Below are 57,671 nucleotides of genomic sequence, written 5' to 3'. Positions count from 1 at the left end.
GTTCAGTTCTTCTACCATATTTAAATTACCCAATGGCGCAGACCGTTCTCCCGATGCTTCGTGGATTCGTCGGGAACGCTGGGAAAGCCTGACTCCCGAACAAAGACGTAAATTTCCCCCCATTGCACCAGATTTTGTCATTGAGTTAAGGTCGGCAACAGACGACTTGGAAAAGCTACGTCAGAAAATGCGGGAATATATAGATGCAGGTGTGCAGTTAGGATGGTTAATTAACCCCCAACAGCAGCAAGTAGAAATATATCGTCAAAGCCAAGATGTAGAAGTGCAGAATCTACCCACAGAATTATCGGGTGAAAATATATTGCCTGGATTTAAGTTGAGTCTACCTAGTTATGGCAATTTGTAATGGGCTGTATCTAGTTGACATTTCAAAAATCCAGTATGAATACCAGACTAACTTTCTAGTTTTTTTGTAACCACTCATCCAAACGAGACATTTCTACTGCACGGTTGAGTAACAATCCATTCACTCGGTTTGAGCCAGAATGGAGAGCTAAGACATAATACTTGCCACCAATATTACCAATAATTGCACCCAAAAATAGTGAAACAGGTTATACAAACCATTGACCTTTTTTGAATTTTGAATTTGGAGCGTTACGCCTGCGCTATTAACGCGCAACATCTTGTAGAGAAGCGACTTGAGCCAGCACGCTCTAAAGCATTTGCAAAATTTCTTGAGCTGCGCGATCGCATACTCCTAATTCTCCCAAACATTGGCGCATTTCTTGATAGTCTGCCAAGGTTTGCTTACGGCGCTCGTAATTGAGCAATAATTCCATCGATGCTTGCGTAATATTCTCTGGGGTTGCTTGTTCTTGTAACAACTCTGGCACAATTGGTTTCATTACCACTAAATTAGGTGGCGAGGCAAAAGGGATAGAACCTTTAAGGATTTTCCGCGCAATCCAAACGGTGACAGGATGTAAGCGATAAACTACAACTTGCGGTATGTTCAACAGGGCAAGTTCTAAATTAACTGTGCCAGATTTGGTAATGGCGATATCAGCCGCCGCAAATACTTCTTTTTGTTGACCAGATACAATTGTTGCTTGTAAACCGTAACTTTTGATGGCTGCTTCGATTGGTTGTCTGTAAACTTCCAACGACAGGGGAATCCAAAAATGCGCCTCTGGTAATTTAGCTTGAATATTTTGGGCAGCTTGGAAAATTGGTGGTAGTAAATATTTTAACTCTTGCTTACGGGAAGCGGGCAAAAGAGCGATCGCTTTTTGTTCTGGTGTAATTCCTAACTTTGCGCGAGCTTCTTCTCTGCTAAGAACCTCCTGCATTCGGTCAATTAAAGGATGTCCTACCCAGGTAACATCAGCACCGTTGTGACTAAAATAACGTGCTTCTTCTGGAAAAATTGCCAATAATTTATCTGTAAAACCAACTATTCGGGATGTATTCCGCAAACTCATCGACCAAACCCACTCTTGGGGCGCGATGTAATAGGCTACAGGCACATGGGGTAAATGCTTCTGCATATAAGTCCCAACGCCAAGATTTGGCCCCATGTAATCAATCAGCACTACTAAATCTGGGGGGTTTTGTTTTAAATAGGCGATCGCTCGTCGTTGTACTATCAAAGTAGGCACAACATAGGGCAGAGATTCAAAAATCCCCATTGAACCAATACCACTGGTATTGCCCAAAATAGTTGCCCCAGCAGCCGCCATTTTGTCGCCACCCAGAGCCACAATCTCTAACTCCACCCCCAGAGCCACAGCCTGACGTTGCAGCGCCGCAATCAACAGCGCCCCTTGCAAATCGCCAGAAACTTCGCCAGTGCTAATAAATATCCGCATTTTAATATTAGGGATTAGGGATTGGGGATTAGGGATTGGGGATTAGGGATTGGGGATTAGGGATTGGGGATTGGGGACTGGGGAAGGGGAAAATCGTTGAGTAACTTCTCTCCTCTGCTCCCCTGCTCCCCTGCCCCCTGCCCCCTGCCACCCGGCTCCTCTGCTTCCTACCTCCTGCCTATGATTCATCACTCCCACCCGATTTTCCTCTGCCGGGAATTAAGCCCCGTCTTCCTGGCATTTGTGATAGCAATAGGAAGCGGCGCAGGTGTTGTAAGTGTTCTGTATCACCTAAGGTTTCCAACTCTTCTAATGCTTCTTTAAAGAGCAAGTTAGAACGGTAAAGGATACGAAAAGCTTTTTTGAGCAGTTGCAGGTCGCTGGCTTCCATACCAGAGCGCTTGAGTCCCACCAAATTGAGGGTTCTAATCCTGCCTGGATTACCTTCTACCAACATATATGGCGGTACATCACGGTCAATTCGTGCCATTCCACCTACCATTGCCTGTCTACCAATACGTACGAATTGATGAACACCTAAAACACCGCTTAACCTAGCGCGTGATTCGATGTGGACATGACCAGCCAAAGCGACAGAGTTGGCTATGACTACGGAGTCTTCAACTACACAATTATGAGCTACGTGAGTGTAAGCCATTAACAAATTATTATTGCCAATAATTGTGGCTTCTCCTGCTCCAGTTGCCCGGTTAATGGTGACATACTCCCGAATCAAGTTATTGTCGCCAATTTTGACCCAGGTTGGTTCTCCCACAAACTTGAGATCCTGCGGTTCCATGCCGATAGCTGCACCTGTAAAAATCTGATTTCGCGCCCCAATCTCACAAGGCCCTTCTATCACAGCATGAGCGCCAATAATTGTTTCCGGGCCGACTTTGACGTGCGCTCCAATCACAGCATAAGCACCGACTTGCACCGTTGGGTGCAGTTCCGAATTTGGATGAATTACAGCAGTTGGATGAATAAGCGTCTTCAAGGGTGAATCTCCAGAACTGTCTTGAGGAGCCAGTGCTTTGCTTTGGTTGTCAAAGTTTCAGCCTCTGGCGTTGCTGAGTATGTAAATGGTCAGTGAGCGAAAGTGTCGGGCGAAGCAAGTTGAGTGTGTGAGCGGCGAAAATCAAGAAATTATAAGATGCTCTTGTGGCTATTTTTTTTTACTGGTATCCTGTTTCAGGGTTGAGTAAAAGTACTTCACGGTTGTACCGATACCACGAAAGCTATTTGCTAGTTGATCAGCGAAAACATTAATTCGCCTTCGGCTGCTAGTTGACCGTCAACTTCTGCACGGGCTTGCATTTTACCGAAACGACGTTGTTTAATCCATAACAGTTCCACTGTCATTACCAGTTGGTCTCCTGGTACTACTTGACGGCGGAAACGGACTTTATCAATACCCGCGAATACAAATAAACCACCTTCTAAGCCTGGCAGTTGCGTCATCACAATACCACCTACTTGAGCCATTGCTTCGACAATTAGTACTCCTGGCATTAGTGGTCTATCTGGGAAATGACCGGTGAAATGTGGCTCGTTAATAGTGACATTTTTAATACCTACTGCCTGTTTTCCTGGTGTGTAGTCAATAATTTTGTCTACAAGCAAGAACGGGTAGCGGTGGGGTAATAATTTCTGAATTTCTTCAGATGTAAAAGTCGTTTTAATTTCGGGTGGTGTCGTCGCCTCATTAGTGGCGGGTTGTTCTGTAGATGTGGGTGCTTTCACTTCAGAGAGGGTTGACATTGGCAAGGTGGTTAATTTGTAATCTTGTCATGAATGTAGGTACGTGTAACAAGGAATTTTAGCTCCAAGCCGAAATTTAGTTACTCAAAGCTAAAATTCGCTGTGCCAGTTGAATGTGTAAATTATGGCTGGCTTTATACGCTAGAAAATGAGCGCGGGGAAAATATCCCAGTAAACTCAAATCTCCTACTAGATCCAAGATTTTATGACGTACTGGCTCATTTGCAAATCTTAATGGTGGATTTACCCAGCCATCGGGGCCACAAATAAGGGCATTATCCAAACTACCACCTTTGATTAACCCAGACTTTTGTAAATATTCGATTTGATGTAATAAACCAAAAGTACGAGCAGGGGCAATTTCTTGAGCGAAGCTAGTATCTGGCTCGGTAGTGAGTGACCAACTGTACCATTGATTACCAATGGCTGGTAAGTCAAAGTCAATGCCGTAACTAAAGCGGGTTTCGGATGCCGGGATAGCAGCTACAAAAGCGTCGTCTTGATGAATCCAAATTGGTTCTTGGATATCAAAGGAAGCTAGATTGTTTGTCACTGCTTGGGCTACTAAGCCAACTTCAGCAATGCTCGTTACCCATTCCTGGGCTGAACCATCTAAAAGCGGGATTTCTGGGCCATCAATTTCAATACGGGCGTTATCTACACCCATCCCCGCCAGGGCTGCTAATAAATGCTCGACTGTACGCACACCTGTTTCACCTCCACCCAACTGAGTGGAGAGAACAGTTTGACTCACTACCGCCACTTGGGCTGGAATAGTTGGGGAGTCTGGCAAATCCACCCGCACGAAGTAACGACCACTACCCGCATCAGCAGGTAGTATGCGTACATGGGTACTGACACCACTATGCAGCCCTACTCCAGTGTGAGCGATCGCCTCTGCCAGAGTGTGCTGTTTCATACGAATACAGCCAGTATATAGAGATTTTTGTTATTCATAATTCATCTTTGGTAAACACCCTGAAAATCCGTAGCCGTTAACAGTTAAGCAACCTAAAACCTTTCTCCAATACCGAAATTGATGCGGCTATCACCGTCATCGTTGATACCATAGTCAATACGAATTGGCCCCAATGGTGATTGCACACGTACACCAAGACCATAACCGTAGCCGCTACCGCTTTTATTCAGCACTTCAGCAGTTCTGGTACTGGTTCCTAAGTCGCTACCAACGTCAAAAAATAGAGCGCCACTAACTACAGAGAAAACAGGAAAACGATACTCAACAGATGCTTGCACAAAACTGCGTCCGCTACCTAAAGCACCTTCTTCATAACCACGTACTGAGTTACTACCACCAAGGGTAAAGGCTTCATAGGGGGGCAAATCACCAAGGACTGTGCCACCTTGGATGTTAAAGGCTATGGTTTCCGGCCCTTTGCTAAAACCTGTAAATTTCACGGGGAGATATTGACTGTAGCTACCCCGGAACCTAGTGAGGAAAATATTACCTGAGCCGACAGGTACTGATTGATCTACACCAAAACGTAAGAAAGAACCGCTAGTAGGCTGCAAGGGATTATTGCGGAGGTCGCGCTGTGCGCCTAGTTGCACTAGTAATAAGTCATCTTCTCCCGTCCCAGAAAAGCTGAGGGGAACGATTTCACTGGTGCGGTTGCCATTATCATCAAACACAGCCCCGTCTTTTCTCAAGTTACCATCAGCATCGCGGGTACTAACTCGCTGATACTGCAAACCTGCTGAGGCTGTCCATTCTGCTCTTTCAAAAGGATTAGCCGATAGAGGGCGGGTGAAGGTAACACCACCACCTAGACGGGTGACACGAGGACGGTCTTGCCCGTTTGTATCATTAGGATTACCAGGGTCGAATGTTCTGATATCTTCGTCCTTCCCGTCGAAAATCAAGGAGATAGAACGACGGCGGAAAATATTGGCGGTGTAAGAGGTGCGGTAAGGATCACCACCAATCCAAGGGTCGGTGAACCGCAGGTCAAACAACAATTCTCGTTCGCCTAGTTGTACTTCTGCGCCTAGTTTTTGATTTCTGCCGTTGAGGTTTTGCTGTTGATAGCTGACTGTACCAAACAAACCACTAGAAGAACTGATACCAGCACCAGCCGCAATTGAACCACTGCTGCGTTCTACCACATTTACCACCACATTCACCTTGGTGGGGTCTGTACCGGGGTCAAGGGAAACATTGACATCTTCAAACAATCCTGTCCCGAATACGCGTTGTAGGTCTTTCTGGACGGTGTTGCGGTTGAATACCTGTCCTGGTTTCAATTCCACTTCTCGCGTGATGATATAGTCCTGTGTCCGTCCCCGAATTGGTTGTCCTTGTTCGTTGACATCCTGTCCTTCTTTGTTGCGAAAGCGGACGCTAATATTCTCAACGACCCCTTCGGCTACTTGCAGGGTGACAACTCCATTTTCGGAAACCTGGGGCGCGCCTACAACATTGGCGAGAACGTAACCTTGGTCTTGATAACGTTTGGTTAATTCCTTAATCCCTTCTTGTAAATCCCGCAAGTTGAGAATTTTGCCATACTGAGCGCGGAAAATTTCATCAGCAGTAGCCTGGGGTAGGACTGAGGGAACGTTAGTCCCAGGGTTGGCTTGAATTTCTACTTTGCTTAAGACGGGGTTGGGCTGGACGATGAAGCTGACTCGCACCCCTAATGGTGTATCTTCTGGTGATGCTTGGACGTTGGAGAAAAAGCCTGTGCCAAAGATAGCGTTAATATCTTCTTGTAACTGGGAACGGGTGGTTGTCCGTCCTGGCTGAGTACGAATTACGTTATAAACTTGGGTTTCTAATTCGGGAGTTAGTTGTCCTGATTGCGGTCTTACGAGGACTTCTGAAACTAATACACGGGGTTCTGTGGTTTCAGGTGTGGCGTTAGGAGTGTTGAAATTTTCTGTCCCTGGTGTAGTCCCAGGGGCTGGTGCAGGTGCTGGTTGCTCGGTGGTTGGGGGGGCTACTTCTGGCTGGGGTGCAGGTTGTTCTGGGGCTTGTACAAGTTGCTTGGCTGTTGTCGCTCTAGTTTCCAGGGGGTTAGGAGCTGGTGAGGGTAAATTTGCTGTTTTCTGTGGTGATGGTGATGCGCTAACACCTGATGTGAGCGATCGCCCATAACTACCATAATTTATTGTCTGATACTGACTCCTAAAAACCGCAGTCGATGTTGGTTTGCCAATTTCTACAGACGCTATCTTAGTCGTAGGGTTGCTTTCTTGAATGGGCGGTTTTGTAGCCACTAATGTCTCTAAAGTGGGTACAATTACATCTTTTTTCGTCGTTGCTGCGGATTTAGTTGACTTATCTGTTGAGAATTCCACAGATGGGGATTGCATATCTGCCAGCGCCTTGACAGTTGTGAAATCCTCCGGGGATTCTGAACGCACATCTTGTTCTGGCTGCTGATTTGTCGCTGGGGCGATCGCCTCTAATGTTTGTTCTGAATTTGTAGGAGTTTGGGCATTTGCAGTTAATGAACTACTCAAGGGTGCTGTGATTGCTACAGCCGCCACTAATACGGGAGATAAACGCATCGTCTTTAATTCCTTTCTTCCTCTTCACATCCACACACCATTACCAGGCAATTGCTTGTTTATGCCAAAGGTAAAAAAACAAATATACTTGTTTGTTTTGCAATAATCAAAAATTATTCCTGATACATCTAATTTTTAATTTCTACTGCTGTTAGTACTCTTTGTAAAACCTCCTGATAAGCATCTTCTACATTTCCCAGGTCGCGCCGGAAACGGTCTTTATCCATAACGCGGCGATTGGGGTCGGCTTCTGTTGTGTTCCACAAACGGCAGGTATCAGGGCTAATTTCATCAGCCAGGAGTATTTGCTGTTGTGAGTCCAAACCGAATTCTAGTTTGAAGTCTACTAGGGTGATACCGCAATTCTGCCAGAAGTTTTTGAGGAAATCGTTTATTTGCAATGCTAGATGAGTAATTTCCTCTACTTGTTCCGCCGTGGCTAGTTCCATTAACAGCAGGCGATCGCGTGTTAATAGTGGATCTCCTAACTGATCGTTTTTATAATAAAACTCTACTAGGGGCTGTTTTAAGACTGTACCTAGCTCTATACCTGTTTGCTGAGATAAGCTACCAGCAGCAATATTACGTATTACTACTTCTAGCGGTATGATTTTTACGGCTTTCACCCGCATTTGATTGGGTGCAGGGCTATCAATAAAGTGCGTCTTGATCCCAGATGCTTCCAACTGCTGAAAAAGCTGGCTGGAAATACTACAATTTATTCTGCCTTTGCCAATGATACTGCCGCGCTTTTGCGCGTTAAAGGCAGTGGCATCATCTTTAAAATCAGCCAGCAAGACTTCTGGCTCGTCGGTAGTATAGAGAATTTTAGCTTTGCCTTCGTATAGCTTGGAATGAACAGACATGGTGGGAGGTAAAGTTTGAGCGATGAGCAGCTTTTGTCCTTTCGGGCTTCACCATTTTATCTTTAGTTATTCACGATTAGCTATTCGTCTGTAGTCAGTGAGGCAATTTTGGGTGGGGAATATTGCAGAAAATCAATGCTGCACCTGACCACATGGCAAAATAGCTGATGGTAACTTAAGACCACCAGCCTGCGAAATCTGGCAAAATTAAGAGAAATCTTAATGTTAGAGGTGTGCGATATCCTATTTTGCTCTATCTATATCCCGATATGGCGATTCTTACCTAAGTTAGGGATTGCCACATTACTATGACAAACTGAATTCTTACCTCAAGCAGAAGCAATACTTCTTGGTTTGCGATATTTTTTGAGAGTAAGCTAATGCGCGTCTAAATGGCATAACTACTAATTAGGGCTGTTAACTGTTGACAGTCAACGGTCAACATTCCTCATGATGAATCATGCAATTTAAACGCAGATAGCTTAATGTGTACTTTTTTACATCAATGTTAAGATTAGACCAACACAAAGAATAATTTTTGTAACTATTCAATTTTTTGTGTTAACTGCAAGTATATATTGATACGTTTATTTGAGAGATAAACAAGATAAATGACATCAAGTTTTCTATTATCTGAACCTAATATATATGAGGTAAATCATTAATCAAAAAATAAGTAAAATACTGATTACCAAAGCATTAGTATTTTCATCTCCAGACCAACAAGGCAGATTTTTCTATACATCCATTGGAAAAGATTGGCTCAAGAATAAAATTCGTTGAATCTTGACATTCAAATATCTGAGATTTTAGACTCGGTGCAAAAATAGCTAACTGGCTTGAATATCGCAAAAATGTAGCCAGCAATACATAAAAATCTCAAAAGCATTTTAAATAGTCAAATATTATTTATTGGAGAAGATGAAATAAATTAAGTAATTAGTGGTCTTCGTACTGTATTTCTACTGAATTACAGTTGAGATGGATACTAGAGATTCATCTTTAGATGTTAAACATAAAGGAGTTAAATAAAATGGAGAAAAGCATAATGAGCAAAGACAATTTTCTCTATCCTCGTGGCCGTTATTACGGCCAAGTAAAGCCAGAAAATTTAGTTTTCAACGCTAATTTACAGGAATTTGCCCAGAAAGTAAGTTATATTTGCAACTTAGAGACAGGGGGAAAGTTGTCACCAGATGAAGCTTACGACCAAATAAAAGCTTTGTGGAAACACTTAAAGCGCACCAAAAAACAACTACAAATCGGCGAACATCCATTTCAAAATGGAGACGATAACTCTGAAAGTGCGGGAAAATGAGAGAGGGGAATCAATTCAAAATTCAAAATCCCCTACGGCTACTCCTGCTGAGAACTCGCAGAGTAGGCTACGCCAACAAAATTAACTCCCTGTTTATCACTCAACACTTAGCAATCCTACTTTGTGAAAATTGTCCATACGCCGTCCCATTGAGGAGGTGGTGGAGTTTGTTGATAATTGTAGGCGCGTTCTAGGTGAATATTGACAGCTTGGTCTGTGGGTCGAATATGTTTAGCTGAGTTAAAACAAGCGATCGCCTGGGTAAAATCGCGGACTAAGTAGGCAGTCCGACCATTATGATAGTGAAAGAGGAACTCTTGGGTGTTGTCATCTAAGGGAGTACTGCGATCGCTAATCAACTCATAGATATTGACAGCTTGGTGTTTCCCTTTGACTCGGATTTTATCTAACTGACGTACCCAAATGCGATCGCTGCATAATTGGTAAGTAAACTCACTGAGGATAATATCACAGCCATATTCTTTGGTGACAGTTTCCAAGCGGGAACTTAAATTCACACCATCACCAATGACTGTGTAATCCATACGCTTGTGAGAACCGATGTTACCAGAAACTACTTCTCCAGAACTAATACCAATACCGATTTTGATTTGTGGTTGTGCCTGAATGATGCGTCGTTGGTTAAATTCCTTCAGGCGTTGGCGCATATCTAATGCTGACTGTACTGCTTGCCAAGCATGATTTTCTGTGAGTGGTAGTGGCGCACCAAAAACAGCCATTAAAGCATCACCGATAAATTTATCCAGTGTGCCTTCATAGTTGAAAACTGCTTCAACCATTGTTTCAAAATATTGGTTCAGGAGTGATACCACTTCAGCCGCACCTAGATTTTCCGTAAGTGTGGTGTAGCCTCGGATATCTGAAAATAAAACAGTCACCTCCTTGCGTTCACCAACCATTAAGGCATCTTCCCCTAAAGCCATTACCTGTTCAGCTACATGGGGTGTAAGGTAGCGATACATAGTAGTTTTGAGGCGCTTCTCTTGACTAATATCTTCCAAAACTACCAAACCACCACGGACACCGCCTTCTGGGTTCGTCAAAGGATTAACGGTAAGATTAATACTGCGTTCTAAGATTTGTACTTCTTCCGGGGTGATAAATTGCGACTGGGGGGTTTGGGGTAAATTCCAGGGGAGAAAAATATCTGGGTTGATGCGATCGCGTACTGTCAAAATAGAGTAGTCTTGAGTTTCATGCAAAACCCGACTTTCAGACATTTGTAATTGATAAATTCCCACTATCAAACTTTGTTCTGGCACATAATGTTTAGCACCACTTTTTAAACTATCTTCTAAGCGCATCTGCAAATTTTCAATTGGTACAATTTCCCAAACTACGCGACCAATTAAATTTTGTTCCCACAGCAGCTTATTACTTTTATGATTAGCATCACCTAAAGGACAACCGAGTAATTCCAAGGCTGCATCATTAATTGTGACAATTCTCCCGGCCATATCTGTAGAAATTACAGCATCTGACAAGCTTTGTAAAATGTCTTTTTGATATTGTTTTTCTAGTAATACATTTTCAAATAAACGAGCATTTTCTAAAGCAACTCCGGCTTGAATATTAAAAGCCCGCATAAACTCTTCATCAGAAGCCGTAAAACTTCCTTGTTGCTTATTAATTAACTGTGTTACTCCGATCAATTCATTGGCTGAATTAAAGACTGGCAAACACAAAATATTTCTGGTCAAATAGCCTGTTTTTCTGTCTGTTGTTGGATCAAACCGGGGGTCTTTATAAGCATCAGAGATATTCAGCGCATCGCCTGTAGATGCCACATAGCCGACAATACCGCGATTCGCCGGAATCCGAATTTCTATTAACTGTGTGGTATCTGCTGCTGCTGCTACTTTAGTCCAGAGTTCGCCCATTTCTTTGCGATACAGAAATAATGTGCTGCGGTCTGCCTGCATCAAAATTCGGGCTTGTTCCATCACTATTTGCAAAGTAGCCTCTAAATCTAAACTTTGCCCTAGTGTTTGAGTAGCGCGTAAAAGTGCTGTGACTCCCCGTTGATTGCGAGCTGCAACATAAAAAGATTGACAGGTTTCTAAAATAATCCCAATAGAAGCAGCAAAATCACGAAAAGACTCTTCATCATTTCGATTGAAGGGTATATTTCCTGTCTTATTAGCTAATTGTACTACTGCGACAATTTGATCTTTGCTACTAACGACAGGCATACATAAAATATTATTAATCTTATAGCCCATTTGTCTCTCTAATTCTGGGCTAAACAAAGGATGAGTAGCAGTTTCTGAGATATTTAAATATTGACCTGTACTAGCAACATGACCAGGAATTCCTACAGTAATGGGAGTACGAATTTCTAAAAATTTCTGCCCATTATCTTGGGGTACTTTTGACCATAATTGACATTTATCATAGTCAACTAAGAAAATGGCTGTATGTTCTGCTTGGAGAATTTGACCGATTTTCAGTGTAATTGCTTCCAACACTTTCTCCAACATATTTTCTAGAGCTTCATTATTAATGAGTTCAATTGCTCTGAGAAATTGTTGAAATTCGGCAGTGATAAAGTCTAGCAAGCAAACAAATTCGTTAACAGAAAGGTCTTTGACCCGACGCAATAAAGCGTGGGTACGATTAACTTGAGTCAGTTCTGTTAACGAAGCCAAAACGCTACCAGGATTGGGAAGAGTCATTAGTTATTGGTCAGTTGTCCGTTGTCCGTTGCTAATAGTTTTCTTTTCCCCTGCCTGAAAAGAGGTTGTAGGGGAAATATATCTTTCATCTATGACTGTGAAATTTTTTCATCAGGACTGCCTTCTTCAACCTACTTTTGCTAACTTTTCTTTAATTAACACTTTTTGGTAATAATCTTGTAGCTGACGTGTAGCAGATGCCCATCCCCACCCTTCGGCTTCTCGACGAGCATTTTGACGGATGGTATCACGTTCTTGGGCGTTTTCTAAGAGGCGGACGGTTGCATTAATGGCATCTTGAATATCGGCTTTTGGGTTAAAAAGATAACCATTGACCCCATCTGTGACGATATCAGGGATACCACCGGAACGGGCGGCGACTACTGGACAGCCGGCTGCCATTGCTTCTAGTAAGACTAAACCCAGAGTTTCTGTGCGAGAGGGAAAAATAAAGGCATCGGCGCTGGCAAAAGCAGAACCTAATTCACGTCCTGTGAGATAGCCGACAAAATGAGTATTTGTACCAAAGAAATGTTTTTCTAATGCTTGGCGGTGGGGGCCGTCTCCCACCAGGGCTAATCTCGCTTGGGGAATTGCTTCTAGGATGGGTTTGATGCGCTCAATTTCTTTTTCAGCAGAAAGACGACCTACATATAATAATAGGGGGTTTTCTGGGTGGTTTTGTGACAGATGCGATCGCATCTCTAAACTGGCTAATTCAGGATGAAATAATTCTGTGTCTACTCCTCTTTGCCATAAATCCACTCGTTCGATACCGTGTCCTGATAGTTCTGCCACCATCGCGGTGGAAGTACAAAGATTTAAGACAGCTTGATTGTGCGCTCCTTTTAGCAGTTCCCACAGCAACCCTTCTAGCATTCCTAAACCATAATGTTGGAGATATTGGGGTAGATGAGTATGATAAGAAGCTACTAAGGGGATTTTTTGGACTTTACTGTAAAAAATTCCTGACAAACCTAAGACTGCCGGATTCACAACATGAATAATATCTGGTTGAAACTCTTCTAGGGCGTAACCAATAGCTGGGCGAGGAAGTGCCATTTTTAACTCTGGATACAGAGGCAAGGGAAAGCCGCTAACGCCGTAAACTTTCGCTCCTTTGTGTTCAGTAATGCCCCCATCAGGGGCAATCACTAAAACTTCGTTTCCCAGACGTTGTAAATGATCAACGGTGTGGCGCAGGCGTGTCACAATACCGTCAACCTTAGGCAAAAAGGTTTCGGTGAATAAGGCAATTCTCATACAAAACTATGCAGTAAGGGGAGATAGTCCCAACTTCTGTTGAATTTCGATATCTACAACAGAGTAAACTGTCTCCCGTAATCTAATCAATTGTGTACAGCCAGATTTAATTTTTTTCTGGCCGGGTGTCCAGCAAGATGACGGGTATGGAACTATTTTCTAAGACAGCTTGGGATACTGAGCCAATCAGTACTTTCTCCCAAGGTTGATGTCCCCGTTTTCCCATCACAATTGCCGTTGCATTATATGTCTCGGCAATGCGAAGAATTTCTTCGGGAACAGCACCAGTAACAGTGAGAAATTGATATCTAATATCTGATAATAGCTGTTTTGCTTGTGCTTGCACTTGTTCAACATCTTGCCGATGCGAGGTATTAACTACGTGTAAAACGATCGCCTCACCGTTACTGCGTCGTGCTAAATCTGCAACTTTGGTTAAAACCTCTGTGGCTAAACTGGATGTATCTACTGCTGCTAGCAATAAAGTACGTGTAGCTATTGTCACTTTTGTAGGGTCAACTTCTCCTCTCGTTAACAATTTAGGTGCAAAGACAGTTGTTGCCCAAGCGCCCAAGGGTGCAGTAATGAGAATTGAAAGCACAGCGATCGCTAAAATTATCTCACCTCCCGCAATACCTTGGGCTAGGGGAATTGCCCCAATGGCAGCTTGCACTGTGGCTTTAGCTGAGTTTCCTGGTAGCAGAAACAGTCTTTCGTGCCAGTTCCAATTACTACCCAAAGTTGAAAGATACCAACCAATCATTCGACCAATAAATAAACCAATGGCCAGAATTAAAATTCCTGGTAGCAAGATGTTTTCTAAAACTTGTAGTTGAATTGTTGCCCCTAACAAGACAAACAAAAAAATCTCCGCTACTACCCATAAACCATCGAATCCGCCGCGCAATCTTCTCGCTAAGGGAGCATCTAATTCAATTAAGAAAAATCCCATTGCTATTGTTGCTAAATAGCCGGAGAAGTAAGGTAGAGCATTAGCAATAATTACTAAAAATAAAGCTAAACTTGCGGAAATTACGGTGTCTTGAACGACATTTTGTGTCCAGTTTTGTTTTGTTAACAGCAAAACTATTAAACGCGCAGCTAAATACCCCAATAACAACCCCAAGACGATTTGCATGAGTATTTGTATGGGGAGTAAATACAGTGTATTTAATGTAAATACTCCTATAAGGGTGATTTGCTCAACACCACCATCACCTAAGAAATTCAACAATAGACTAAAGACAAGTAATAGCAAGACATCAGATAAGGCACTACCTGTCAAAATGGCATCGGGAATCCCTTTTGTAACTCCCAAGCCTAAACTTTTCAGCCTCAACATTCCTGGCACAATTACCGCCGGCGACTCAGCACCAATGACACAACCTAAAAGTAAGCCAGTAGGAAAATCAAATTTAAAGATAATTATAGAAGCAATAGCAATGGCGATCGCTTCGGTTGTTGCAGGTAGAAATCCCAAGCGCAATGCCACACTTCCCTGTTCGGCCAGTTTTTCCCTGTCCAATCCCAGCCCAGCTTTCATCAGGATAATTGTCACCGCCACCGTTCTTAATTCATCAGCAGCGCCAAGCACATCTTGACTGATGACATTACCAACTTGGGGGCCTACAAAAATCCCGACTAGAATCATGCCAATTAACGGCGGTGCTGTTAAGCGACGGGCAATTTGACCTGCAAAAAAGCCCATGATTAAAATCCACAATATGCTGAATAACATACCTTGACTGCCAGTGTTGCGATTTGTAGATCAAGACTTACTACAAGGAAGCCAGGTGATGTATACAACAAACTCCTACCCTCCCGCAGCAAGCAAGAAAAGTAGGAGTCATCAGCCTTCTAGATTAATTTTTTGACTAGAATAGCGGTTTTGGCGAACTCCATCGCCATTAGTAATTATTACCATACCACATAAGGATATGAACTAGCGATCGCTCTCAATATCGAACGAAATTAACCCATTATTCTTATTCTTCATTTTAAATTTTGAATTAAAATAACACAAGATTATTGCCACTTGAGACGGAAAACCGTACTCATGTTGGAGCGCAATTTCTACCTGATAAATCCCTGTTTAGATAGATAAAATCAAAGTGCAACTCAAGTAATCTAGTTGTCTATAAAAGATTAAAAAAATCAATACAGCATTAGCAGGAGAGCGCAAATATGGGAAATCAATTTAAAACGCTTGCTTTGCTTGCTGCCCTCAGTGGCTTACTAATTGCTATCAGTTATTGGGTAATTGGCGGTAGTAGCGGCTTGATGATTGGTATTGGCTTGGCGGCAGTGACAAACCTGCTTTCATGGTATCAATCAGATAAGATTGCCTTGGCAGTTTACCGCGCTCAAGCTGTGAGCGAAAGTCAAGCGCCAAAACTTTATCGCACGGTGCAGAGATTATCACAACGCGCTAATATTCCCATGCCAGGAGTGTATATTGTTCCAGGTCAAACTGCTAATGCTTTTGCGACAGGAAGAGATCCAGAACACGCGGCGGTGGCTGTCACCGAAGGTATTTTAAATATATTGCCAGAGGATGAATTAGAAGCTGTCATCGCCCACGAACTTACACATATTATTAACCGAGACACATTAACACAAGCTGTAGCTGCTACTGTTGCCGGTGCTATCTCTTTCTTGGCACAAATGGTGAGTTATAGCTTATGGTTCGGTGGGATAGGTGGACGAGATAACGAAAGAGGCGGAAATCCTTTAGGTGTTTTGTTAACTGTTGTACTTGCACCTATAGCAGCCACTATCATTCAGCTAGCCATATCCCGCACTAGAGAATTTTCTGCTGATGCTGGTTCTGCCAGATTAACAGGTAATCCCCGCGCCCTAGCCCGCGCATTACAAAGACTGGAAGCCACAGCGCGACAAATGCCCTTAAATGCTAACCCAGCTTTTGAGCCGCTATTAATTATCAACCCCATTTCTGGGCAGTTTTTAGGTAACTTATTTTCCAGCCATCCATCCACCGAAGCAAGAGTTCAAGCACTGCTGAAGTTAGAAAAACAACTGCCAACAATAGCTTAGGTAGTAGATAACTATTGACTGTTAACTCATGACTCAAAGGATATTTCAACTATGAATGCTGACAACATCGAAATTATCGAATCTGTCGAAATTGTTGAATCTGCCGTGGTGGTAGAAATTAGTCCTCAAACTGATGAAATAGTGGAAGCGGAGATGGCCGGCGAAACTGATGAAGTAAAGCGCGAAACTAAAGCGCTGATTGAAGCACTCAGAAGACGCGCGCAAGCTGAAGCCGAATCAGCAGGAACTTTCACCCGCGAAACTTACTTAAACGCTGTTCGGAGGATACGAGAAAATCTTGACAAGGAAAGAATTATGGATCGCAGCGATCGCTTAGAATACTTTTGGGCAGTTTTGAAGGACGAAACCGAGAAAAACTGGCACTTAATGATGAAAGATTTTGTAGATTTTAGTGTACGTCTACAAAATGCCGCCAAAGCCGCCTGGGAAGCCTTCAATGCCCCTCGCCATCAAGGTTAGGTATATTAAATTATCACAAAACCCTACCTTAATAGGACTTACGCACCCAGATTTTCTTTTGAAACTGGGTGTAAGGGTGTAAGGGTTTCAAACATTTATACCCCTACACCCCTATACCCTTCTCCAAACCCTTGATCTTTCGTTTTCATGCGTAAGTCCTACTTAATTTTGCTATCAGCCAAAACGAGGTAGGGTTTCGCACTTAAATACTTTTCTCAACTCTAGTCCCTAAACTCTCTCGCCGACAAAAATTTAAATTGTTTTATTAAATAACTGCACCGGCTTACTTTGCAATTGAGAAGCAATTGGCTGTACTCGTTCCACCACACTAATCATGTATTTGTAATTTGGGACTTGTGCATTGGGTATATAGCCAATCTCTTGCGCTGAAGTTGAAGGAAACTCACTCATAACTTTGCGAATGAATTCTTGGCGTTTGCTTTCTATAGTTGATTCCATCAACACAACACCAGGTGGAACATAATGGGGATCTGTGTAGAGGATACGAAATTTAGTTCCTGGGAATTTTGAGCTATAAAGATTAAATTCTGCCATAGAAACAGCACCAGCTGCTGCTTTTCCTTCAGCTACCCATTCCATAATAGTTTTTGGTGTAGGTGCAGACAAAATTTCAGCCAGCGTTAGACCATAAAGATTATAAAGCGGTAAATAATATCCTGTAGCTGAACCTAATTGTCCTAGAGCTACTGTTTTACGCTGTAAATCTTGCAAATCACGGATGTTGCTGTCCTCGCGGGTAATGAAAACGCAACGCAAATTATTCACACCAATTAAAGGGAATAAAGGAATATATTGATAGCGGGAAATCGCTATAGCTGCTATGCCTGGCGGAGCAAACACTAATGACCAAGCACGAGATTCTAGGCGCTCAATCGCTTTATTTTCATTAAAAGTAGGTTCTAAAGTAATCTTAGCTTTTGTTCTTTCTCCTAAATAACGCTTAAATCCAGCATACTGATTGATTATTTTTGCTCCACCATCATAGTTAATTACACCAATAGTTAATAAACCATTAGATTGCTGTTGAGATGTACAGGCATTAACTATTAGGAAAATTGATTGTCCAAAAAAAAACGCCGTGAAAACTTACTAGACATTACTAACTTTAATTAATAAACTATCTTGCTTTTATAAGCTATCTTCGCTAAAGTATTTTACTACAATCCTTGATAAAGCTTTATCTAAAAAATTTACACTAATGTTAAAAAAAATAAAGATCGGTACAAAATTCAACTTACTATTAACTATCGTTTTTATCATTAGCATTGTAGTAAGTGGGGCTGCTTTATCCAGCATACTCCAGAATCGAGCGCAAACAGAAGTAATTTCCAAAGCTTTGGTGCTTTTAAACACAATGACTTCTGTAAGACAATATACACAAGATAGAGTCAGAAATTTGCTGTTGCCTCAACTAGAGACTCAAGCAGCCTTTATTCCAGAAACAGTTCCCGCTTTCTCTGCAACAGAAGTATTTGAAAACTTACGCAAAAATGAACAGTATCAAAATTTCTTTTATAAAGAAGCTACACTGAACCCAACTAATTTACGAGACAAAGCCGATAGCTATGAAGCGGCGATCGTGGAACGCTTTCGCAAGAATCCTTCACTGCCAGAAATTGCTAGCTTCCGTACTTTGCCTGAAGGCACGGTATTTTATATTGCCAGACCATTGGCCGTGAAAGAACAAAGTTGTCTGCAATGCCACTCTACACCAGAAAAAGCACCCAAGAGCCAATTGGTAACTTATGGTTCAGAAAATGGTTTTGGGTGGCAACTGAATGAGATTGTCGCAGCTCAGATTATCTCTGTTCCTTCAGAAGAAGTCTTTAATAATGCCCAAAGTACTTGGTTAGGAATTATGGCGTTTTTGGTTGTTATCTTTGCCATAGTTGTGATTATAATTAACTTCCTCATTAAGAAAACCGTAATTCAGCGCATTAGAAAAATTGAAAACATCGCGCAAAGAGTCAGCACTGGAGACATGAGTGCAGAATTTGAAGATAAAACTAATGATGAAATTGGTGGTTTAGCAGCAGCTTTTAATCGTATGAAATATAGCTTAACAATAGCTATGGATATGCTAAACAAACAAAATGAATGAATACTATATATTAAGGAACTTTCAGATAAAAAAAATATCCAAAATGTAGGGTGCTTCAGTTCCTCATGAACCTAAGCATAATCTAATACAGTTTAGTTAAGAAAATAGTTTGTAGTGAGGAATATTCCTTATTTCACAAACCCCAGGTTTTAGACTTAACTGAACCGTATTGAACTATAATCAGAAATTATTCAGACTGACACACCTTAACAAGCCATCGATTTCAGCTAATTTATTTTTTGCTGTTTCCTAACAAGAAATATAGCTGTCGCTAGTAGTGTTAGGACATCAATAGATGATATAACCCAGACACAACAAGACTTTTCACCCAGTCCTCAGTCCCCAGCTATACTTAATTTATATCCAGTTTTAAGAAAGTAATCGCTGCTGAAATTGCCAAGCTTTTTGAGCATCAGGAATTTCATCCGATACAATTTTAATAAATTCCGTACGAGAGGTTGTTGCACTAGTAGATTTTTTTGCTTTTTGAATGAGGAAAACAGCAATTGGCCCAATTAAGTCTAGTAACTCCCGTTCACACTCACGTACCAAAGCATCACTAATACCAGAGTTTGTAGTTGGTTGGATTTTTTCTGGTAAACTATTAGAGATGTTTTCGTACTTAATGGTGGGTTGCTCAAGGAGCGGTTCTACTTTTTTCTTAAACTCAGTTTGTTGATTGGCTGTTAAATGTAAAGCCAAACTATCGATCAATTCTTGATAACTAGAAGCTGATGCTGTCCTTCGTAATAACGTTGCTGCTATGGGGCCAACGAAAGTTGTGAGTACATTTTCTAGATAGTTATACTGTTCTAAGGAAAGAATAGAACTATTACTGCTATGTAATCCTAATCTTTGCTGTTGGGATAGAGTAAGCGGAGGCTGTTGTGTCAATGTTGATGGTGCAACAGTTATTTGAGTTTCTGCTTGAAGATGAAAATTCTGTTGTAACGCCTCTAAAACTTCTGTAGCCGATTGGTAGCGAAGTTTAAAGTTATTTATCACCATTTTAGATAACACAGATGCTAACACAGGGCTAACTTCTGCACTATTTTGCCAGAGAACTTCTCCTGATACGGGATCTTCTGCTAGTTCTCTGGGATGTACTCCTGTTAATGCTTGAATACAAACTATACCTAGAGAATAAATATCACTGTTGAGACGGGGTTTACCTCGGAACTGTTCTAAAGACATATATCCTGGTGTGCCGATAGCAACAGTCATTTCTGTTTGTCCACTAATTGCGCTGATCTGTGTTTGGACTTCTTTAACTGCTCCAAAATCTATCAGCACTAACTTACCATCATGTAGCCTTCTGAGAATATTTTCCGGTTTGATATCTCGATGAATCACTTTGTGAAGATGAATGAATTGCAAGATATCTAAGGCTTGCTGTAGAAGTATTATGACTTTTTTTTCTGTCCAAGGTTGATTAGGTGGCATTTCTGCTTTTAGTGAATGCCCGTCAATAAATTCTTGTACCAAAAAAAAATTCTTGATGCTCTTCAAAGTATGCTAAAAGACGAGGAATTTGATCATGATGCCCCAGTCTTTCTAGTGTTTCTGCTTCGCTGGTGAATAGCCGTCTGGCCGTTTCCATAAACTCTGGGTTATGGGTTACAGGTTGAAAGTGCTTGACGACACATTTAGGTTGACCAGGGCGTTGAGTGTCAAGTGCGATATAAGTTTTACCAAATCCACCTCCGCCTAACATTTGACGGATTTGATAACGACCGACTAGTAAAGTGCCTAACATTGCATGACTTTTTTAAGTCTTACGTTCATCTTGACATTATTATTAATATTAGCGAATAAAATCTAATGAAGAAATTATGTAACTATTTTAACTCATAAATATTTGTTACGTAAGGGCTGGTAAAAAGGAATGGATAAGTTTTTACTTCACTTAACTATATGAGGCTTACTTAATCAATGTTAGTCAAACTGTAAACATTCCAGCTACTTTAATGCGAACACCTGAACTACTCTATGAATAGAGAAAATCCTTGCCCGGTAAGGAATGCGAAGGAAGCATTTGATGTAACCTGATCAATTAAAGAAACATAATTAAACTATACTACTCACTTTTGTCGACAGGGAATTTGAATGATAAATTCTGCACCTTGCCCAGGCGTAGAAATGCACTCTATGCTACCTCGATGTTTATCTACTACAATTTGATAACTGATTGATAATCCTAAACCAGTACCTTGTCCTATAGGTTTAGTAGTGAAAAAAGGGTCAAATATTCTTTGTCTAACGCTATCACTCATCCCTAACCCATTATCCTTAATGGAAATAGCGACTAAATCAGGATTGACTACTTCGGTACGAATAGCGATCGCACTAGCATCAGTCTTAATCTCCTCTAAATTATGTTCCCGATTTAACTTTTCCAAAGAATCAATGGCATTATTGAGGATATTCATGAATACCTGATTCAACTGCCCAGTATAACACTCAACTTTTGGTAATTCAGCATAATTCTTAATAATCTCTATTGCAGGCTTACCTGGTTTGGCTTGGAGACGACTTTGTAAAATGAGTAAAGTACTTTCAATCCCCTCATGAATATCCACAGGTTTCATATCAGCCTCATCTAACCGCGAGAAATTACGTAGTGTCAGCACAATTTCCCGAATACGCTGTGTACCAATTTTCATAGAAGATAAAGTTTTCGGCATATCTTCTTTAATAAAATCAACGTCAATATTTTCTAAAAACTCTTCAATTTCTGGCGTTGCTTCAGGATAAATACTTCGATAAATGTCAATTAAAGTGAGTAAGTCATTGGCATAATTATCAATGTGACTTAGGTTACCATGAATAAAACTTACAGGGTTATTAATTTCGTGAGCAATGCCAGCAACCATTTGCCCCAAACTAGACATTTTTTCTGTTTGAATAAGCTGAGTTTGTGTCAGTTTTAATTCGTGTAATGTTTGCCTTAAGCGCAAATTATTTTCATTTAATTCTCTAGTTCTTTCTTCTATCTTTTCTTCTAAATTAGCGTAAAGTCGAGCGTTTTCCAGAGAAATAGCTGCTTGTGTAGATAGTAACTTTAATATCTGTATTCTGTCCGCAGTAAATGCTCCTACTATTAAATTATTTTCCAAATAAAGTATACCAATTAATTTACCTTGATTCAGAATAGAAGTACAGATGATAGACTTTATATCCTGTTTAATAATATAGGGATCTAGGATAAAGCTTCCTTCATTACTGGCATCAGACAAAACTACATCTTTCCTTGTTCTTCTGACAAAATTAATCACAGATATTGGTAATTGTTGGCTGTCCTCAAATGGTATTGATTGACCAACAGTTACATCATCTTTATCTACACTTGCCTTAGCCTCAATCAATAAATTGCCGGCTTTTTCCAACAGGAGAATACCAGTTTGAGCGCCAGCATTCTCAATCACAATTGTCATTAATTTTTCTAGTAAATTATCTAGTAAAATGACTTCTGACAGAGTTTGTGATGCTTTAATAACTGAAATTAAATCTAATCCACTTGACTTCTCACTAGCAGTAGAAGTAGTGATATTAGTATTTGTAAAGTCTGCCGGATATTGACTAGATATCTTAGCAGTTAATTCTGGGTATTTAGATTCCAAATTTCTCACTTTAGCACTTGCTCCCCAATGACGATAACCATAGTGTGCCTTTGTTATATAGAGGCAAGCAAATTCATTTCTCCCTAAACTAAAGTAAAATTCTGCTGCACATTCATAAGCTAGTGCTTCTTCATGAATATATCCAAACTTATGCGCGCCTTGAATGGCACACTCATAATACTCCATTGCTATTAATACTTGTCCTAATACTCGTGCTTTCTCTGCCTCTACTAATTCATATTTATGTTGATTATTTATAGGTGCATGATCTGCCCATTCTTTTAATTGCTGCTGATTTTCTGATACTTTTTCTAAGGCAGATGTTATATCTGCATCAGAGGTTAGATTTAAACAAAGAGCTAGCAGTGCCAGCGAGTAATAAAATTTATATTCAATTAAATAAAAAGTGCCACCAACAGCAACTTCATACTGCTGTGCTAATTCAGCATTTTTTACAGCCTGACTATAATCTTTAAAAAAATAACTCAAAATACTTTTAGCAAGATAAGCATAAAATATAGCTGTAATGTTACCTGCCATTCTCTGCATTATTGAATTATTGAAGTCATCACCATCTAAGTAAACTTCATTTTTCAGACCTTGTTTAAGTTCAGTTAGTAACTGTTTCAATATCAGCAAACAAACGGTAAAGTGTTCTTGCTGTATCCTTTGTGCTAAGTTAATATATTTATCTAATCTTTGTTCAACAGTTTCTAGATTTTCTCCGCTCCAGAAAGGATGCCAACAAACTAGTAAACCATTGTAGCCAACATATTCAATATCCCCTGTATCTAAACCACTTTGAACACCCTCTTGTAACGGTTCTATAGTTGTTTGAATATGCTCTTTCCAATGCCTAACAAAAATATTAAACAAGGCATAAACTTTAGACTTTATTTCCTTGGCATTGAATTGATTTAAAATTTGTAAGGATAATTTACCAAATCTATATCCTGATTCGATATTATTAAGAGGCCCACACAAAATTAGCCCATAAAAACCATAAGCGTAAGCTGCAAAAGATGAATTTCCATACTGCAAGCATAGATCAATCATTGTAAAAGCAATCAATGGTAAAAGTGCAGGATCTGCTAAATAAGCAGGAGGCATAGCTGTCATTAGTATCCTCATTGCAGCCAGCTTACTAGGGTCCATCATTTCTGGGAGATTGATTAATTCTTCAATTTTTAACTCTGCTGGTGGAGTTTGGGACAAAGAAACTCCTAGCATTCCTAGTACCTGCAAATCTAAATCTAATGCTTCTCTCATTCGATTTTGACCGACGTAAAATTGAATTTTTTTCTCATATACCTTAACAGCATCAAGAATATTTTTACTGTTAGCGATAACAGTGGCAAATAATGGTTCTGCTTCCTCAAAATTTGTATTTAAATATGCAGATTCTACAGTTTCTACATGAAGGTCAAGTGTTAATTCATAATGCTTCTGCCAACAGTCAATATCAAGTAGATTTAAACCTTGCTTAAGGAAGCTTACAGCAGATTCGTAAGCAGTAGAATCTTTCGCTTTACGTCCAGCCATCAGATTTAATGCAGCCAATTTATACCTTTCTTCTGGAGCAGTAATGAGTCCAGCACCCATATTTAACTGGTTAGCAATATCAAAGATTTTTTCTTCTAGTAAACTTTTATCTATATTTTTTAATAGCAGCCTGCCAATATTTAAGTGAATTTCCTTCTTATGCTCATCGGGAATTAACGCATAGGCTGCTTGTTGTACACGATCATGAAGAAACTTATAATCAATGACAAAAATGTCAACATCATCTAACAGTTGTGGTAGTTTGTAATTATCACTCAAAGGGATAATTAAACCAGCTTGCAGGGCTTCCCAAATATCTAATGCTGTAGCATTGTGGGATTTTTCATTAATACAAGATAGTGTATTTAAATTAAATCGATTACCAATACAAGCGGCTATTTTTATAATATTTTGTGTATTATCTTTGAGTTTTTGAATTTTACCTATCATCAGATCAACAACATTATCAGTAATATCTAGCATCTGGATATACTGAATATACCATTGCCATTGACCAGTAATAAAGTTAAATACAAGTAAATTTTCTTGATGAATAAACTTTAGCAATTGGTTGATAAAAAATGGATTACCACCAGTTTTATGGAAAATCAATTTAGCCAATTCTTTGGAATCTTCTAACCCAGATTTTAGAGTGTCACCCACTAATTGACAAACATCAGTTATTTTAAGATTTTGGCAGTAAATAATATTGATGGGAGTACGATTTTTTTCAATCTCCTGCAAAATCAGCATTAAATGATGACTGCTATCAACTTCATTATCTCGATAAGCTCCTATGAGAAATAAGTATTGAATATCACTATTGATCGCTAATAGTTGAATTAATTTTAATGAGGCTAAATCTGCCCACTGTAAATCATCTAAAAATACAACTAATGGATGCTCTTTTTGTGCAAAAACATTAATAAATTTTTGCATCACCAAGTTAAAGCGATTCTGTGCTTCGGCTGACCCTAGTTGTGGTACTTCTGGTTGTTTACCAATAATTAGTTCTAGTTCGGGAATAACATCAATGATAATTTGAGCATTAGGGACTAAAGCCGCTAAAATTCTTTCTCGCCAATTAGCTAATTGTTGTCCACTTTCTGTCAGCAATTGCTGCATTAACTCTTGAAAGGCTTGAATTAGTGAAGCATAAGGAATATTACGCTGAAATTGTTCAAATTTACCTGCAATAAAATAGCCTCTGTTTTTAATAACAGGTTTATGAATTTCATTCACTAAGGCTGATTTACCGATACCTGAGTAACCTGCAACTAATATTAATTCTTTATGACCTTGATTGACGTTTTCAAAAGCAGCCATCAAAATATCTATTTCTGCTTCTCGTCCATATAATTTCTCAGGAATTTGTAATTGGCTAGACTGATCATGCTGACCAATAGGAAATGTAGTGATAGAATCAACTGCGACTAACTGGTTAAGACATTTTTCTAAATCAGCTTTAATTCCCAAAGCACTTTGATATCTTTCCTCAGCAGTTTTGCTAAGTAATTTCATGATGATTTCAGAAACTACTTCAGGTATTTCCGGGATTAATTGGTTTATTGATATAGGTTGTTTGGCAATATGACAATGAACTAACTCCATTGGGTCAGTCACGATAAATGGTAACTGACCTGTGAGCATTTCATAAAAAGTTACACCTAATGAATAAAAGTCTGTACGATAATCAATTGACCTGTTCATTCGACCTGTTTGCTCTGGAGACATATAGGCTATAGTTCCTTCTAGCAAATTAGGATTATTGAGCTTGGCTTTTTCCTGAAATAGTAATGATGAAATAGAAAAATCGATTATTTTAACTTGATGGGTTTCTAAATTAACAATAATATTCTGTGGTTTAATATCTTTATGAATAATATATTTTCGGTGTAATTCACCTAGTGCTTGGGTAATTTGAATACCTATTTTACAGAAATCGAGTAACCCAATTTTCTTTTCTTGAATAACTTTGTGGAGGGAAGTACCATCAAATTCTTCTAAAACCAGGGCAAAACAATTGTTGTATTTTTCAAAACCATGAGCTTTAACTACTCCTGGGATATCTAAATTCTTAATTAGTTCATACTCATGTTTTAAGGCCGCTATATCTTTTAATTCAGGGTATTCTGTTTTTAAAATTTTAATAACCACCAGTTTACTATCTGGAATGCTGATAGCATGATAAACATTAGTTTTTACTCCTTCGCCAATTAATTCTATAATTTGGTAATTAGGCAATGTAATCATTAGTTATTTTAATAATTAAAATCGTGAGTGTAGTATTGAGATAATTATTTATCAACGAAATAATAAATTCATTTTTAAAGTCAGTTAATTAACTTTCCTTAAAAAGGTATGTTCATGTTAAATGGCATAGGTTCTGACAAACTCAATAATGCTAAATTTCATCAAGTTTGTCAAAATATATCTTACTAATTTAAATTAAATACACTCCTAGAGCCAAGAATCCCATTCACCAATAATTTCTTTGGTGTAATTTATGTGGAAGCATTGTTGCAAAATAGCACGCGTAGCTTGCATTGCAGATATTACCGTCGCTTCTACACAACCGGAATTGTAACCGTTGTCAATCCAATCACCCGTGAGGTAGAGGTTATCAAAACCAGATTCATCAGTTTTGAGTCGATACTTGGTACTTCCAGGTACAGATAATACATAGCGTTCTGACGGGTCAATGTTAATTCGCCAGTATTGAGCTTTAAAGCGTTCTACGCCCTGACGGTTTTGAAAATCTATTAGTAAATCCCAGTTCAAACCTTGGGGATTTTTGGGGTGAGTAGCATTAGGCCAAAGGTGTCCGATGTGATTGTTAAGAAAGTTAATTGCTTGTTGCTCTACTATTTTTTGGGCTTTAGCTGGAAAATCATATTCTGTCTGGGGAGGAATCCCAGGATCTGCGATTACTCCTGTAAAATAAGCTACATTGTAAGGGTAATGCTCAGAAGGCCAATTTTCTCTTGGTAGTACCTCACTCATATCTGCATAGACATCAAGGGGTTCAACATAAGCTCCCAAAACCGGACTAGGTTTTTGCCATCCCAATTGGGACAAGGTAGGCTTGAGCCATATTTGTCCACCTTGAGTGGTGACTGTCTTCACGTTATTGAGCATCTTGAGCCATTTTTGATGAACTGGATTTTTTTTAGCTTGGAGCAATTCACCACAAATAAAAGGTAAGGCGGCTATAGAAATTCCCAGCAACACAATATCGAAATCATCACCTTTGGTAAGAGTAATTTTGTCTACATTTTCCCAAGGTGTCCAATGTGATTCAAGGTTAATTTTTTGTTGTTGGAGTTTTTGCGCTTCTTCATCGACAATTTGATCATAAAGAGGTTCGCTAGGCCAGCAACGAATATCTTTAACTGTGATGAGTGGTTGATATTCTTGCTCTGGGTTTTTTAAATTAACTTGACGAGCTAAAGTCATGCTAGCAATCGATTGCTCATCTTTATCTAGATGCAACTGTTTGACAATATGGAAGAACTGGAATTTTACGCCGCGACGCTTTAGTAGTTCATATAGTGGTGTGATGACTACATCCGCCATTCCTGATTGCATTTTCCACATGATCGCACCATTATATTTGAACAAGATAGTGGTGAGGATACGGATTGCTGTTCCTGCTGCTAGTTGTGGTTTATTAGTGTTGCCTTCGGGAAAGCCATAGACTAAATCGTATAGAACGCGAATAAATGTTGATTTAACGCTGGATTCTCTAGCTCCGTTTTTTCGTAGCCAATCTCTGTAGTTATACTCATCTAGACTCTCTAGAGAGCGAAAATTTATGACCTCATCCACAAATAAGCCCCGGATGTTAGCTAATGCTAAGTCGATGAGTGTTAACCGCCAGAAGATGTCAGGATTTTGACTAATTTTAGATTCTATCTGACGGCTCAAGTGTTTTTGAAAGCGGTCTACTAACCGGAGAATTAACTTATGATGTTCGCGTCTGTGAGTTTTGGTATTTTTAGGCAGTGATTGCACTAGGTTATCGACGAGGTTTAAAAAAACTGTTTCGGAAGTCAAGTCTAGGCCTTGAATAATATCGATAACATATTGGTTGATATTTTTCAGCCATCCTCCCCAAAAGCTGGGTGCTTGGAGAAATAACTGAAGCAATTGGCTAGGGAACTGCAAAAGACTACTATCTGTTAAAAATTCTATGACCTCCTTGCCTAATGCTATTTGTTTGGCAAGAGATGCTGAGGAACTTGGAGATGAATTAGACTGATTGTAATTATCAATTTCTGCGTAAGTCTGAATGACGAATTTGATAGTAGTGCAGATATGTTCCCAGAGAGAAGAAATACCGTCACCTTCCCAGGGAACGAGAGAGTTTGTCGGAAAATCAAAAGGTAGACTTACCCATTTTTGATTAATGTACTCTTCTAAAACAATTAGACTGTGGGGTTTGAAGGCATCTTCTATGGTGTGAAAAGGCCCGTTACCACCAAGTTCGTCATAACATTGCTTTAGCAGACGAAAGGCATTTTCATAGAATCCAAAAAAAATGTGCAGTCCGTGTTCTTCGATCCGGTAGTCTGGTTCACAATCAGCTGTATGGGGTTTGATATTGCGTCCAGTCGCACATTTACCGCCCAAACGCCACCCGGTTTGATAAATAGTAATATCGTAGAGACTTTCCCATCCTGGTTGACTGGTTAATTCGTAGGCGGTGCTTAGGGATGCCATTCCACCTCCTAAGATAGCGATTTTTTTTGGTTGAAAAGCTTTAGACATGGTTGTTTTTCTTTCTTTGCTAAGTATGAAGGGAGGGGGAGATAGCCGACAGGTATAGACGTAGGAAGGTAGTAGAAGAAGTAATGACCTCTTCCTCATCACGGGCTGAATGCCCCACTACCGCTACCTAACAGCACTTATAACTATTGCTGTGGTGCTTGCCAAACGGTTTTACCATCTTTGAGGGTGAAGTCGAAATTCAGGACAAAACCAAGCTTGACGGGAATATTTATGGATTCACTGCCTGGAGAATAACCCTTGTATAGCCCTAAATCCTGGACAATTGGTTGGCTAGCGAAATTATTGATTTTTAATTGAAACTGGTCGCCAAAATTATTGAAGCCAAAGAGTTTTCCGCCATAGAAAGTTTGGAGTTGCATTGGCGATTCGATAAGTGCTTGATAGCAGGCTTTTTTACTATTTTCTACGTCGCGGATTTGTTTGAGAGTAACAAGGGGAACGATTTTTGCGAGGAGATATTCGAGGAGATTGAAGGGTAACTGTAAGCCAGGAAGGATAATTTCGTTATTGTCAAATAATAAACTAGCGATCGCTCTCACTGCTTCTTCAAAAGTGTCCCATGTTTTGATAGCTTCATGTTTCTCTCCTGTACTGATGCGTTTAACTTCCAACAGGCGAGCATCTATAGATTTGCTTGTAGGTGAAAAGTCTTTAAATACTAAAGTGTCTACGGTCAATAACTCTGGTTCTTGATTTAAGTCGGGAATCTGAAATGTGCCAAGTTGTTTAAAGAAACCGTAGACTTCCCTACCAGAAACAAGGATAGGAGAATTATTCACGTACAGGTAAGGCATAAACCAAGCCAGGCGTTCGGCTATAAATAAAGGGCCGACTCTTTTACCCACCACCGTTAACATCCAAAAAATTGCTTCTTCTTCAAATACGGTTCCTTTGTCGTAGTCTGGCGGATAGATGGAACTTAAAGAATCTATCTTGTTGAATGTCAGGATGAGATAGTTCATCGCTGGGCGATATTCAATCTCTCCGTTATTGGGATCATTGAGATATTTATCACACACCTCTTGCAACTTTGCCATTGATCCTTCAACGACAAAGGCATACATTTTTGTTCCTTTGATTTCATAGGGTTGATTAAACGCCTGTCCATCGGCTCGTTCTATATATTTGGGGTATGGTGATTTGTTTCCACCGCCACAAAAGTAATTTTGGAAAAAACTCGCTGCATCTTGTTCCATATTTTTGCCTTTTACTGCAAAATCTTGGAATAATTGCTCCGGTTTTTGTTGAATTTGGGTAAGGTAATTGGGCAGTTTTTGGGGTTTTTGCAGGAGAGTAGTTAATTCACTAACAGCGCCTAAAGCTGTATGAAAACTTGTTTGCATCATCTCCAAAGGATTATTCAGGTTCATAGAGTTGTATGTAATTGATTTGGTTACTTATGTGACAGTACAATTAGACAGCAATATACGTAGAAATATGAAAATATTAGATACTTCATATTTTCTGTACTATTGTGTCAAAGGAGTTTTATTTTGTCCTGTGTACAATCGAGAAATTTTTAATAAATATCCCTATAAAGCTATTCTGAGCTTAGAGCTAGGAAAATTAAGCCGTCAGTAATCATGGTGTTCTCACATAAATTTGGCACCATGATAGCACTTGATTTTTGTATCAACTATAACTAGAGGCTAAGATAACTAAGCCAGAGAATACTGTAATTAATTGGTATAGAAATGTAAATCATAAATTCATATCCTACTGTGGCCTTAGATCATTGTTATCTATGGCTCCCAGGTCAGAAATGCTGTAAATGGTGTTAACCATTCATTAGGAGATATTGATATTTATATATTTATGTTTGCAGGTATGGACTCTGGTGAGCGAAAAGCTATCTCTAGGTTGGATGGTTCCGCCATCACCAATGAACTCGCCACTACTTCAAGGCGCAATGTTGCACTTTGTCTCAATGTAACTTAACACAGTGATAGACTAGACCCAACCTTAGGCGATCGCCTGGAGCAATTTACATATAGACAATAGTCGCCACAAAAATTTGATTCCTTTGGTTCTTCAGATCATGCTACAAAGCCATAGCCGCAGGGTATGCCCTGAGATTGATATAGCAGACTAAGTTTTACTTAGTCTGTGAATCTAAGCTGACAAGTACTATTGGAACTAACCTTCTTGAACCCGGTGTTCAAATTCCTCACGGGTTTTTTCAACTATAACCAGAGAAGAAGCATATATCTCTTGGTGTTCCTGTTTCAACCAGTTTAAAAGACGGGACAGTTGGGCATTTCTTAAATCTAGGTCTGTTTGAAAAATAATGGCAGTTGCCATTGATTGAGCATATTGGACTGGATGACCTTGATTCACGAAATGAGCAATTAAGCCGGCGAAGGCTTCTTGGCGTACTGGATCAGAAGTAGCTTCTATAGACATTGTTTTTGTCTCAAAATAATTATTGAAGATATCCTATGTTATTTCCTAAAGATTTAAGTAATAGCAATACTACCTAATTTAAAAAACAGATTTAGAAAAAATTACTGTGTATTTACTGATTAAATTACCCGTCAAAGAAAGGTGACACCACAAACTTATATTTTTCCGGAAAATAATTGTAAAGCCTGACTAATTTTTAAAGTTTACGTCAAAGTATACAAAACAAACAATGTTGCAATTTAAAACTTACATTCGCATAAAAACCTATGCAAAATAAACATATAATCAACATTAAAACTCTCATTTAGTGTTAAATTATTTTCGTCTTTACATTTTTTAAAGCTTTTTATACTTGCAAAGTATTTACATCCGAAAAACCTGTGTCTAATATTAATTCAGTAGCGAGTAAAGCGAACGCCGAGCTTAATACTAAAACAATCAACAATGAGTTAAGGTCTAAAATAATGGCAGTCGAAAAAACTAATTCTTCTTCAAGCTTGGCAGAAGTTATTGACCGTATCTTAGATAAAGGTATCGTTGTAGATGCTTGGGTACGTGTTTCTCTAGTTGGTATTGAACTACTTGCAATCGAAGCTCGTATCGTCATTGCTTCCGTTGAAACCTACCTGAAATATGCAGAAGCTGTAGGTCTAACACAATCCGCCGCTATGCCTGCTTAATTATTAAGTAGATTCGAGAATATCTTAATTCTTAATAGGAAATTAAGATATTCTACTCCCGACCAGATAAATGTAAACACAACAATAGCTTAAGGTACAAAATCATGGCAGTCGAAAAAACCAATTCTTCTTCAAGCTTGGCAGAAGTTATTGACCGTATCTTAGATAAAGGTATCGTCGTAGATGCTTGGGTACGTGTTTCTCTAGTTGGTATTGAACTACTTGCAATCGAAGCTCGTATCGTCATTGCTTCCGTTGAAACCTACCTGAAATATGCAGAAGCTGTAGGTCTAACACAATCCGCCGCTATGCCTGCTTAATTATTAAGTAGGTGTAAAAAATCAGAATTATTACTTAAATAATTCTGGTTTATAATCTGTTTTTGGCAAGTATTTTGATGCTTTCCAATCAGATTTATCAAGGGACAAAGCGTAAGTATAAGTATTGTTTTAGCTACATTTATTGGATAGCCGTTATCCAGTAAATGTAGTTAATTGACGATTGTCATAATATTGCGGAGAACCTCATGACGGCTTTAATGGTAAGAATCCGGCAAGAGCATCGGTCGATAGCTGAGGAAGTAACTCAACTATTTAGAGAGACTCATGAATTCTTGTCCGCTACAACAGCACACAGACAAGAGCAAGCCAAACAGCAAGCGCAACAGCTACATCAGTTCCACCAAAATCTGGAGCAGACAACCCACGAGTTTTTAACAGAAACCACAACACAAAGGGTTGCTCAAGCTGAAGCACAGGCAAATTTTTTGCATAAGTTTCACCAAAATCTAGAACAGACCACCCAAGAGTTTCTAGCAGAAACAGCAAAAAACAGAACTGAGCAAGCCAAAGCACAAAGTCAATATCTGCAACAATTTCGTAAGGATTTGTTTGCTAGTATTTTTGGCACATTTTAGTCATCAGTCAAAACTCTAACTAAAGGAGTTAACACCCTTTCTCTAAAATTTAAGTCTACAGATCGGTTTCTCCTGCTCCGTGCTACCCATTTGTAGATCTATTTTCGAGAATTGGTAATCTGTTGGCGAATTAGACTAAATAGTAAAACCCCCTAATCTTACAGTTAAACAACTGGTCAGAAAAGGGGGCAGATTCAACAATGAGTTTTAGTATAAAACTTTAGATATCCTATGCTATCTATTAATTTATTGCAAGGAAGTTATCGAGACTAGAGGTTGTTTATTTAGTTCACTTTTGGGAACTAATAAAATGAGCTTTCGTTATTGATACCTTATTTACCAATCGTAGCATATCAAAGTTACGAATTGCAATATTGAGGATCTAATTTTTTTGTCTGGCAAAGTAATTGTTCATCATCCTAATCTATGACTCTGACTGCAAATAACAAGAAAAGAGCTGTTCTGCGCGTCCGTCCCGGTCAATTTGTCGTTACACCTGCAATTGAGCAGGTAGCAATTCGGGCGTTACGTTATCTCACATCAGGATTTGCTATTCACTTACGAGGCCCAGCCGGTACAGGGAAAACGACTTTAGCCATGCACTTGGCTAACTGTTTGGATCGACCAATCATGTTGATTTTCGGAGATGATGAATTTAAAAGTTCTGATTTGATTGGTAGTGAATCCGGTTATACCCATAAAAAGTTACTGGACAATTACATTCACAGTGTTCTTAAAGTCGAAGATGAATTTAAACAAAATTGGGTTGATTCTAGACTAACTCTAGCTTGTAGAGAAGGTTTCACCTTGGTCTACGATGAATTTAACCGTTCTAGACCAGAAGTAAATAACGTGTTACTCTCAGCTTTAGAAGAAAAGATTCTGACTCTTCCTCCTAGTAGTAATCAGCCAGAATACTTGCACGTTAATCCCCAATTTCGAGCTATTTTTACTTCTAATCCAGAAGAGTACTGCGGAGTCCACTCGACTCAGGATGCTTTAATGGATCGGTTGGTAACTATTAATATGCCAGAGCCGGATGAGCTAACTCAAACCGAGATATTAGCTCAAAAAACCGCACTCAATAGAGCAGATGCTCTGTTAATCGTGCGATTAGTAAAAGCATTTCGCTCACGTACAGGTGGGGAGAAGACTTCTGGCTTGCGGTCTTGTTTGATGATTGCTAAGGTATGTGCCGAACACAATATTTTAGTTTCGCCACAAAGCTCTGATTTTCGAGAAATCTGTGCAGATGTGTTGTTCAACCGTACGAATTGGTCTGCTAGCGAAGCTGCAACGATTTTCCTCGAATTACTGAACCATCTAGACTTACAGCAAATAGAGGAGTTCAAGAACAGTATTATACCAGAGGATACAGATGCGATCGCAGAAGGCGGGTTTCCCACCATCATCGATTCTCATTTTGGTACTCTTGATTCTGAAGTTCTCGAACAACCAGGTGTAGAAGATTCTATTCCATTTGAGCAGGAAATTTATCTCTACTTACAACAGTACAAGAGTGCAGCCTTAGCTCTAGTTCAACAGGAATTTGAACTCAGCCGGACTGTAGCCACCAATGCTCTCAACTCTTTAGAGCAGAAAGGCTTAGTAAGCAAGAACAATCATGTATATACCATTGAAGAGCCGAATCAATCGTGACTACTACCCCCATACACCCAACACGTCCTCAGACTAACTCAAATCGAGTAATTCCCACTTCTACACAAGGTTCTACCTTAGCGGATATTCTCGAAAGAGTTTTGGATAAAGGTATTGTGATTGCTGGTGATATTTCTATATCTATTGCCTCAACTGAACTCATACATATTAGGATTCGCCTGTTAATTTCTTCAGTTGATAAAGCCCGTGAGATGGGTATCAATTGGTGGGAAAATGACCCCTATCTCAGTAGCAAATCGCAACGCTTAGTTGAAGAAAACCAACAACTGCAACAACGGCTAGAAAGTCTAGAAACACAACTACGTTTACTCACGTCTGCGGCGAAAGAAGAAACGACATTAACAGCTAACAATCCAGAAGATTTACAACCAATGTATGAAGTAAATAGTCAAGAAGGAGATAACTCCCAACTTGAGGCTTAGTCAGATTCTGGAAATCCCCAAGTAACCCAGGTTAAATTTATAGCAATTTTCTGGATTTTGAATTGGGATTAGCCTGGATTGAATCGAATTCAAGAAATTTAGAAAAGGTAGATAGCATCATGACAATGGTTTGTACTCCAGTTGAAAAGTCCCCTAATTTGCTACCTACCACTTCTAAAGCTAACAGCAAAGCAGGTTTAGCTCCTTTACTTTTGACTGTAGTGGAACTAATACGCCAGCTGATGGAGGCACAAGTAATTCGGCGCATGGAACAGGACTGTCTTAGCGAATCTGAGCTAGAACAAGCAAGTGAAAGTTTGCAAAAACTAGAAGAACAAGTTCTAAATCTGTGTCATATTTTTGAGATTGAACCCGCAGACTTAAATATAAATTTAGGTGATGTTGGTACTCTTTTACCTTCCCCAGGATCTTATTATCCGGGTGAGATAGGAAATAAACCTTCTGTGCTGGAACTGCTAGACCGTCTATTAAACACAGGAATTGTTGTAGATGGTGAAATAGATTTAGGTTTAGCTCAACTCAATCTCATTCACGCTAAATTGCGCTTAGTTTTAACCTCAAGACCGTTGTAATTATAAGTAAAAGAGAACAGAGGAAAGTCAGGTGGGTAATACCCACCTTAATCTACGCATCACGGGCAATTCTCACCCTAATTGAATTTTGAATTTTATGAGTTCTGGTCTTTATCTATACGGTATTTTTCCCGACCCAATCCCAGAAACAGTTACTCTTCAAGGATTGGATTCTCAACTGGTCTATAGTCAAATTATTGATGGATTTACGTTTTTATATTCAGAAGCAAAACAAGAAAAATATTTAGCATCTCGGCGGAATTTAATCAGCCATGAAAAGGTGTTAGAACAAGCGATGCACGCTGGATTTAGAACTTTGTTACCCTTGCGTTTTGGATTAGTTGTCAAAAATTGGGAAACGGTAGTTACACAACTACTTCAACCATATAAAGCACAATTAAGAGAGCTATTCCAGAAATTAGCTGGGAGACGGGAGGTTAGTGTGAAGATTTTTTGGGATAGCAAAGCTGAATTACAAGCAATGATGGATTCTCATCAAGACTTAAAGCAGAAGCGCGACCAAATGGAAGGAAAGGCATTAAGTATGGAGGAGGTAATACACATTGGACAATTAATTGAAAGTAATTTACTAAGTCGCAAGGAATCTATAATTCAAGTCTTTTTTGATGAGCTAAAACCCTTAGCAGATGAGGTTATTGAAAGTGATCCAATGACAGAAGACATGATTTATAATGCGGCATTTTTGATCCCTTGGGAAAACGAATCTATATTTAGCCAACAAGTCGAATCTATTGATCACAAATTCGATGAACGTTTACGCATTCGCTACAACAACTTTACAGCACCTTATACATTTGCTCAAATTTCTTGATAGGAGTTATACAATGCTAGGTAAAATCTTGTTATTGCCTGTTATGGGGCCAATTAATGGACTTATGTGGATTGGAGAACAAATTCAAGAACGTACCAATACTGAATTTGATGCTCAAGAAAATCTACATAAGCAATTATTAAGTCTGCAATTAAAATTTGATATGGGTGAAATTTCTGAAGAAGAATTTGATATACAAGAAGAAGAGATTCTCTTGAAAATTCAAGCTTTAGAAGCAGAAGAGCGCCTCAATGCAGAGTCTGAGGAAGATGATGATTTAGATGTGCAACCTATTTTTATATTAGCATCTGAAGAAAATCCAGTTTATCAAGACCAATCTAGATTTAGCGAGGAATACGAAGATAAAGAGGATTTAGTTTTATCACCTTGATTAAGTGTTATTTTGATTTGCAGCGCTCAGGGACAAGTTTTTCTTACAAACTTTGATTTATGTACACTTAGCTACTTAATCAGTTAAATTAAACTATTAAAAACCCGCTTTCGCGGGTTAATAGTTTAATATTCGATATCAAATGCTTGGTAATTATTAGTTTCACTGAATATTTTTGGTAGTGCTATCCGAGAATATTTTAGCTCAGAATGACGCAAATGATTAATACTCCTTTCTGTACCTTCTATCTGGGTTTTAAGCGTAGATAATCGTTGCTTAAGTAGTACTGTCCTCTGTTCGATAAAAGCCAACTCTTGTTTAATTCTCTGTTGTTCTGTTACTAATTTGTAAAGTTCTAATTGACTGGAAGCCTCAGATTTATTTCTAGGCATTGTAGTGATTTTAGGTCTGATTATGCCCCGATTACGTACTTTTGTCATTGGAAATACCTGAATAATTGATAGCATTATAACTAAGATTTTAAAGATGTAAATAGTTTAATCAAATTCAGATGTTTTTATATTTCTATGACAAGATATTTGTTCTGGCAGCAATAAAATAGAATATTTAAGTTTTTTTACCTGGGTGGAATAATGCGATCGCCAAATTTTTACACTTATGCTTTTCTAAATACTCCTGATATTCCTTTACGTCTACCATCTGGCAATCTGGGTCAATTACTCCTGATTCATGGCCATAAGCTCTCAGCCGTCGTGGAACCGGGAATATCCTTAGAATCTAGCCAAAATAATGACGAGGAAGTTATCAAGATGGTTTTAGCTCACGATCGCGTCATTTGTGAGCTATCTCAGCAGACAACAGTTTTACCTCTACGTTTTGGCACTTATTTCAATTCCGAAGAGACATTACTAAATCATATAGAGTCTCATGCTCAGGAATATCAAAAGAAACTCGATCATATTCAAGGAAAAACTGAATATACTTTAAAGCTCATTCCTCGTAAATTTGAAGAACTCGCTAAGGTATCAGGGGGAAATGGCAGAGATTACTTTTTGGCGAAAAAACTACATTATGAACATCAAAAAAACTTTATTGGTGATCAAAATAGGGAGAAAAATCATCTGATCAATTTAATAATGGATGTTTATCGCTCATCTGCGATCATTCAAGATTATGTAGAAGAAGTACGGCTTCATCTTTTAGTTGATCGCCATGATAAAACTTTACTCTTCAAACAAGTGTTAACGCTACAAGAAAAATGCCCTCATTGGAATTTAATCTTGGGAGAACCTCTACCACCCTATCACTTTGTTTAATTTCTACTAATAAATTTATCAAGGAATTTTTAATTTCATGATGGACTACTATGATTCATTGCATCTAGTTATGTTTAGCGGCAAAGGTGGGGTTGGTAAAACTACCATATCTTGCAGCTTTGCACGTTATTGGGCCAGAAAGTTTCCTCAAGAAAAAATTCTGTTAATTTCTACAGATCCTGCACATTCTTTAGGGGATGTATTGCAATCAGAAGTTAAAGATATTGCATTAGCAGTAACAGACTTACCTAACTTGAGTGTTCAGGCGTTGGATGCTCAAAAATTGTTGTTGGAATTTAAAGCAAAATATAGTTACTTTTTAGAAATACTTGTGGAGAGAGGCAGTTTAGCTGATGGAGGTGATTTAGCACCAGTATGGGATTTAAACTGGCCTGGCTTGAATGAATTAATGGGTTTGCTAGAAATTCAGCGCCTACTAGCTGACAATGAGGCAGATCGTGTAGTTATAGACATGGCTCCTTCTGGTCATACCCTAAATTTGTTACGCCTCAAAGATTTTTTAGATGTTATTTTAAATTCCCTAGAACTGTTTCAAGAAAAACATCGGGTAATTACCCAAAGTTTTAAAGGTAGTTATACGGCTGATGAAGTCGATAACTTTTTAGTAGAGATGAAACATCAATTAGCAGAAGGCAGACGCTTACTGCAAGATGAAAAATTTACTGGTTGTTTGGTAGTGGGTATTTCTGAACCCATGTGTTTTTCTGAAACCGAGCGATTTTTAAATAGCCTAGAAACATTAGATGTTCCCTACGCTGGATTATTTATTAATCACATTTTACTAAATTCGGAGTTAGAACTAGACCGTTACGCTGAACAGCAAAATTTACTTACTAAGTACTTAAATCTTAATACTAATCAGCCTGTTTTTATCGTACCACAACAAAGAGTAGAACCCTTGGGTGGGGTGGCATTAGATTCTCTAGCATCCCAAATTCAAAAAATTGCCAGTGTTGAACTTGTGCCGCCACCAATTATTCAATGGCCTACTCAAGTTTTACCTAGCTTTCATGATTTTATTAACGAAGGATGCAAATTAATTATTATTGGCGGTAAAGGAGGTGTAGGAAAAACAACGGTAGCCGCCGGCATAGCTTGGGCTTCTGCTCAACAACATCCAGATAAAAAAATTCAGGTAATTTCTATAGACCCAGCACATTCTTTAGGAGATGCTTTTGGCAAGGATTTAGGACATGAGCCTATATCTTTAACCTCGAATTTAAGTGGGCAAGAAATTGATGCCAACAGAGTTTTAGAACAATTCCGTAGAGATTATCTTTGGGAATTGGCAGATATGATTAGTGGCGAAGGTTCACAAGCAAATACAACAGTGAATGTTGCCTATGTGCCGGAGGCATGGCGACAGATTATGTCTCAAGCTTTACCGGGTATTGATGAGATGCTATCTCTAATTACTGTGATGGATTTGTTAGATAGTAACCAGCAAGATTTAATCATTTTAGATACTGCGCCAACAGGTCATCTTCTGCGATTTTTAGAAATGCCATCGGCTTTAGGTGATTGGTTATCTTGGATATTTAAACTGTGGCTAAAATATCAAGATGTTTTGGGTAGAGTGGAATTCATTGGACGTTTACGAAATTTACGTCAGCAAGTTGTACAAGCACAAAAGAAGTTAAAGAATTTTCAACATACTCAATTTGTTGGGGTGATTCAGTCAGAAGTAGCCATCATATCTGAACATATACGCTTAACAGAGTCTTTAAAAAACATGGGGGTTAGTCAGCGTTATATAGTGCAGAATCGCTATAGTCCAGAAGTGGAAATTGATCATAGTTTATTTCCAGAACAAACTATGATTCGCCTACCTGGATTACCCCGTTCGGTGGAGGCTATAGACCGAGTTAAAGGCGCGGCTAGTCTTTTATTTGAAGTCGAGGAATTAACTGCTAATAAAAGATAAAGGCGGAAAAAGTAAGGTTTTTGAGATTTTTGGAGTGATGCTATGAGTGATTTATTCAAGGGATTTGAACAGTTAATTGAATTAGTCAAAACTTTAGAAGAAAAAGCAGAGAAAGGAGAAATTAAGACTGATTTCCAGATTAACTCTCGTTCTATGAGCAGTATTCCTAGAACTGGAAATATCCCGCGTCCTAATAATATGGCTAATGATATTGGTACAAGCCGTATTCGTACCCAACCCTCTCCTAATTCTGATTCAGGGAATGGAGACAGTTCTGATGTTGTTGTTCCACCGGATGCGCCTTCTGGTAATTCTTTGAAAGATGTTGGCGGGCTGGGTGAGGTTGTTAAAGAACTTAAGGAATTAATCGCTATTCCCTTAAAACGCCCTGACCTCCTGGCAAAATTGGGGTTGGAACCTACGCGGGGTGTACTTTTAGTTGGGCCTCCTGGCACTGGTAAAACTCTAACTGCTCGTGGTTTGGCTGAGGAACTTGGTGTTAACTATATTGCGCTGGTGGGGCCGGAAGTTATCAGCAAATATTATGGTGAAGCCGAGCAAAGACTGCGGGGTATTTTTGAAAAGGCTGCTAAGAATGCTCCTTGTATTATTTTCATTGATGAAATCGATAGTTTAGCTCCTGACCGGAGTGCAGTAGAAGGGGAAGTAGAAAAACGTCTTGTAGCCCAACTGTTAAGCCTGATGGATGGTTTTTCCCACAGTCAAGGTGTGATTGTACTGGCTGCGACTAACCGTCCTGACCATCTTGACCCAGCTTTGCGCCGTCCGGGGCGATTTGACCGGGAAGTCCAGTTTCGTGTGCCAGATGTGAAAGGACGCAGAGATATTCTGCAAATTCTCACCCGTGCCATGCCTTTGGAAGAAACAGTTGACCTGGATGCGATCGCCGAACGATCTGTGGGATTTGTGGGGGCTGACTTAAAAGCCCTCTGTCAAAAGGCTGCTTATACTGCTCTGCGCCGTCAAATGCCTTCGGTTGAAAGTGCAGTTCCAGAGAATATGACAGTTAGCCAAGCTGACTTTTTGCAAGCACTCAAAGAAATCAAACCAGCTGTACTACGAAGCGTGGAAGTCGAAGTTCCTCACATCGCCTGGGACGATATTGGTGGTTTGGATACGATTAAGCAAACCCTACGGGAGTCAGTGGAAGGAGCGCTGTTATATCCAGAACTGTATTTGCAAACCAAAGCACTAGCACCAAAAGGCATTTTACTGTGGGGGCCGCCAGGGACAGGAAAAACTTTATTAGCTAAGGCCGTTGCTTCCCAAGCCAGAGCTAATTTTATTGGTGTCAACGGCCCAGAGTTACTCAGTCGTTGGGTGGGTGCAAGTGAACAAGCAGTACGGGAATTATTTGCCAAGGCGCGTCAAGCAGAGCCTTGTGTTGTATTTATTGATGAAATCGATACTTTAGCTCCAGCACGGGGCAGTTTTAGTGGTGATTCGGGAGTGAGCGATCGCGTAGTTGGACAATTGCTCACAGAGTTGGATGGCATAGAAGTAGGCAGCACCATCTTAGTAATTGGGGCGACCAATCGACCCGATGCCCTTGACCCAGCTTTGTTACGCGCCGGACGCTTAGATTTACAGATGAAGGTAGATTTACCAGATTTAGCTAGTCGTCTGGCAATTCTCCTAGTCCATAGCCAAGGACGACCCCTAGACGGTGTGGATTTCAACTATTGGGCAGAGATGACCCAAGATTGGAATGGTGCAGATTTAACTTTACTGTGCAATCAAGCGGCGGTAGAAGCAATTCGTCGTTTTCGCTCCCAAGGATTGACAGACCCTTCTGAAATCAAGATTACTACCGATGATTTCAACTATGCTTATAAAGTTCTCACAGAACAGCGCCCAGATTAAATTTTTAGCTCTTTATAGGGGCTGGGGGAGAGGTCAAAAAAGACTCGCGTTAAAATGGGTACCAATTTCATAAGTTTATGATTTAGACATAGCTCAAGTAACAGTGTCACATTTACGTTACTTGAGCCTTTTTTATGTTTCAAAAATCTTCTAAAACTCCTGTAATACCATTTCCCGAAAAAAATGCACCAGATGCGTATCAACGTAGCGACTGTCTCAAATATCTTGTGAATTGGTATAACAGCGCATAGATATAAAGCAATATTGAGTTGATTTTAAAACTTGATGCAGCCTGAAAAATTTAAATTTCAAACATTATTTAGAGTGGTTATTTCTGTTTGTTCTGGAGGTAAAATCAAAGATTCTTTAATAATTTCTTTTAAATTGGGAGTAACATTGCTAGCGGTATTAAAACAATATACTAATAAGTTGTTTGCCTCCCAGTATTTTTGAATTAAATGTAATTGTTTCTCAGTAAATTGCCAAGCGCAATCCATTTGGCGATGTATTTTGATTACTTCTTTTAACTGTGTTGTCCAAGATTGCCCATGAGATTGCCACCATGCTTTTAATATCTCTTTATCTTGTTGTGAACTAGGCAGTTCTTGTTTGAGGTTTTGTAGCGATTCATCTAAGGATGAATGTGATTGTAGTAAATAATCAATATCAAGAGCTAATTTGAGAGCAGATATACGCTTGCAGAAAAGCTCTGGAGTCAAAGAAATGCTAACTGCAAAAATATGACTTAAAGCTAAATCCAAAGCTAAATCATCAGCTAGTTTTCCTGTTAAATGACTATCTAAAACTGTAGCTAGAGTTTGGTTACGTGATAAAGCATAATCTGGAGGTAAGGCTAGGGTAAAGTAAAAAGCACGTACAGCAGACGAATGATAATTGGAAATAACTGTTGAGGACTTGTTCATTACCCAAGTGAGAAAAAGTTTTACTGTTTCATCTGCAACTGCTAACTTATCAATTTGTTGCTTGATTAGCTGGAATAAGTCCTCAAAGGATTTGATAATTTCCGATGTGAGCAATATAACTTCACACCATCGCTTATCAATTAAACAATCGGCAATTTGTTCTAATTTTTTATGGTCGCTGTTAGCAAGAAATCTGGCGGTAAAATATTCATGAAATGTTAAATGAGAAAAAGAATAAATGCCCCTAGCTTGTTCAACTAATAATCCATGCTGTAACTCCATTGCTTTAAGCACAGCTTTACTATCTACTTGTAAAGCTTCTAAATCAGTTGGTGCATTTGGTAACAGATATAAAAAGTCAGCTATTAATTGACAAATGATGTTTTCTTCAAAAAAGTAATTGCCCTTTTCAAAAAAAGTGGCAGCGATATAACTAAGCAACTTAATTTTCTGGGCTAAGGTTAAATTAGCATAAACTTCATCTCTTTTGATTCCTTTGGCTTCGTCCCAACGTACTAGTAATAGCTCTAAACCTTGCTGATAAATTTCAGACCGCTTAGTAGGGAAATCGCCGAGATATTGGAATACTAAACAGGTGAGGTTTAATAAAATAGGTGTGGATGCTAGATTTTGGATTAGTCGATTTTCCGGAAGGGTTATTTTATCAATAAATTTAGAGGCTAATGTTTTCTTTAACCGGGTATTATTTTTAGCAAAAGCTGCAAACCATTTATTAGCAAAATCTGATATTTGTGATTTTGTAAATTTAGAAATTTGTACTTCAGCAAAACCTTTAAATTTTTGATGCCTAAATGCAATTCGACAACTGATAATTACTACATTTTTATAAAAAATATCCAAAAAAGTACTAATTGTTTTATTGATTTTATCCGTATATTTATCTGCAACTTCATCCAATCCATCTAGTAAAATTAAAACTTTACCTTTATGAAGTAATTCTTCTACTTCCTGTTGAGCTATTTTACAAATACTTAATTCCTCAATTAAATAGCTTAATAAAGGGTTTTTATCATCGTAGTCAATATTTTCGGCAAAATCTTTCAGGCTAATAAAAATAGGAACACGTTGAGGCTGAAATTTACCTTGGTTACAAAGTGTGGCGATTGATTGCAAAAAAGTAGTTTTTCCCGCACCTGGATTGCCAAAGACAAAAAGCTTAGAAAATTTCTCAATAGCTTGTAGTCCTGTAATTTTTTTAGTAGTAACTTCCTCTAATACAAATTCGTTTAAAGCTTTATTATCAGACTTTTGTAACTCTGAAATATCCAGCCATCTTTGATTAGTAATTTCTTCTAATACATTGACCTCAATAAATAATTCATCCAATTCTACGGTACGCGCAACATCTAACAACCGGATAGTACCACATTGATTTTGAATTTTTTCTGAGTGGGCAGCACGTATTTTAGTCACTAAAGATTCAATGACTGTAGAGTTTTGACCTTCTAGTATCTGTTGGGTTTCTAAGTGTTCATCTGGTTCAAATTCTGGTGTTTGAACAATCTCTTCTGGATTTAGGGCTAGGCTAAAGCAAATTTCATGGAATATATGCCGGGCAACAGGTTTGCCAGAAAAAAACTTCCAAATTGGTTGGCGACTATCTAGTCCAACTTGACTGGCTAGATATTCTTGTGTCCAACCTTTATGATTAAAAGCTCTTTTGGCTTTCCTAATACCTTCATCCGAGGCTTGGAGAGATCGTTTAGCCATGCTTATATCAGAAATTAATTCAATTACATCATGAATTTCTATCAATTATATTTAGTTTTTAAATTAGCGGCAAGTTAATTATTTATAATATCAATTTTTGTAAAAAATAAAAGCTCTTAGTCAGTAATTAGCCGGAATTATTCTTTAAATATATAGCTATACCTATAAAAGATCATGTCTTAACTTACCTAGAGAAAGAAAACCTGCAAATATATGATTAACTTTTTTATAGATATCGGTAATATTAATAATTTTCCCAGAAGTCAGCTTTTAGTTAATTTTTATTAAGTCTAGAAATCTGATTTAATTGTTGTAAAATCCTTAGTAGCTTGAAAATAGCCTTATTTATTCTTGCTATTACCTATTTACCCTAGTAATTACAGGGCTAAAATTAGATTGCTATGGATAAATGATTGCAAATTTGACGATTTTGACGATATACTTCATCAACTCGAAAAGCGCTATTTTTATCAAAATTAAGCCGATATTGAATCTACCTTCAGTGGTAGTTTAACTACGAAACTTGTGCCTTGACCTAAGGTAGTATCAATAGATATCGTACCCTGATGCAAATCGACACATTGCTTAACAATTGCTAGCCCTAATCCTGTGCCAGGAATCGTGGCAACATTGGCAGCACGTTGAAAAGGTTCAAATAGTTTAGCTTGAAATTCTGGGGGAATACCTACACCTTGGTCTTTAATTTGAAAATATACATCACTTTCGTCGCAAGTCAGCCGCAGCAAAATAGTACTACCTCTGGGTGAGTACTTGACTGCGTTAGAAAGTAAGTTATTTAGTAAATGCCACAGTAGCTGTTCATCTAAGCAGGCAATACAACTTTTAGTATCTGTGACAAAATTAATTTCATACTGTTCTTTCAATGTTAACCGTAAAGACTCGACTATTTCTTCACAGAAACTTACTACCTCTATCAGCGTGGGGTTCAATACAAAATTTTCAGCTTCGGCTCTACCAAGTGTGAGTATATTCTCTAGCAGATTCGTCAAGCTATCCGTGGCAGATTCAATGCGGTCGATATGTTTTTGTTTTTTTTCCTCTGACATCTTCTCGCCATAGGTATTCAACATTTCGGCACTGAGCTTAATTGTAGTTAAAGGGTTACGAAACTCATGTGCTGCCATGTAGAGATGTTGTGATTTCATCTGGTTTTTGGATTCAGCAATTTGCTGACTATTTTTGGCAGCCATTAGTGCTTCTTTTACTTCAACTTCTGTTTGATGTCGGGAAATGGCAATCTCTATCGTGGTAGCTAATATTCTTTCATCGAAGGGTTTTAAAATATAACCAAAAGGATGGGAAGCCTTAGCTCGCTCTAGTGTTGCGCGGTCGGCATTAGCAGTTAGGTAAACGACAGGTAAACCAAAGCGAGACTGGATGGCAAAAGAGGCTTCTATGCCATCGATTTTACCCTCTAATCTGATGTCCATCAGCACTAGGTCAGGTCGCAAGATTCCTGCCATGAGAATAGCTTCTTCTCCAGATGCTACTAAGGCAGGCACACCGTACCCCAAATATTCTAGAGTTTCTCTCAGGTCATCAGCCACTAGTTGCTCATCTTCAACTATCAAAATTTGGATAGGATTCATATTTAATTTTCTAGTTGATTAGATTTATCGCTTATTCAGATTTATATCCTGAAAATTTTTGCTTAAATTATAAATTTCTTTGATCTTTTTTAAGATTTCTTCTCGATTCATAAATTCATAGTCATTGATGAGTTTCTCTGATATCGATGTAACGTAGTTAAGAGGATTATTTAAATCATTTCTAATTGTCGATGCCAGATAACTATAAGATGTGTTGAGTCTTTTTTGTGTTTGTCTATTAATTATTTCTTGTTTCTCTAATCTAGCTGTTATTGCTCCCAGTAATTCTGCTCTAGTAAATGGCTTTACTAGATAATCATCAGCACCTAATTCTATACCTTGACGAATATCATTTTGAGAGGCTTTAGCTGTAAGAAATATAAAAGGAATAGCTTCAGTTTCTGGATTTTCCCGTGACCAAGTAACAACTTCATATCCATCTATTTTAGGCATAGCAATGTCACAGATAATCAAATCGGGAATTTCTTTTTGTAGCATAGTAATCCCCACTTGTCCGTTTTCTGCGTCCATAACATAGAAATTTTCCGCAGTTAGCATTTCTACAATAATGCTACGAATATCTTCCTGGTCTTCAATTACTAAAATTTTTGTCATTACTGGAGATATCTTTAGTATTCTATTATGTTAAAGTTTTGTTGATAATATTTACATTTTAACCCAGGAGTTAAAAATTAGTTTACAACTAGAGAAAGACTTTTACAACTATTAATATTATTAGGGATTTCACTGGCTCGGTTTTTACTAATCTATTTTTAGATATAGCTTGATTTAAGAAGAATTTTTAATTCAGCAAATAGAGAATCTCAATTTTTTGACGAAATCCGATCGCCTTTTTGTATATAGCTTATGAATCAACGCTCCCCTCTAACCATTTTGCTGATTGATGATTGCGCCGAAGATCGGGAGATATATCGTTTGTTTTTGCAGCAGGATAGATTACATACCTACGAGATTTTTCAATTTGAGACAGCACAAGAGGCAATGGCATGGTGTGAGCAACAGACACCAGATGTGATTTTGCTGGATTATTTACTGCCGGATCACGATGGATTAGAGTTTTTGCAAAAACTAAGAGAACACCTAAATAATAACCAATCTGCTGTGATTATGCTCACAGGACAAGGTGACGAAAGTGTCGCTGTCTGTGCTATGAAAAATGGCGCTCAAGATTATTTGGTGAAAAATTCTCTGACACCGGAAACCTTACAAAGTACAATTCATTATGCTGTAGAACGGATGCTGCTGACAAGACAGTTAGAAAAAAGTCGGCAACAGCAACAGCTAATGGTGGCGATCGCTTTAATAATTAGGCAATCCCTGAAGCTAGAAGATATTTTGAGTGTCACAGTCGCGGAAGTGCGCCAGTTTTTGCAAGCAGACCGGGTACTAATCTATCAATTTCAACCCGATATGAGTGGAATTGTGGTCGCAGAGTCTATACTTCCCGGTTGGATAGCGACGAAAGGAGCGCAAATTGAAGATAAGTGCTTTCAAGATAGTGCAGGACATAACCATCAACTAAAAAAACGAGCGATTAATGATATTTATCAGGCAGGCTTAACGAACTGTTATTTAGAACTACTAGAGCAGTTTCAAGTTAAAGCCACTCTGATAGTACCCATTATGGTGACAAATAAATCATGGGGATTATTAATTGCTCACCAATGTGCTGCACCCCATCATTGGCAGTCATTTGAACTGGACTTATTGGAGCAGTTGGCGGTGCAGATAGCGATCGCAATTCAGCAAGCCAGTGCCTATGAGCAAATACAGACGGAACTACAAGAACGAAAACGAGTAGAAGCAACTCTCCGCGAGAGCGAACAACGGTTTCGCCAGATGGCTGATACGGCTCCCGTACTGATTTGGATGTCGGGACTCGATAAACTTTGCTACTACTTCAATAAAACCTGGTTAGATTTTACTGGCAAAACCTTAGAAAAAGAAGTAGGTGATGGTTGGGTTCAAGGAGTGCATCCCGATGACTTAAAAGATTGCTTAGACACTTACGTCAATGCCTTTGATGCCCGCCAAAATTTTCAAATGGAATATCGGCTCAAACGCTTTGATGGACAATATTGTTGGATTTTGGATACAGGCACTCCCCGTTTCACCACGGAAGGAGTGTTTCTGGGTTATATCGGTTCCTGTGTAGATATTAGCGAACGGAAGCAAACAGAAGCTGCTCTACAGCAGAACGAAGAGCGATTAACTATGGCTCTAGATGCTGCGTGTATGGGTAACTGGGAATGGAATATTCAAACAGGTGGAATTCACTGGTCGGAGAATTTGGAAAAACTATTTGGCATGGTTCCGGGAACCTTCAATGGTCATTTTGAAATGGTTGTGTCGCTGATACACCCAGATGATCGAGAGAGGGTTTTACAATCCATTAATTGTGCTGTCTACAACAGAGAAGATTACAACATCGAATTTCGCTTTATTAAACTTGATGGTACGCCACGTTGGGCGCTCAGTAGAGGTAAAGTTTTCTACGACCAAAACGGTAACCCTCTGCGGATGAGTGGTATAGATTTTGATATCACAGAACGCAAACAGGCGGAGTCTGCCCTGCAAGAGAGTGAAGCGCGGTTTCAGGCTTTTATGAATAACAGCCCCTCAGCTTCCTGGATTACCGATGACCACGGCCGAATGCTTTATCTAAGCCAGACCTATGTCCGTACCTTTCAACTGCCATTTGACAAGGTAGAGGATGTGACGGGCAAAACAGTTTTTGAGCTTTATACCCCAGAAGTAGCCCAGCCGTTTTTGGATAATATTCACCGGGTAGCACAAACGCAACAAATCCTCGAAACCATTGAAAAAGCTCCCAGATTGGATGGTACGTTGGGGGATTTTTTAGTCTATAAATTCCCCTTACCTGCAACTACGGGGGAATTATTTATTGGTGGTGTAGCAGTTGATATTAGCGATAAAATTCGGGCAGAACAGGCATTACAAAAACTTAATCAAGAACTGGAAGCGAGAGTTGCAGAACGCACTGCCGCTTTAAGGGAAAGTGAAGAACGCTGGCATTTGGCACTAAGAGGCAGCAATGATGGCATCTGGGACAGAAACATCACAACTAATGAAGTTTTCTTCTCAATTCGATGGGAAGAAATGTTGGGCTTTAGCAGTGAGGAACTGGGGCGAAATCGAGAATCATGGTTAAGCCGGATTCATCCTGATGATCACGATCGCATTATGAAGGCGATCGCCGACCATTTAGCCCACAAAACACCCTTTTTCCAAGAAGAATATCGGCTACAGCGCAAAGATGGCTCCTATATATGGATATTAGATCGGGGTCAGGCTTTATGGGATGAATCAGGCAATGCTATTCGCATGAGCGGCTCGGCAACAGATATTACTAAACGCAAGGAAACAGAAGCTCAGTTATTAACCGTTTCCGAATTGCAACAAGCGATTCTTTCAAGCATCGATTATGCAGTCATTTCTACCAATTCCGAGGGCATAATTCAAACTTTTAACCTTGCTGCTCAAAAGATGTTGGGTTACTCAGCCGATGAGGTGATTGGTAAGTTAACACCAAACATTTTTCATGAGCCAGAGGAACTCAAACAACGGATGAATGAACTCAAACAAGAGATGGGTAGAGAAGTTACCCCTGAGGATTTCCTGGTCAAAACCCAGCAAGATAGTGATGAATTAGAATGGACTTTTATTCGTAAAGATGGTTCGCGTTTCCCTGTTGCTCTCTCGGTTAAACCCATGTTTAATCAAGAGGGAAAGCCTATCGGTGGTGTGGGAATTGCCAAAGATATTACTCAGCAAAAACAGATAGAAGCTCAACTTCGCAAAAATACCTCTACTCTTGCTGCGGCACAAAGAATTGCTCATTTGGGCAGTTGGGAACTGGATTTGTCAACGCAAAACTTAATCTGGTCACAAGAGGTTTTTCGCATATTTGGCCACCATCCTGAGTCCGGGACACCAAGTTACGACGAAATGCTTGATTGTATTCATCCGGATGATCGCAACTACCACGATGTTGTCTTACATCAAGCTATTACACAAAGACAAGCTTATGAACTAGAGTATCGTTTTTATCGCGCTGACGGCAGTTTGGGTTATTTACTATCACGAGGCGAAGTTATATTAAACACTCATGGGCAACCATACCAGTTAATCAGCACTATCTTAGACATTACTGAGCGTAAACAAACAGAAGAAAAACTACGTAACCTTTCAGATCGACTGACCTTGGCAGTCAGCTCAGCCAATCTCGGTATTTGGGACTGGGATATGATACAGGAAGCGGAATGGGATAACCGAATGTATGAACTATATGATTTGCAAGGGTTTGAGAATAAAGTAAAGTCCCAAGATTGGATAGATAGGCTCCATCCAGATGACCGAGATGAAGCAATGATGGCCTTTGAAGATGCCATCAAGGGAGTCAGAGAATTTGATACAGAATTTCGGATTGTTCTAAAAAATGGCGGTATCCGCTTTATCAAAGCCTCCGCTTTAGTTCAACGCAATGAGTGGGGTGAACCACTACGCATGGTTGGGATTAACTATGATATTACCGAGCGCAAACAAGTAGAAGCCGCCTTACGGGAAAGTGAAAAGCGCTATGCTACCTTGACAGAAGCGGCTCCCGTTGCTATTTTTCGGCTTGATACTGCTAGTAATTGTATTTACGTCAACGAACGTTGGAGTTTAATGACGGGTAAACCAACACAAGCGGCATTGCAGAAAGGATGGTTAGAAAATATCCATGAAGAAGATCGCTATCACCTGGTGGTAGATTGTTCTGGCCCCTGCGGAAAACAATGTAGTTCATTTGAAACTTGTCGGCGAGAGGTAAGATATGTACGTCCAGACGGCAGCATCACCTGGTTCTACATCCAGATAGTACCCGAAACCGACCTAAATGGAAATATCCTTGGTTATATAGGTAGCTTGACAGATATCACCGCCCGCAAAAAAATCGAGTCCGAAGTTATTCACCATCGTGATTTGCGAGAAGCAATTTTTAATGAATCAGCCGATGCTCTTTTTTTAGTAGACATAGACACGCAATTAATTTTTGATTGTAATGACCGTGCAGTTGATTTGTTTGAAGTGGACAATAAGGAAGAATTACTCAATATTCAGGGAAACACACTACAACGTTACCAATTTACTCCCGAACAATTGGGTGAAATTACCCAGGAACTAAATCAAAAATCTTGGTGGAGTCGAGAAATTGAATATGCCACTCGCAAAGGTAATTTTTTCTGGGGGAATTTAGCTGCCAAACAAATTACTGTAGCTGGTCAGGGGATTAATTTAGTACGATTGTCTGATATTAGCGATCGCAAACAAGCTGTAGAACAAATACAGCGATCGCTAGATGAAAAAGAAACCTTACTCAAAGAAATTCATCATCGGGTTAAAAACAACCTGCAAATAATCTCTAGTTTGCTCAGGATGCAATCTAGACGTTCTTTTGATGAAACAACTTTGTTGCTATTTACAGAATCCCAAAATCGTGTACAGTCGATGGCTTTGATTCACGAGCAACTTTATCAGTCAGCAGATATTAATCAAATTAACTTTAGCGACTACATCAAAAATCTGACAGATAGCTTATTTCGTTGCTATGGGGTCAGTCAAAAGAATATAATGATCAATATAGAAACAAACAGCATTAAATTGGATCTAGATAATGCTATTCCCTGCGGATTAATCATTAATGAGTTGGTGTCTAATTGCCTGAAATACGCATTTCCAGAACAAAAACAAGGCAATAAGATTATAATTTCCCTGGAAACCGTCCCAGGAAATCAATTAACTCTCTTAGTTAAAGATAACGGTATTGGCATTCCCGAAACATTAGATTGGGAAAATGCCAACTCTTTAGGCTTAAGAATTGTCAAAAACCTCGTGAGGCAAATCAAAGGCAAGATTCTTTTAGAGCGCGATCGTGGTACTACTTTCTCCATTCGCTTCCCCCAATAATTACCACAGCACCAAAGACTGGCGCAAGCCAGAATGGTCAAAATAAGCCTGTACTGTTGCCGTAATAGTCCATGTTAATCAGGTAGTGTATCTTATTGTTTGGTGCTATATACTGCCGACATGAACAAATCACTACCAACCCATTTTCAAGAAAGCATTTATCAAGAACTACTACCTAGTTTACAAATTGAAAGCGTCAATCCGCGTAACCTAATTCAGGTCACTTATGTTCCCCAACCTTGGCTGCTGCTAGGCAAAGGAAATTACGCAGCAGTAGTCTATCACCCTGATTACCCTGACTTTGTAGTCAAAATTTATGCTCCAAAACGGCCAGGCTATGAAGAAGAAGTAGAAGTTTATCATCGTTTAGGTTCTCACCCGGCATTTTCTGAGTGCTTGTATGCCCAAGATGCCTTTTTAGTCTTGAAACGTCTTTACGGCACAACACTCTACGATTGTATGCACTTGGGTTTACCGATTCCCAAACAGGTCATCAGGGATATTGATGACGCTCTTGAATATGCTCAAAGTCGTGGACTTTACCCTCATGATGTCCACGGTCGTAATGTCATCATGCACGAAGGTAGAGGATTAGTCGTAGACATTTCCGATTTCCTGCATCAAGAACCTTGCTCAAAATGGAATAATCTCAAAAAGGCGTATTACTGGTTATATCTGCCCATATTACGCCCACTTCGACTGCGCGTGCCATACTCTGCTTTAGATTGGATTCGCAAATTTTACCGTTTAGGAACTTCATGCAAACAGTTATGTAGTCAACTAGCCCCAAAATTAAACTGTTTCAAGTATTTAAGACGTTATTGACTTCTTAGGTGATTAATCACCAACTATCCGAACTCTAGACAAGATTCTGACACTCTGATAGACTTACTTCAAAACTATTTGAGAAAGTTTATCTATAAGTAGTGTCAAGTAATTGAGATGAGGTGTTTTCTAGGGTGGGGCATGGCGAGTATTATTTCACTGGCAGATTACCAAGAATTGTGGAGAGAACGCAATCAAAACACTAGACAACCAGACCCATCAGACCCATCTGATATTATTAATATATGCCCTAAACGATTTGGCAGTGGATACGAACGTTGGATTGAACTACGGGAAATTAGTTTACTAATTATAGATACTGAATTTCAGCATGATTTAGTTATAGAAAAAAACGTTTCAGATAGTTTCCTTGATGGTTTGGAATTTGGATTTCACCTATTAGGGCATTGGAATAATATTAATGCCGGAAAAAATTTCTTTCAAAGTGGTGCTTTCCACCAGAATAAGGAATCAGAATTTTTGCGATCGCAACGACTATTAAAAGTAGATATACATCCCGAATCCCCTGAATTAATTCAGAGTTTTATGACAGGTGGCTTAAATTCTATCTCGCCGCAAATCCTACAAAAGCTCATCAAAACCAGTCAAGAGTCTTATTTTCAAATTGATCATACCACTCCAGAAATGCGCGTTGCTCTGGAACATATTATCAATTGTCCATTTATAGGTTTAACCAAAAAAATTTATTTAGAGAGTAAATGTTTAGAGTTAATTGCCTTGAAACTGGAACAATTAGCCACCAAGGAAAATAATTCTAAAACAACCTCTACCTTAAAGGAAGATGATATCGATAGAATTCATTATGCCAAAGAAATCTTAACTCAAAATCTCGATAATCCCCCTTCTTTACTAGAACTAGCTAGACAAGTAGGATTAAACGACTACAAACTCAAACTGGGCTTTCGCCAAGTCTTGGGTACAACTGCATTTAGCTACTTATACCAACAACGGATGGAAAAAGCACGCCTATTACTTTTAGAAGGTCAAATGAATGTCAAAGAAGTAGCGCGTGCTGTTGGCTACGCCAATCAAAGTCGCTTTGCTACAGCTTTTCGTAAACAGTTCGGCACAAATCCTAAAACCTATGATTTGTTACTGAGAGCTTGAAGATTAGCCAATATACAGCTATTTGCTATCAGAGGATGGGAAAAATCCGTTTGAGGCGCAAAAAAATCCGTTTGAGGTTCAATCAGGTCTTCAAAATCACATCCATTGTAGATTAAGCTTCTTGAAAAAGATTCTTAGCTATTAAAATTACACCCTCTGGTATGAGAGGCTGGTCTAGGTGAGGAGATGATGAAGAGACAACCGCAATTATTGATGGGTTTATGGCTAGCAGGGGTATTTATTGCAGTACAACCGGCTTGGGGGAGTATTCCCACTCTCTTGTCTGAACGTGGTCTTACCTCGACAAATTCTCAAGGATTACTATCTCAAGCATCAGCGCCTCAATCTCCAATTCTTGTCAATGGAGTGCGGATTGATACTAAAGATAAAGTTATCGAAGTAATTTTAGAGACTAAGCAAGGCGAACAATTACAAGTAGCAAATAGCAGTTCAGGTAATAGCTTAATTGTTAATATTACTAATGCTCAACTGAATTTGCCATCAGGAAATACATTCCGGCAAGAAAGACCTCTTGCGGGTATTACTGAAGTTACAGTTGTCAACCAAGACAGTAACACTATCAGAATCACTGTCACGGGAGAAGTGGGAACACCTACTTATGAACTATTTGATAGCGATGCAGGTTTAATATTTGGCGTGACACCTGTATTACCTTCCGCATCTCAACCAGAAACACCACAACAGCCACCGGAGGAAAAACCAACTACAGAAACTCCCACAGCACAGCCAACAGCTGAAACTGATGCACCTATTGAACTGGTAGTTACAGGTGAACAAGATACCTATCGAGTCAGGGAAGCAACAACAGCCACAAAATTGGATGTACCTCTGCGGGATGTTCCAGCATCGGTACAGGTCATACCCAAAGAAGTCATTCAAGACCGCCAAGTAATCAGACTTAATGAACTAGCAGATAATGTCAGTGGTGTACGTCCTCAAGAAACCTATGGTGGACTCGCATCTCAAGGTTATTTTATTCGCGGTTTTTCTACGGGTTTTGAAACCCTACGTGATGGCTTTAGAGATTTTGGTTTTATCAGTCCCCGTGATGTCGCTAATATTGAGCTTGTAGAATTTCTCAAAGGCCCTGCATCAGTTTTGTATGGAAGTGCTACTAGTCCTGGTGGTGTTGTTAACACAATCACCAAAAAGCCACTAGCCGACCCCTTCTATCAAATTAACGGTACCATCGGTAATAACGACTTTTATCGCTCATCAATTGATTTTTCTGGCCCCCTATTAGAAAATCGCGCGGCACTCTACCGTATTAATGCAGCTTACGAAAATGCGAGGAGTTTCCGCGACTTTGTAGAAAATGAAAGCACTTTTATTGCTCCAATCATTACCGTCAAGGCTGGAGAAAGGACAAATCTTACTTTTGGTTATGAATACCAAAAGTATGACTACACTTTTGAACGGGGTTTTCCTTCCAATAATAAAGTAGTTTTTGATCTGCCCATCAACCGCTTTTTAGGTGAACCTAATCTCAACCGAGGTGAATTCAAATCTAATAATTTCACCTATACTTTAGAAAGTGAATTTGGTTACAACAATAACTGGAAATTTCGCCAAGCCTTTAATGTCATTAACGTTAGTGGTAATACCAAAGGAGCGCAACCAGACGAAATCAATGCCGATGGACAGACGGTAGCGAGGGGATATCGAAATGTTGATGAAGCCCAGAATAATCTGTCATTTCAAAATGAAATTAGTGGCAAATTTAATACTGGTTCAATTGTCCATAATATGCTCGTGGGATTGGAGTTATCCTATTACAAATACAGCTACGACTTTTTGAGTGGCAGCATTGGCGATTTAGATATTTTCAACCCGGTGTATGGCGCACCAGCACCTACGGATCTTAGCAGGTCTAATGAAGAATATGGTGGAGATACTATTGCAGTCTATTTCCAGAATTTAGTGGAACTAACACCACAAATAAAATTACTTGCTGGTGGTCGTTTTGATACTGTTGATTCAGTTTATCGAGATGTAGAAACAGGTACAGTCTATGATGAGACTTCAGACTCTAAGTTTTCGCCAAGACTAGGGTTAGTTTATCAACCTACTGATTCCACCTCAATTTATGCTAGTTGGACAAATTCCTTCAACCCACAAATATTTGGCAAGACTCGCAATAATGAGCCTTTTAAACCGGAAACGGCAGAGCAATTTGAAGTAGGAATTAAGCAGGAATTTTTGAATAAGCGTCTGTCAGCAACTTTAGCTTATTTTGACATTACCAAGAAGAATGTTTTAACAACAGATCCTGAAGATGATAACTTTAGCATTCAAACAGGGGAACAAAAAAGTCGAGGTGTAGAGTTAGATGTTGTTGGGGAAATTCTCCCTGGCTGGAAAATTATTGGCACGTATACTTACACAGATGCCAACATCAGCCAAGATAATAACTCATCATTAGTTAATAATAGGTTAGTTGGTGTACCTTACAACAGTGCGAGTTTATGGACTACCTATGAACTGCAACAAGGTAACTTGCAGGGTTTAGGATTAGGACTTGGTGTTGTTTACGTTGGCGAACGAGAGGCGAGTTTACCCAATAATCTGAAAATTCCTTCTTATGTGAGAACCGATGCAAGTATTTTCTATAAACGAGATAATTGGCGTGCTGCTCTCAATTTTAAGAATCTTTTCGATACGAAATACTACGAGTCTCAAAGCTTTTTCATTGTTCCCGCAGCACCTTTTACTGTTTTAGGAACTGTGTCTTTTGAATTTTGATGTGTTACAGCTAATTTAGCTGATCGCAAACCCTTGTATTGTTAAATATCCGTAACACAAAGGCAATAAAGCGGAAAGAACTTCTACACCGCTTTTTGTCTCCAATACTCATACTTCAATGGTAGGAGAATATATAACATGAAAAAGCATTTTTATTATCATATTCAACTATTTTTAGTCATAGCTATTTCATGCTTGATTAGTATTTCTTGCCAGAGTAGTTTGCCAGATAAAATATCATCAAATTTAGAGTGTAGATTAATTAATCATGAATTGGGAGAAACTTGTGTACCTCTAAATCCACAGCGCATTATAGTCACTGATCAGGTGGCATTAGAAGATGTAATAGCATTAGGATTAAAACCTATGGGTGCGCCTGATACTACTTATGTAGCTAGCAAATCTAGTTTTCTCAAGAGCAAAATGTCTGGTATCAATTATATAGGCAAAGAAGATCAATTTAATTTAGAAAAGATATTAAATTTACATCCAGATTTAATTATTAGCTTGTATGGGATTAATTCAGCAAACTATCAGTTATTTTCAAAAATAGCTCCTACAGTTCAATTTAAATATGTTCATGCTAAATGGCAAACATCTTTTCGGCAGATTGGTGAAGTATTAGGCAAGGCTGAACAAGCTGAAAATTTACTGACTGAGTATAAACAGCGATTAACAAAATTGCGAACTGTCCTAAATAATCAGACCAATCAACTAAAAGTATCTGTTAGCCGTTTTCATGGTGGGGTACAATTGCCCGAATTTCGTTCTCAATTTTCATTTCCTGGCAGTATTTTG

General features: G+C 39.2%; 42 protein-coding genes and 1 riboswitch (2 of these 43 only partly in view). Of the genes, 21 read left to right on the top strand and 21 right to left on the bottom strand.

What is annotated here, in order from left to right; genetic code table 11:
- Nucleotides 1–367, top strand: the 3' portion of a protein-coding gene (locus ACN222_RS11375; protein WP_010996432.1) for a Uma2 family endonuclease. It extends 218 nt beyond the left edge of the window; only the last 367 of its 585 coding nucleotides appear in the window; its start codon lies beyond the left edge, outside the window; its stop codon occupies nt 365–367.
- A gap of 55 nt (nt 368–422) precedes the next feature.
- Here ACN222_RS11375 and ACN222_RS11370 read toward each other — a convergent pair whose 3' ends face one another.
- From ACN222_RS11370 to purC, 7 genes are all read right to left on the bottom strand, one after another.
- The gene (locus ACN222_RS11370; RefSeq protein WP_158629508.1) at nt 423–560 is read right to left on the bottom strand and encodes a hypothetical protein; all 138 of its coding nucleotides are present in this window, start codon (nt 558–560) and stop codon (nt 423–425) included.
- Between the two features lie 117 nt (nt 561–677).
- Nucleotides 678–1,832, bottom strand: a complete 1,155-nt coding sequence (gene lpxB / locus ACN222_RS11365; RefSeq protein ID WP_010996431.1) for a lipid-A-disaccharide synthase — start codon at nt 1,830–1,832, stop codon at nt 678–680.
- 178 nt (nt 1,833–2,010) lie between these two features.
- Nucleotides 2,011–2,829 carry an acyl-ACP--UDP-N-acetylglucosamine O-acyltransferase gene (gene lpxA / locus ACN222_RS11360; protein WP_044521310.1) on the bottom strand — a complete coding sequence of 273 codons (819 nt, stop codon included), beginning with the start codon at nt 2,827–2,829 and terminating at the stop codon, nt 2,011–2,013.
- A 248-nt stretch (nt 2,830–3,077) separates the two neighbouring features.
- Nucleotides 3,078–3,593 carry a 3-hydroxyacyl-ACP dehydratase FabZ gene (fabZ, locus tag ACN222_RS11355; RefSeq protein ID WP_010996428.1) on the bottom strand — a complete coding sequence of 172 codons (516 nt, stop codon included), beginning with the start codon at nt 3,591–3,593 and terminating at the stop codon, nt 3,078–3,080.
- A 76-nt stretch (nt 3,594–3,669) separates the two neighbouring features.
- On the bottom strand, nt 3,670–4,512 hold the full coding sequence (gene lpxC, locus ACN222_RS11350) for a UDP-3-O-acyl-N-acetylglucosamine deacetylase (protein WP_010996427.1): 843 nt from the start codon (nt 4,510–4,512) through the stop codon (nt 3,670–3,672).
- Nucleotides 4,513–4,604: 92 nt separating this feature from the next.
- The gene (locus tag ACN222_RS11345; RefSeq protein ID WP_044521308.1) at nt 4,605–7,127 is read right to left on the bottom strand and encodes a BamA/TamA family outer membrane protein; all 2,523 of its coding nucleotides are present in this window, start codon (nt 7,125–7,127) and stop codon (nt 4,605–4,607) included.
- 128 nt (nt 7,128–7,255) lie between these two features.
- Complete coding sequence (purC, locus tag ACN222_RS11340; protein ID WP_010996425.1) at nt 7,256–7,993, bottom strand: phosphoribosylaminoimidazolesuccinocarboxamide synthase; 738 nt, start codon at nt 7,991–7,993, stop codon at nt 7,256–7,258.
- Nucleotides 7,994–9,026: 1,033 nt separating this feature from the next.
- On the opposite strand from purC, the gene ACN222_RS11335 reads away from it, so the two are divergent.
- On the top strand, nt 9,027–9,311 hold the full coding sequence (locus ACN222_RS11335) for a DUF7219 family protein (protein ID WP_190449595.1): 285 nt from the start codon (nt 9,027–9,029) through the stop codon (nt 9,309–9,311).
- 116 nt (nt 9,312–9,427) lie between these two features.
- On the opposite strand, the gene ACN222_RS11330 is transcribed toward ACN222_RS11335, so the two are convergent.
- The 3 genes from ACN222_RS11330 to ACN222_RS11320 all read right to left on the bottom strand — a co-directional run bounded on the left by ACN222_RS11330 (nt 9,428) and on the right by ACN222_RS11320 (nt 15,008).
- Entirely contained in the window at nt 9,428–12,007 is a 2,580-nt protein-coding gene (locus tag ACN222_RS11330) for a GAF domain-containing protein (RefSeq protein ID WP_010996423.1), read from the bottom strand.
- 126 nt (nt 12,008–12,133) lie between these two features.
- Nucleotides 12,134–13,270: a glycosyltransferase family 4 protein gene (locus ACN222_RS11325; RefSeq protein ID WP_010996422.1), complete on the bottom strand. Its 1,137-nt coding sequence runs from the start codon at nt 13,268–13,270 to the stop codon at nt 12,134–12,136.
- Nucleotides 13,271–13,376: 106 nt separating this feature from the next.
- Nucleotides 13,377–15,008, bottom strand: coding sequence for a cation:proton antiporter (locus ACN222_RS11320; RefSeq protein ID WP_010996421.1), 1,632 nt, complete (start codon nt 15,006–15,008; stop codon nt 13,377–13,379).
- Between the two features lie 95 nt (nt 15,009–15,103).
- Nucleotides 15,104–15,185, bottom strand: a riboswitch (Fluoride riboswitch).
- 269 nt (nt 15,186–15,454) lie between these two features.
- Here ACN222_RS11320 and ACN222_RS11315 point away from each other — a divergent pair.
- Both ACN222_RS11315 and ACN222_RS11310 read left to right on the top strand, forming a co-directional pair.
- Nucleotides 15,455–16,324: a zinc metalloprotease HtpX gene (locus tag ACN222_RS11315; RefSeq protein WP_010996420.1), complete on the top strand. Its 870-nt coding sequence runs from the start codon at nt 15,455–15,457 to the stop codon at nt 16,322–16,324.
- A gap of 51 nt (nt 16,325–16,375) precedes the next feature.
- Nucleotides 16,376–16,804, top strand: a complete 429-nt coding sequence (locus ACN222_RS11310) for a hypothetical protein (RefSeq protein ID WP_010996419.1) — start codon at nt 16,376–16,378, stop codon at nt 16,802–16,804.
- Between the two features lie 252 nt (nt 16,805–17,056).
- On the opposite strand, the gene ACN222_RS11305 is transcribed toward ACN222_RS11310, so the two are convergent.
- Nucleotides 17,057–17,788, bottom strand: coding sequence for a phosphate/phosphite/phosphonate ABC transporter substrate-binding protein (locus tag ACN222_RS11305; protein WP_313949413.1), 732 nt, complete (start codon nt 17,786–17,788; stop codon nt 17,057–17,059).
- A gap of 235 nt (nt 17,789–18,023) precedes the next feature.
- Between ACN222_RS11305 and ACN222_RS11300 the strand changes: the two genes are divergently transcribed.
- A complete protein-coding gene (locus ACN222_RS11300; RefSeq protein WP_010996417.1) occupies nt 18,024–18,926 on the top strand; it encodes a c-type heme family protein in 903 nt (300 codons plus the stop codon).
- A gap of 369 nt (nt 18,927–19,295) precedes the next feature.
- Here ACN222_RS11300 and ACN222_RS11295 read toward each other — a convergent pair whose 3' ends face one another.
- The 6 genes from ACN222_RS11295 to ACN222_RS11270 form a co-directional block, all read right to left on the bottom strand.
- Entirely contained in the window at nt 19,296–20,411 is a 1,116-nt protein-coding gene (locus ACN222_RS11295) for a protein kinase domain-containing protein (RefSeq protein WP_419756902.1), read from the bottom strand.
- Complete coding sequence (locus tag ACN222_RS11290) at nt 20,392–20,682, bottom strand: hypothetical protein (protein ID WP_419756901.1); 291 nt, start codon at nt 20,680–20,682, stop codon at nt 20,392–20,394. The genes ACN222_RS11295 and ACN222_RS11290 overlap by 20 nt, the downstream gene beginning before the upstream one ends.
- 325 nt (nt 20,683–21,007) lie before the next feature.
- Nucleotides 21,008–26,341: a trifunctional serine/threonine-protein kinase/ATP-binding protein/sensor histidine kinase gene (locus tag ACN222_RS11285; protein ID WP_010996415.1), complete on the bottom strand. Its 5,334-nt coding sequence runs from the start codon at nt 26,339–26,341 to the stop codon at nt 21,008–21,010.
- Between the two features lie 207 nt (nt 26,342–26,548).
- On the bottom strand, nt 26,549–28,858 hold the full coding sequence (locus ACN222_RS11280; RefSeq protein ID WP_044521301.1) for an NAD(P)-binding protein: 2,310 nt from the start codon (nt 28,856–28,858) through the stop codon (nt 26,549–26,551).
- A 143-nt stretch (nt 28,859–29,001) separates the two neighbouring features.
- The gene (locus ACN222_RS11275; protein ID WP_010996413.1) at nt 29,002–30,249 is read right to left on the bottom strand and encodes a hypothetical protein; all 1,248 of its coding nucleotides are present in this window, start codon (nt 30,247–30,249) and stop codon (nt 29,002–29,004) included.
- 766 nt (nt 30,250–31,015) lie between these two features.
- Entirely contained in the window at nt 31,016–31,282 is a 267-nt protein-coding gene (locus ACN222_RS11270; RefSeq protein ID WP_010996412.1) for a hypothetical protein, read from the bottom strand.
- 464 nt (nt 31,283–31,746) lie between these two features.
- On the opposite strand from ACN222_RS11270, the gene gvpA (ACN222_RS11265) reads away from it, so the two are divergent.
- The 8 genes from gvpA (ACN222_RS11265) to ACN222_RS11230 all read left to right on the top strand — a co-directional run bounded on the left by gvpA (ACN222_RS11265) (nt 31,747) and on the right by ACN222_RS11230 (nt 36,796).
- Nucleotides 31,747–31,962, top strand: a complete 216-nt coding sequence (gvpA, locus tag ACN222_RS11265) for a gas vesicle structural protein GvpA (protein WP_010996411.1) — start codon at nt 31,747–31,749, stop codon at nt 31,960–31,962.
- 104 nt (nt 31,963–32,066) lie between these two features.
- Nucleotides 32,067–32,282 (top strand): gas vesicle structural protein GvpA, encoded by a 216-nt coding sequence (gvpA, locus tag ACN222_RS11260; RefSeq protein ID WP_010996411.1) that lies wholly within the window; start codon nt 32,067–32,069, stop codon nt 32,280–32,282.
- 206 nt (nt 32,283–32,488) lie between these two features.
- On the top strand, nt 32,489–32,878 hold the full coding sequence (gene gvpC / locus ACN222_RS11255) for a gas vesicle protein GvpC (RefSeq protein ID WP_010996410.1): 390 nt from the start codon (nt 32,489–32,491) through the stop codon (nt 32,876–32,878).
- Between the two features lie 426 nt (nt 32,879–33,304).
- Nucleotides 33,305–34,537, top strand: coding sequence for a gas vesicle protein GvpN (gene gvpN / locus ACN222_RS11250; protein WP_010996409.1), 1,233 nt, complete (start codon nt 33,305–33,307; stop codon nt 34,535–34,537).
- Complete coding sequence (locus ACN222_RS11245) at nt 34,534–34,980, top strand: gas vesicle protein (protein WP_010996408.1); 447 nt, start codon at nt 34,534–34,536, stop codon at nt 34,978–34,980. The genes gvpN and ACN222_RS11245 overlap by 4 nt, the downstream gene beginning before the upstream one ends.
- 125 nt (nt 34,981–35,105) lie before the next feature.
- Complete coding sequence (locus ACN222_RS11240) at nt 35,106–35,573, top strand: gas vesicle protein K (RefSeq protein ID WP_010996407.1); 468 nt, start codon at nt 35,106–35,108, stop codon at nt 35,571–35,573.
- Nucleotides 35,574–35,670: 97 nt separating this feature from the next.
- A complete protein-coding gene (locus ACN222_RS11235; protein WP_010996406.1) occupies nt 35,671–36,405 on the top strand; it encodes a GvpL/GvpF family gas vesicle protein in 735 nt (244 codons plus the stop codon).
- Nucleotides 36,406–36,418: 13 nt separating this feature from the next.
- Nucleotides 36,419–36,796, top strand: a complete 378-nt coding sequence (locus ACN222_RS11230) for a gas vesicle protein GvpG (RefSeq protein WP_010996405.1) — start codon at nt 36,419–36,421, stop codon at nt 36,794–36,796.
- Nucleotides 36,797–36,921: 125 nt separating this feature from the next.
- Here the strand turns inward: ACN222_RS11230 and ACN222_RS11225 are convergent, their stop codons facing one another.
- Nucleotides 36,922–37,188, bottom strand: a complete 267-nt coding sequence (locus ACN222_RS11225) for a gas vesicle protein (protein WP_231865537.1) — start codon at nt 37,186–37,188, stop codon at nt 36,922–36,924.
- A 201-nt stretch (nt 37,189–37,389) separates the two neighbouring features.
- On the opposite strand from ACN222_RS11225, the gene ACN222_RS11220 reads away from it, so the two are divergent.
- From ACN222_RS11220 to ACN222_RS11210, 3 genes are read left to right on the top strand one after another with little or no spacing between them, the layout of a single operon-like run.
- The gene (locus ACN222_RS11220; protein ID WP_010996403.1) at nt 37,390–38,073 is read left to right on the top strand and encodes a GvpL/GvpF family gas vesicle protein; all 684 of its coding nucleotides are present in this window, start codon (nt 37,390–37,392) and stop codon (nt 38,071–38,073) included.
- A gap of 37 nt (nt 38,074–38,110) precedes the next feature.
- Nucleotides 38,111–40,018, top strand: a complete 1,908-nt coding sequence (locus ACN222_RS11215) for an ArsA family ATPase (RefSeq protein ID WP_010996402.1) — start codon at nt 38,111–38,113, stop codon at nt 40,016–40,018.
- Nucleotides 40,019–40,060: 42 nt separating this feature from the next.
- Nucleotides 40,061–41,902 carry an AAA family ATPase gene (locus tag ACN222_RS11210; RefSeq protein ID WP_010996401.1) on the top strand — a complete coding sequence of 614 codons (1,842 nt, stop codon included), beginning with the start codon at nt 40,061–40,063 and terminating at the stop codon, nt 41,900–41,902.
- 308 nt (nt 41,903–42,210) lie between these two features.
- Here ACN222_RS11210 and ACN222_RS11205 read toward each other — a convergent pair whose 3' ends face one another.
- From ACN222_RS11205 to ACN222_RS11195, 3 genes are all read right to left on the bottom strand, one after another.
- Complete coding sequence (locus tag ACN222_RS11205; protein ID WP_010996400.1) at nt 42,211–44,556, bottom strand: NACHT domain-containing protein; 2,346 nt, start codon at nt 44,554–44,556, stop codon at nt 42,211–42,213.
- Between the two features lie 476 nt (nt 44,557–45,032).
- Nucleotides 45,033–46,166: a hybrid sensor histidine kinase/response regulator gene (locus ACN222_RS11200; RefSeq protein WP_010996399.1), complete on the bottom strand. Its 1,134-nt coding sequence runs from the start codon at nt 46,164–46,166 to the stop codon at nt 45,033–45,035.
- 24 nt (nt 46,167–46,190) lie between these two features.
- Nucleotides 46,191–46,781, bottom strand: coding sequence for a response regulator (locus ACN222_RS11195; protein ID WP_010996398.1), 591 nt, complete (start codon nt 46,779–46,781; stop codon nt 46,191–46,193).
- Between the two features lie 252 nt (nt 46,782–47,033).
- Between ACN222_RS11195 and ACN222_RS11190 the strand changes: the two genes are divergently transcribed.
- From ACN222_RS11190 to ACN222_RS11170, 5 genes are all read left to right on the top strand, one after another.
- On the top strand, nt 47,034–52,157 hold the full coding sequence (locus tag ACN222_RS11190) for a PAS domain S-box protein (RefSeq protein WP_010996397.1): 5,124 nt from the start codon (nt 47,034–47,036) through the stop codon (nt 52,155–52,157).
- 120 nt (nt 52,158–52,277) lie between these two features.
- Nucleotides 52,278–52,982: a serine/threonine protein kinase gene (locus ACN222_RS11185; protein WP_044521292.1), complete on the top strand. Its 705-nt coding sequence runs from the start codon at nt 52,278–52,280 to the stop codon at nt 52,980–52,982.
- Nucleotides 52,983–53,123: 141 nt separating this feature from the next.
- Nucleotides 53,124–54,110: a helix-turn-helix transcriptional regulator gene (locus ACN222_RS11180; RefSeq protein ID WP_044521290.1), complete on the top strand. Its 987-nt coding sequence runs from the start codon at nt 53,124–53,126 to the stop codon at nt 54,108–54,110.
- A gap of 186 nt (nt 54,111–54,296) precedes the next feature.
- Nucleotides 54,297–56,873 (top strand): TonB-dependent siderophore receptor, encoded by a 2,577-nt coding sequence (locus ACN222_RS11175; protein ID WP_010996394.1) that lies wholly within the window; start codon nt 54,297–54,299, stop codon nt 56,871–56,873.
- Between the two features lie 138 nt (nt 56,874–57,011).
- Nucleotides 57,012–57,671, top strand: the 5' portion of a protein-coding gene (locus ACN222_RS11170) for an iron-siderophore ABC transporter substrate-binding protein (protein ID WP_010996393.1). The gene runs 300 nt beyond the window's last position; 660 of the gene's 960 nt are visible here — the first part of the coding sequence; it begins with the start codon at nt 57,012–57,014; its stop codon lies beyond the right edge, outside the window.

It is taken from the genome of Anabaena sp. FACHB-595 (genome assembly GCF_048568275.1).
Taxonomy (GTDB): domain Bacteria; phylum Cyanobacteriota; class Cyanobacteriia; order Cyanobacteriales; family Nostocaceae; genus Trichormus.
Note: the sequence above shows the minus strand (reverse complement) of the source record. Positions and strands in the feature narration are given on the sequence as shown.

Coding starts and splice junctions, on each gene's coding strand:
- lpxB (WP_010996431.1), bottom strand. CDS start 1,832: ATGCGGATATTTATTAGCACTGGCGAAGTTTCTGGCGATTTGCAAGGG.
- fabZ (WP_010996428.1), bottom strand. CDS start 3,593: ATGTCAACCCTCTCTGAAGTGAAAGCACCCACATCTACAGAACAACCC.
- lpxC (WP_010996427.1), bottom strand. CDS start 4,512: ATGAAACAGCACACTCTGGCAGAGGCGATCGCTCACACTGGAGTAGGG.
- ACN222_RS11345 (WP_044521308.1), bottom strand. CDS start 7,127: ATGCGTTTATCTCCCGTATTAGTGGCGGCTGTAGCAATCACAGCACCC.
- purC (WP_010996425.1), bottom strand. CDS start 7,993: ATGTCTGTTCATTCCAAGCTATACGAAGGCAAAGCTAAAATTCTCTAT.
- ACN222_RS11335 (WP_190449595.1), top strand. CDS start 9,027: ATGGAGAAAAGCATAATGAGCAAAGACAATTTTCTCTATCCTCGTGGC.
- ACN222_RS11330 (WP_010996423.1), bottom strand. CDS start 12,007: ATGACTCTTCCCAATCCTGGTAGCGTTTTGGCTTCGTTAACAGAACTG.
- ACN222_RS11325 (WP_010996422.1), bottom strand. CDS start 13,270: ATGAGAATTGCCTTATTCACCGAAACCTTTTTGCCTAAGGTTGACGGT.
- ACN222_RS11320 (WP_010996421.1), bottom strand. CDS start 15,008: ATGTTATTCAGCATATTGTGGATTTTAATCATGGGCTTTTTTGCAGGT.
- ACN222_RS11315 (WP_010996420.1), top strand. CDS start 15,455: ATGGGAAATCAATTTAAAACGCTTGCTTTGCTTGCTGCCCTCAGTGGC.
- ACN222_RS11310 (WP_010996419.1), top strand. CDS start 16,376: ATGAATGCTGACAACATCGAAATTATCGAATCTGTCGAAATTGTTGAA.
- ACN222_RS11300 (WP_010996417.1), top strand. CDS start 18,024: ATGTTAAAAAAAATAAAGATCGGTACAAAATTCAACTTACTATTAACT.
- ACN222_RS11290 (WP_419756901.1), bottom strand. CDS start 20,682: ATGTTAGGCACTTTACTAGTCGGTCGTTATCAAATCCGTCAAATGTTA.
- ACN222_RS11285 (WP_010996415.1), bottom strand. CDS start 26,341: ATGATTACATTGCCTAATTACCAAATTATAGAATTAATTGGCGAAGGA.
- ACN222_RS11280 (WP_044521301.1), bottom strand. CDS start 28,858: ATGTCTAAAGCTTTTCAACCAAAAAAAATCGCTATCTTAGGAGGTGGA.
- ACN222_RS11275 (WP_010996413.1), bottom strand. CDS start 30,249: ATGAACCTGAATAATCCTTTGGAGATGATGCAAACAAGTTTTCATACA.
- ACN222_RS11270 (WP_010996412.1), bottom strand. CDS start 31,282: ATGTCTATAGAAGCTACTTCTGATCCAGTACGCCAAGAAGCCTTCGCC.
- gvpA (WP_010996411.1), top strand. CDS start 31,747: ATGGCAGTCGAAAAAACTAATTCTTCTTCAAGCTTGGCAGAAGTTATT.
- gvpA (WP_010996411.1), top strand. CDS start 32,067: ATGGCAGTCGAAAAAACCAATTCTTCTTCAAGCTTGGCAGAAGTTATT.
- gvpC (WP_010996410.1), top strand. CDS start 32,489: ATGACGGCTTTAATGGTAAGAATCCGGCAAGAGCATCGGTCGATAGCT.
- gvpN (WP_010996409.1), top strand. CDS start 33,305: ATGACTCTGACTGCAAATAACAAGAAAAGAGCTGTTCTGCGCGTCCGT.
- ACN222_RS11240 (WP_010996407.1), top strand. CDS start 35,106: ATGGTTTGTACTCCAGTTGAAAAGTCCCCTAATTTGCTACCTACCACT.
- ACN222_RS11235 (WP_010996406.1), top strand. CDS start 35,671: ATGAGTTCTGGTCTTTATCTATACGGTATTTTTCCCGACCCAATCCCA.
- ACN222_RS11230 (WP_010996405.1), top strand. CDS start 36,419: ATGCTAGGTAAAATCTTGTTATTGCCTGTTATGGGGCCAATTAATGGA.
- ACN222_RS11225 (WP_231865537.1), bottom strand. CDS start 37,188: ATGCCTAGAAATAAATCTGAGGCTTCCAGTCAATTAGAACTTTACAAA.
- ACN222_RS11220 (WP_010996403.1), top strand. CDS start 37,390: ATGCGATCGCCAAATTTTTACACTTATGCTTTTCTAAATACTCCTGAT.
- ACN222_RS11215 (WP_010996402.1), top strand. CDS start 38,111: ATGATGGACTACTATGATTCATTGCATCTAGTTATGTTTAGCGGCAAA.
- ACN222_RS11210 (WP_010996401.1), top strand. CDS start 40,061: ATGAGTGATTTATTCAAGGGATTTGAACAGTTAATTGAATTAGTCAAA.
- ACN222_RS11205 (WP_010996400.1), bottom strand. CDS start 44,556: ATGGCTAAACGATCTCTCCAAGCCTCGGATGAAGGTATTAGGAAAGCC.
- ACN222_RS11200 (WP_010996399.1), bottom strand. CDS start 46,166: ATGAATCCTATCCAAATTTTGATAGTTGAAGATGAGCAACTAGTGGCT.
- ACN222_RS11195 (WP_010996398.1), bottom strand. CDS start 46,781: ATGACAAAAATTTTAGTAATTGAAGACCAGGAAGATATTCGTAGCATT.
- ACN222_RS11190 (WP_010996397.1), top strand. CDS start 47,034: ATGAATCAACGCTCCCCTCTAACCATTTTGCTGATTGATGATTGCGCC.
- ACN222_RS11185 (WP_044521292.1), top strand. CDS start 52,278: ATGAACAAATCACTACCAACCCATTTTCAAGAAAGCATTTATCAAGAA.
- ACN222_RS11180 (WP_044521290.1), top strand. CDS start 53,124: ATGGCGAGTATTATTTCACTGGCAGATTACCAAGAATTGTGGAGAGAA.
- ACN222_RS11175 (WP_010996394.1), top strand. CDS start 54,297: ATGATGAAGAGACAACCGCAATTATTGATGGGTTTATGGCTAGCAGGG.